Source organism: Flavobacterium sp. CFS9 (assembly GCF_041154745.1).
In the GTDB taxonomy this organism is placed as follows: domain Bacteria; phylum Bacteroidota; class Bacteroidia; order Flavobacteriales; family Flavobacteriaceae; genus Flavobacterium.
Genome location: NZ_AP031573.1, coordinates 3688976 through 3746646, shown reverse-complemented (window position 1 = coordinate 3746646; position 57671 = coordinate 3688976). Strand labels below are relative to the sequence as shown.

General features: G+C 35.5%; 53 protein-coding genes (2 of these 53 running past the window's edge). 29 read left to right on the top strand and 24 right to left on the bottom strand.

What is annotated here, in order from left to right; all coding sequences use genetic code 11:
- From pncB to ychF, 6 genes are all read right to left on the bottom strand, one after another.
- Positions 1-215, bottom strand: the start of a protein-coding gene (pncB, locus tag ACAM30_RS15800; RefSeq protein WP_369615557.1) for a nicotinate phosphoribosyltransferase. The gene continues 961 nt to the left of window position 1, outside the view; 215 of the gene's 1176 nt are visible here — the first part of the coding sequence; it begins with the start codon at positions 213-215; the stop codon falls past the left edge of the window.
- Between the two features lie 95 nt (positions 216-310).
- Complete coding sequence (locus tag ACAM30_RS15795; RefSeq protein ID WP_369615556.1) at positions 311-1288, bottom strand: transglutaminase domain-containing protein; 978 nt, start codon at positions 1286-1288, stop codon at positions 311-313.
- Between the two features lie 3 nt (positions 1289-1291).
- Entirely contained in the window at positions 1292-1816 is a 525-nt protein-coding gene (locus tag ACAM30_RS15790; protein WP_369615555.1) for an NADPH-dependent FMN reductase, read from the bottom strand.
- A 94-nt stretch (positions 1817-1910) separates the two neighbouring features.
- Positions 1911-2840 carry a YihY/virulence factor BrkB family protein gene (locus ACAM30_RS15785; protein ID WP_369615554.1) on the bottom strand — a complete coding sequence of 310 codons (930 nt, stop codon included), beginning with the start codon at positions 2838-2840 and terminating at the stop codon, positions 1911-1913.
- Between the two features lie 97 nt (positions 2841-2937).
- Positions 2938-3615, bottom strand: coding sequence for a TIGR02117 family protein (locus tag ACAM30_RS15780; RefSeq protein WP_369615553.1), 678 nt, complete (start codon positions 3613-3615; stop codon positions 2938-2940).
- Positions 3616-3929: 314 nt separating this feature from the next.
- Positions 3930-5024, bottom strand: a complete 1095-nt coding sequence (gene ychF, locus ACAM30_RS15775) for a redox-regulated ATPase YchF (RefSeq protein WP_369615552.1) — start codon at positions 5022-5024, stop codon at positions 3930-3932.
- A 315-nt stretch (positions 5025-5339) separates the two neighbouring features.
- Between ychF and ACAM30_RS15770 the strand changes: the two genes are divergently transcribed.
- Positions 5340-8006, top strand: a complete 2667-nt coding sequence (locus ACAM30_RS15770; RefSeq protein ID WP_369615551.1) for a TonB-dependent receptor — start codon at positions 5340-5342, stop codon at positions 8004-8006.
- Positions 8007-8123: 117 nt separating this feature from the next.
- Here ACAM30_RS15770 and ACAM30_RS15765 read toward each other — a convergent pair whose 3' ends face one another.
- Complete coding sequence (locus ACAM30_RS15765; protein WP_369615550.1) at positions 8124-8474, bottom strand: 4Fe-4S dicluster domain-containing protein; 351 nt, start codon at positions 8472-8474, stop codon at positions 8124-8126.
- Positions 8475-8612: 138 nt separating this feature from the next.
- Between ACAM30_RS15765 and ACAM30_RS15760 the strand changes: the two genes are divergently transcribed.
- The 6 genes from ACAM30_RS15760 (at position 8613) to ACAM30_RS15735 (ending at position 13732) form a co-directional block, all read left to right on the top strand.
- On the top strand, positions 8613-9686 hold the full coding sequence (locus ACAM30_RS15760) for an acyl-CoA reductase (RefSeq protein ID WP_369615549.1): 1074 nt from the start codon (positions 8613-8615) through the stop codon (positions 9684-9686).
- Positions 9687-9779: 93 nt separating this feature from the next.
- Positions 9780-10850: a 3-phosphoserine/phosphohydroxythreonine transaminase gene (serC, locus tag ACAM30_RS15755; RefSeq protein WP_369615548.1), complete on the top strand. Its 1071-nt coding sequence runs from the start codon at positions 9780-9782 to the stop codon at positions 10848-10850.
- 223 nt (positions 10851-11073) lie between these two features.
- Positions 11074-12024, top strand: coding sequence for a D-2-hydroxyacid dehydrogenase (locus ACAM30_RS15750; protein WP_369615547.1), 951 nt, complete (start codon positions 11074-11076; stop codon positions 12022-12024).
- A gap of 108 nt (positions 12025-12132) precedes the next feature.
- Complete coding sequence (locus ACAM30_RS15745; RefSeq protein WP_369615546.1) at positions 12133-12690, top strand: hypothetical protein; 558 nt, start codon at positions 12133-12135, stop codon at positions 12688-12690.
- A gap of 250 nt (positions 12691-12940) precedes the next feature.
- Positions 12941-13381, top strand: coding sequence for a DUF6146 family protein (locus tag ACAM30_RS15740; protein ID WP_369615545.1), 441 nt, complete (start codon positions 12941-12943; stop codon positions 13379-13381).
- A 33-nt stretch (positions 13382-13414) separates the two neighbouring features.
- A complete protein-coding gene (locus ACAM30_RS15735) occupies positions 13415-13732 on the top strand; it encodes a DUF6787 family protein (RefSeq protein WP_202701320.1) in 318 nt (105 codons plus the stop codon).
- A gap of 163 nt (positions 13733-13895) precedes the next feature.
- On the opposite strand, the gene ACAM30_RS15730 is transcribed toward ACAM30_RS15735, so the two are convergent.
- Complete coding sequence (locus ACAM30_RS15730; RefSeq protein ID WP_369615544.1) at positions 13896-14189, bottom strand: hypothetical protein; 294 nt, start codon at positions 14187-14189, stop codon at positions 13896-13898.
- 333 nt (positions 14190-14522) lie between these two features.
- On the opposite strand from ACAM30_RS15730, the gene ACAM30_RS15725 reads away from it, so the two are divergent.
- The 8 genes from ACAM30_RS15725 (at position 14523) to ACAM30_RS15690 (ending at position 23888) form a co-directional block, all read left to right on the top strand.
- Positions 14523-15188, top strand: a complete 666-nt coding sequence (locus ACAM30_RS15725) for an ABC transporter ATP-binding protein (protein ID WP_369615543.1) — start codon at positions 14523-14525, stop codon at positions 15186-15188.
- A 38-nt stretch (positions 15189-15226) separates the two neighbouring features.
- Positions 15227-15991, top strand: a complete 765-nt coding sequence (locus ACAM30_RS15720; protein ID WP_369615542.1) for a TIGR02757 family protein — start codon at positions 15227-15229, stop codon at positions 15989-15991.
- A gap of 71 nt (positions 15992-16062) precedes the next feature.
- A complete protein-coding gene (locus ACAM30_RS15715) occupies positions 16063-17124 on the top strand; it encodes a HEAT repeat domain-containing protein (protein WP_369615541.1) in 1062 nt (353 codons plus the stop codon).
- A gap of 44 nt (positions 17125-17168) precedes the next feature.
- Positions 17169-18557, top strand: coding sequence for a glycosyltransferase family 2 protein (locus ACAM30_RS15710; protein WP_369615540.1), 1389 nt, complete (start codon positions 17169-17171; stop codon positions 18555-18557).
- 7 nt (positions 18558-18564) lie between these two features.
- Positions 18565-19830, top strand: a complete 1266-nt coding sequence (locus ACAM30_RS15705; RefSeq protein ID WP_369615539.1) for a YaiO family outer membrane beta-barrel protein — start codon at positions 18565-18567, stop codon at positions 19828-19830.
- A 5-nt stretch (positions 19831-19835) separates the two neighbouring features.
- Complete coding sequence (locus tag ACAM30_RS15700) at positions 19836-22049, top strand: DUF4838 domain-containing protein (protein ID WP_369615538.1); 2214 nt, start codon at positions 19836-19838, stop codon at positions 22047-22049.
- An 8-nt stretch (positions 22050-22057) separates the two neighbouring features.
- Positions 22058-22426: a response regulator transcription factor gene (locus ACAM30_RS15695; protein ID WP_369615537.1), complete on the top strand. Its 369-nt coding sequence runs from the start codon at positions 22058-22060 to the stop codon at positions 22424-22426.
- 109 nt (positions 22427-22535) lie between these two features.
- A complete protein-coding gene (locus ACAM30_RS15690) occupies positions 22536-23888 on the top strand; it encodes a DEAD/DEAH box helicase (RefSeq protein WP_369615536.1) in 1353 nt (450 codons plus the stop codon).
- Between the two features lie 161 nt (positions 23889-24049).
- On the opposite strand, the gene ACAM30_RS15685 is transcribed toward ACAM30_RS15690, so the two are convergent.
- Positions 24050-25162 carry a lactonase family protein gene (locus ACAM30_RS15685; protein ID WP_369615535.1) on the bottom strand — a complete coding sequence of 371 codons (1113 nt, stop codon included), beginning with the start codon at positions 25160-25162 and terminating at the stop codon, positions 24050-24052.
- 271 nt (positions 25163-25433) lie between these two features.
- On the opposite strand from ACAM30_RS15685, the gene ACAM30_RS15680 reads away from it, so the two are divergent.
- The 5 genes from ACAM30_RS15680 (at position 25434) to ACAM30_RS15660 (ending at position 30605) form a co-directional block, all read left to right on the top strand.
- Positions 25434-27362: a BatA domain-containing protein gene (locus ACAM30_RS15680; protein ID WP_369615534.1), complete on the top strand. Its 1929-nt coding sequence runs from the start codon at positions 25434-25436 to the stop codon at positions 27360-27362.
- A 143-nt stretch (positions 27363-27505) separates the two neighbouring features.
- Positions 27506-28762, top strand: a complete 1257-nt coding sequence (locus tag ACAM30_RS15675; protein WP_369615533.1) for a dihydroorotase family protein — start codon at positions 27506-27508, stop codon at positions 28760-28762.
- Positions 28763-28767: 5 nt separating this feature from the next.
- A complete protein-coding gene (locus tag ACAM30_RS15670; protein ID WP_369615532.1) occupies positions 28768-29094 on the top strand; it encodes a hypothetical protein in 327 nt (108 codons plus the stop codon).
- A 243-nt stretch (positions 29095-29337) separates the two neighbouring features.
- Entirely contained in the window at positions 29338-29982 is a 645-nt protein-coding gene (locus tag ACAM30_RS15665; protein WP_369615531.1) for an alpha/beta hydrolase, read from the top strand.
- A 53-nt stretch (positions 29983-30035) separates the two neighbouring features.
- Positions 30036-30605 carry a cysteine hydrolase family protein gene (locus ACAM30_RS15660; protein WP_369615530.1) on the top strand — a complete coding sequence of 190 codons (570 nt, stop codon included), beginning with the start codon at positions 30036-30038 and terminating at the stop codon, positions 30603-30605.
- Between the two features lie 91 nt (positions 30606-30696).
- On the opposite strand, the gene ACAM30_RS15655 is transcribed toward ACAM30_RS15660, so the two are convergent.
- The 3 genes from ACAM30_RS15655 to ACAM30_RS15645 are packed head-to-tail and all read right to left on the bottom strand — an operon-like array spanning position 30697 to position 32457.
- A complete protein-coding gene (locus ACAM30_RS15655; protein ID WP_369615529.1) occupies positions 30697-31128 on the bottom strand; it encodes a hypothetical protein in 432 nt (143 codons plus the stop codon).
- Between the two features lie 47 nt (positions 31129-31175).
- Entirely contained in the window at positions 31176-31679 is a 504-nt protein-coding gene (locus ACAM30_RS15650) for a hypothetical protein (RefSeq protein ID WP_369615528.1), read from the bottom strand.
- A gap of 13 nt (positions 31680-31692) precedes the next feature.
- Positions 31693-32457 (bottom strand): MBL fold metallo-hydrolase, encoded by a 765-nt coding sequence (locus ACAM30_RS15645; protein WP_369615527.1) that lies wholly within the window; start codon positions 32455-32457, stop codon positions 31693-31695.
- Between the two features lie 90 nt (positions 32458-32547).
- Here ACAM30_RS15645 and ACAM30_RS15640 point away from each other — a divergent pair, with 90 nt between their 5' ends.
- Entirely contained in the window at positions 32548-34008 is a 1461-nt protein-coding gene (locus ACAM30_RS15640; protein WP_369615526.1) for a TonB-dependent receptor, read from the top strand.
- 253 nt (positions 34009-34261) lie between these two features.
- On the opposite strand, the gene bcp is transcribed toward ACAM30_RS15640, so the two are convergent.
- Positions 34262-34714, bottom strand: coding sequence for a thioredoxin-dependent thiol peroxidase (gene bcp, locus ACAM30_RS15635; RefSeq protein ID WP_369615525.1), 453 nt, complete (start codon positions 34712-34714; stop codon positions 34262-34264).
- Between the two features lie 211 nt (positions 34715-34925).
- Here bcp and nth point away from each other — a divergent pair, with 211 nt between their 5' ends.
- Positions 34926-35582 (top strand): endonuclease III, encoded by a 657-nt coding sequence (gene nth, locus ACAM30_RS15630; protein WP_369615524.1) that lies wholly within the window; start codon positions 34926-34928, stop codon positions 35580-35582.
- A 17-nt stretch (positions 35583-35599) separates the two neighbouring features.
- Here nth and ACAM30_RS15625 read toward each other — a convergent pair whose 3' ends face one another.
- The 3 genes from ACAM30_RS15625 to ACAM30_RS15615 form a co-directional block, all read right to left on the bottom strand.
- Positions 35600-36664: a hypothetical protein gene (locus ACAM30_RS15625; RefSeq protein WP_369615523.1), complete on the bottom strand. Its 1065-nt coding sequence runs from the start codon at positions 36662-36664 to the stop codon at positions 35600-35602.
- Between the two features lie 668 nt (positions 36665-37332).
- Positions 37333-37476 carry a hypothetical protein gene (locus tag ACAM30_RS15620; RefSeq protein ID WP_017498746.1) on the bottom strand — a complete coding sequence of 48 codons (144 nt, stop codon included), beginning with the start codon at positions 37474-37476 and terminating at the stop codon, positions 37333-37335.
- A gap of 50 nt (positions 37477-37526) precedes the next feature.
- Positions 37527-38111, bottom strand: a complete 585-nt coding sequence (locus ACAM30_RS15615; protein ID WP_369615522.1) for an RNA polymerase sigma factor — start codon at positions 38109-38111, stop codon at positions 37527-37529.
- A gap of 474 nt (positions 38112-38585) precedes the next feature.
- Between ACAM30_RS15615 and uvrA the strand changes: the two genes are divergently transcribed.
- Positions 38586-41381, top strand: a complete 2796-nt coding sequence (gene uvrA, locus ACAM30_RS15610) for an excinuclease ABC subunit UvrA (protein WP_369615521.1) — start codon at positions 38586-38588, stop codon at positions 41379-41381.
- Between the two features lie 74 nt (positions 41382-41455).
- On the opposite strand, the gene ACAM30_RS15605 is transcribed toward uvrA, so the two are convergent.
- From ACAM30_RS15605 to ACAM30_RS15575, 7 genes are all read right to left on the bottom strand, one after another.
- Positions 41456-41704, bottom strand: a complete 249-nt coding sequence (locus tag ACAM30_RS15605) for a hypothetical protein (protein WP_123923492.1) — start codon at positions 41702-41704, stop codon at positions 41456-41458.
- Positions 41705-41995: 291 nt separating this feature from the next.
- On the bottom strand, positions 41996-43648 hold the full coding sequence (locus ACAM30_RS15600) for a mechanosensitive ion channel family protein (protein WP_369615520.1): 1653 nt from the start codon (positions 43646-43648) through the stop codon (positions 41996-41998).
- 200 nt (positions 43649-43848) lie between these two features.
- The gene (locus tag ACAM30_RS15595; protein WP_369615519.1) at positions 43849-45318 is read right to left on the bottom strand and encodes a lipopolysaccharide biosynthesis protein; all 1470 of its coding nucleotides are present in this window, start codon (positions 45316-45318) and stop codon (positions 43849-43851) included.
- Positions 45319-45358: 40 nt separating this feature from the next.
- Positions 45359-46642 (bottom strand): glycosyltransferase family 4 protein, encoded by a 1284-nt coding sequence (locus ACAM30_RS15590; RefSeq protein ID WP_369615518.1) that lies wholly within the window; start codon positions 46640-46642, stop codon positions 45359-45361.
- Positions 46643-46666: 24 nt separating this feature from the next.
- On the bottom strand, positions 46667-46936 hold the full coding sequence (locus ACAM30_RS15585; protein WP_369615517.1) for a hypothetical protein: 270 nt from the start codon (positions 46934-46936) through the stop codon (positions 46667-46669).
- Positions 46937-47251: 315 nt separating this feature from the next.
- Positions 47252-49681: a YfhO family protein gene (locus ACAM30_RS15580; RefSeq protein WP_369615516.1), complete on the bottom strand. Its 2430-nt coding sequence runs from the start codon at positions 49679-49681 to the stop codon at positions 47252-47254.
- A 50-nt stretch (positions 49682-49731) separates the two neighbouring features.
- Positions 49732-50016: a DUF4834 family protein gene (locus tag ACAM30_RS15575; protein WP_369618657.1), complete on the bottom strand. Its 285-nt coding sequence runs from the start codon at positions 50014-50016 to the stop codon at positions 49732-49734.
- 125 nt (positions 50017-50141) lie between these two features.
- Between ACAM30_RS15575 and ACAM30_RS15570 the strand changes: the two genes are divergently transcribed.
- The 4 genes from ACAM30_RS15570 (at position 50142) to ACAM30_RS15555 (ending at position 53859) form a co-directional block, all read left to right on the top strand.
- On the top strand, positions 50142-51119 hold the full coding sequence (locus tag ACAM30_RS15570) for a transporter (protein WP_369615515.1): 978 nt from the start codon (positions 50142-50144) through the stop codon (positions 51117-51119).
- An 84-nt stretch (positions 51120-51203) separates the two neighbouring features.
- On the top strand, positions 51204-52046 hold the full coding sequence (locus tag ACAM30_RS15565; RefSeq protein WP_369615514.1) for a hypothetical protein: 843 nt from the start codon (positions 51204-51206) through the stop codon (positions 52044-52046).
- A gap of 19 nt (positions 52047-52065) precedes the next feature.
- Positions 52066-52614, top strand: a complete 549-nt coding sequence (locus tag ACAM30_RS15560; RefSeq protein WP_369615513.1) for a hypothetical protein — start codon at positions 52066-52068, stop codon at positions 52612-52614.
- A gap of 126 nt (positions 52615-52740) precedes the next feature.
- On the top strand, positions 52741-53859 hold the full coding sequence (locus tag ACAM30_RS15555) for a GTP cyclohydrolase (protein WP_369615512.1): 1119 nt from the start codon (positions 52741-52743) through the stop codon (positions 53857-53859).
- A 102-nt stretch (positions 53860-53961) separates the two neighbouring features.
- Here ACAM30_RS15555 and ACAM30_RS15550 read toward each other — a convergent pair whose 3' ends face one another.
- A complete protein-coding gene (locus tag ACAM30_RS15550; RefSeq protein WP_369615511.1) occupies positions 53962-55221 on the bottom strand; it encodes an aminotransferase class I/II-fold pyridoxal phosphate-dependent enzyme in 1260 nt (419 codons plus the stop codon).
- Between the two features lie 289 nt (positions 55222-55510).
- On the opposite strand from ACAM30_RS15550, the gene ACAM30_RS15545 reads away from it, so the two are divergent.
- Both ACAM30_RS15545 and ACAM30_RS15540 read left to right on the top strand, forming a co-directional pair.
- Positions 55511-56293, top strand: a complete 783-nt coding sequence (locus tag ACAM30_RS15545; RefSeq protein WP_369615510.1) for an NYN domain-containing protein — start codon at positions 55511-55513, stop codon at positions 56291-56293.
- 33 nt (positions 56294-56326) lie between these two features.
- Positions 56327-57671: the 5' portion of an FMN-binding glutamate synthase family protein gene (locus tag ACAM30_RS15540; RefSeq protein ID WP_369615509.1), read on the top strand. Its footprint extends 167 nt past the window's final position; only the first 1345 of its 1512 coding nucleotides appear in the window; its start codon is at positions 56327-56329; the stop codon falls past the right edge of the window.

The window sequence follows — 57671 nt, the reverse complement described above, 5'->3', positions numbered from 1 at the left end:
AAATATTGCTTTTCTTCTTTTGTCAACCGCAGATTTGCCATTGCATCAACAGACTTTCGAAGTAAATCTCCAAATCCGGGCGGGAAAAAATGATTTCCTCTGTTGATAAAGCCGTAACGAACCCGAGCCTTTGGAAAAAGTTTGATTACAGCATGCTGCATTGTAAATTTATAGAAATCATTATCTAAGATTGATTTCAAATAAGTTGTCTCCATAATCCGGCAGTTAAATTAATTTTATAACCGTAATAGCTAAGGTACGCCAATTTAACCAAAGAAAGAAGTTCTTTAAGCAAAGATCCTGCTTCGTTTTACTTTGAAACTATCTTAAATGACATTATACCGTCACGATCCAGAAAAAAAGTAATATAGGATCCTATTTTTTTATCATAAATAACTTCAAATTCCAAAGCTCCATTTACAACTTTAGAATCTTCAATTCTGACAGGTTTTCCATTTTTCAAATAATAAAACAGATCTGTCTTTGCAATATTCTTTATTCTAAAACGGATTTTGTCCCCGTCATTTGCCTGAATAATTCCCGAATCAGGTGCCAGAATCTCATGATCACCTTCAATTGCAGCATCAAACAGCAACGGACCGTTCAGAAAATCTTCTTTGTTTAATTTTTTACCCAGATAAGTTCCGGAATCCGGAAAATGCTTGGTAAAAAAGTACTTGGGATCAGTATCAAAATAAACGGGTGAAAAATGACTCACTGCTACTTTTTTATTGCTGTCATAATATCCTTGCCCCCAGGTTACATCAACCAGAATCCATTTTCCATCCACCTGAACCATATTCCAGGAATGATTGGAAAACGAGTTTTGACGTCCAATATCACTCAACGATCGTTTAGAATCTCCTCGGATCACTTCACATTTTAAACCTGTTAAAGAAGCCAATTCCTGATACAAAAGTGTAAAACCTTCACAAACCGCTTTTCGGGATTCGAAAGTATTCTGCCAGGTTTTTTCCTTTAAAACTGCAATTTTTGCTTGTTTGTCCGCTTCATTAATATAGGTAAATCTGAGCGGTTTTGGCGGATTCAGATAAGCTTTATAATCGTATCTTATGTTTAATGCAATCCAACTGTAAATAGCCCTCGCTTTATCAGAATCTGAGGTAAAATCTTTTTGTATTCTTTCTGCGAGACTTTCTACTGAATTAAAATTAGCGGGATACTTTAACACCGTCTTATCAATCGTATTGTACTTTTGCGCGTTTACACCAGACAGAAAGATGGAACTCAGGAAGAAAACAGCAAGGACAATCTTTTTTGCAATCATAAATTAAAAACTAGACTTAATAATGTCTTTTAATTCTTTATTTAACTCCTCATTGGAGATTTTATTTTCTTCCAAATCAAAATTCGCATTAAATGCAGGCAATGAAAAAGTAGCTTTAATCTGCGCTCCATATCTCGGTAATGCATTATTGGCAATTTCCAAAACCGAAGCTCCTCCTCTTGCTCCCGGCGAAGTAGCCATCAAAAGCATTGGTTTTTGCTGAAAAATTTCTTTCATGATCCTTGAACTCCAATCAAACAAATTCTTGAAAGCTGCAGAGTAATTTCCGTTGTTTTCTGCCAAAGAAATGACCAAAAGATCTGCATTTTCAATCTTTTGTAAAAATGCTTTTGCGAGCTCATGCTGACCGATTTCCTTTTCTAAATCAACACTGAACAAGGGCATCGCAAAATCATTAAGATCTAAAACCTCAACTGTTCCATTTTCGAATAAACTTGCGGCATAAGTCGCCAGCTGTTTGTTTATTGAATGCTGACTGTTACTCCCTCCAAAGGCTACAATTTTCATATATTTTTATTTTAGAATTTGTTTTTTGTTATCCTTTTCACTAGATTTTTAGTATTCCATAAAGCCACAAACTACATTTCTGAATCATCAAAACTTATGATTTTTTTGTTTGTTCTTTAATTTCAAATATCTCTTTTTTAATTTCGACCGAATAGCCATTCGGAGCAATTTTCCCTCCGTACGTCTTTGCATATACTTTAGTGAACTCGGCTCCAAAATATAAAATAATTGCGGAATAATACACCCAAACCAAAATGATAATTACTGATCCTGCTGCACCATACACACTCGCAATTGTTGAATTTCCTAAATAAAATCCAATTGCAAATTTACCTATCATAAAAAGGATTGCAGTACATCCGGCTCCGATAAAAGCGTCTCTCCACTTTATAATACCATCTGGTAAAGTTCGGAATATAATCGCAAAAAGCAACGTGATACTTCCTAAAACAATGATCAAATTTATAATGTAAAACAAATACACCGTACTGTCTGCTAAATATAGTTTTAATCTCGCATTCAACACATCTAAAACTGCATTTAACATCAAGCTTACGAGCATTAGAAATCCCACAGAAACAATCATAGAGAAAGACATAATCCGATTCTGAATGAATTTTTTAAGCCCTTTATTCGGTTTCGCGCGGAGTCCCCAGATAAAATTAATTGAACTTTGTATTTCGGCAAAAACTCCCGAAGCTCCAATTAAAAGCATTACAACTCCAAAAATCGTTACGAAAACATTACTATCAGACAATTGTACATTTTTGATTGCATCCTGAATTTGAATTGCCGCATCGTTACCTACTAAACGGTTGATTTGCCCGTACAACTCCCCGGTTACAGCTTCTTCTCCAAAAAAGAAACCGCAGATGGTTATAATAATGATCAACAAAGGCGGTAATGCAAATATGGTATAGTACGATAAGGCAGCACTTAACTTGATGGCATTATCGTCATTGAACTCTAAAAAAGTGGTTCGCAACAAATACCAGGTTTTTGATAAAATATTTTGATTTTCCACAAGATTCGTTTTTTGATATTCTTTCAAATTTAAAGAATAAACAAAAATTTAAATTCCTGCATTTCAGATAATTTTTACATTTTTACCATGCTGCTTTTTACTTATAATGACAAAAAATCCCCCTGTCATAAATCGTCCATAAACTCGCTTTTTGATTCGCTGCTTTTAACGCACAGTTTGCCCAGGTGTTACACGTATAAAACAGACTATAACTTCCTTTAGCCTCATAAAAAGCATCCTTTTTACCGTAACTATGACCTTCAAGCCATTCAGGATTCTCCGGATTACTAAAACTCTCCGAAATATAGTGTACTAATTTTTGATAATTTTCTTTAGAAACCAGAATGCGTTTGCAATCTTCGCCTTCGCGTAATTGCTTAAAAAATGTAGTATGCATGGCTGACGAACTCACGCCAAGTATTGCTTTTAACGCTGTACTGGCTTTTAAATCTGACCATTCCGGTGTATCGAGATAAAAACCTTTATCACCCCAGCCAAAAGCTACAAATTTTGCCAGTGTATCGTTGGATTCTGTCTGATCAAACTGAATTTCCTTTCTCCAATCTTTGACTTCGGTAACAATCGGAACCACTATATCTGTGTGCACTCCGTTGGAAAGAATATAAATCGGAATTGCATTTTGTTCGTCAATTTTGTCAATAGTGGAGTTAACTGTAATTCTGGAAATCAATAATACGGCTGTGACATATAAAGCAAGAAAAGTAAAGATTCCGAAAAGTGTCCAGCCCAGAAATTTGAAAGATTTTTTTAGCATTTTGATTGGTTGTTTTTAGATTGATAATTGGTTAATTTTTCTGTAACCAATTTTTGAGCCATTTTTTTTTGCTTCTTACAAATTACACACAGATTATACAGATTCGCACATGCGAAAGCGCGGATTTAAACGGATTTTAAAGTCCTTTTTTTTATCATTTCGAGTCTCGTTCCTCGAAATGGCAAACTACGTGAAGCTTCGACTTCACTCAGCCTGACAATGATAACGATCAAGCATAAAAAAACTGCTGAATTTCTCCAGCAGTCCAATCTATTTTCTATGTTCTATTCTCTATTCTCTATTCTCTAAAAAAACTAAACGTTGAAACGGAAATGCATTACATCACCATCTTTTACAACATATTCTTTTCCTTCCACTTTGAATTTCCCTGCTTCTTTTGCTTTTGCTTCAGAACCATACTGAACGTAATCTTCGTATGAGATTACCTCTGCACGGATGAATCCTTTTTCAAAATCAGTATGGATAACTCCGGCAGCTTGCGGTGCTGTAGCTCCAATATTGATGGTCCAGGCACGAACTTCTTTTACACCTGCTGTAAAATAAGTTTGTTGTTTTAATAATTTGTAAGCTGCGCGAATTAATACAGAAGATCCCGGCTCAGTTAATCCCATATCTTCAAGGAAAACCTGACGCTCTTCGTAGCTTTCTAATTCTGTAATATCAGCCTCTGCTCCTACCGAAAGAATGATAACTTCAGCCTCTTCGTCTTTTACCAATTCACGAACCTGATCTACATATTTATTTCCGTTTACAGCTGAACCTTCGTCAACGTTACATACATACAATACAGGCTTAGCTGTAATCAATTGAAAACTCTCCAATAAAACCTCTTCATCCTGATTTTGAGGAACAATTGTTCTCGCTGATTTTGCCTGCAATAATGCTTCTCTGATTCGGTTTAACAGAGCTTCTTCTGCCTGAGCTTCTTTATTTCCGGTTTTTGCGGCACGTTTTACTTTTTCCAGACGTTTCTCGATCGTTTCCAAATCTTTCAACTGAAGTTCGATATCGATCGTTTCTTTATCACGAATTGGGTTTACATTACCGTCAACGTGAACGATATTATCGTTATCAAAACAGCGTAAAACGTGAATAATAGCATTACACTCTCTAATGTTTCCTAAAAACTGGTTTCCAAGACCTTCTCCTTTACTTGCACCTTTTACCAAACCTGCGATATCAACGATATCCACAGTTGCCATTTGTACACGCTCTGGTTTTACCAATTCTTCCAGTTTGTTAATTCTTGGATCCGGAACGTTTACAACTCCAATATTAGGTTCGATTGTACAAAACGGAAAGTTGGCACTTTGCGCTTTTGCATTAGACAAACAATTAAATAATGTTGATTTTCCAACATTTGGTAATCCTACAATTCCTGCTTTCATCTGTTGATTCTATTTGTTTTTTATGTAAACCTAATTTCTTCCGGGCCTTCTTTATACCGATTTCTCAGTATACCAAAGTCGTTTTTAACAGGTTATAATTTTCGTATTCCTTTTGTATTTGTGCCAAAATATTATTTTTTGGCTTTAAAATTTTGCAAATATAAGATTTAATAGCTCGCAATTGAAGTAAAAATGACGATTAATGTTTTTTAAGAATTGGAGAATAAAAAAATTAAACTTCTTATTAATTTTTTGTTAAAAATAATTACTTTTATAACAAACGAACAACAACCAATAAACCAAACTTAATTAACCATGAGAAATATTGCATTATTGTTAATGCTGCTAAACACAGCATTTCTATTCGCCCAAAAGGAAATATCAGGAGTTGTAAGAGATAAATCAGGTAATCCGCTACCAGGAGTTAATATCCTCGAAAAAGGAACTACAAACGGTGTATCTACCAATTTTGAAGGAGGTTACCTTATAAAAGTAAAAGAAGGTGCCATTTTAATTTTTAGCTATGTTGGCTATACCAATGTAGAAAAATCCTCTACGAACAGCAAAACCGACGTTACTTTAGACGAAAATGGAGGTCAGGTCCTGAATGATGTTGTAATCGTCGGATCAAGAAATACTAAGAGAACTGTAGTGAATTCAGCCGTGCCAATTGATGTGATTAGTGTAAAAGATGTCACAACACAAAGCGGTAAAATAGAGATCAATCAATTGTTACAATATGTTGCTCCGTCTTTTAATGCCAACAAACAATCCGGATCCGATGGTGCCGATCACGTTGACCCTGCTTCGCTGAGAGGTTTGGGGCCAGATCAGACTTTGGTTTTGATTAACGGAAAAAGAAGACATCAATCGTCCTTAATCAATTTATTTGGTACCCGCGGACGTGGAAATACAGGAACTGATTTGAATGCCATACCTGCTACCGCTATCAAAAGAATTGAGATCCTAAGAGACGGTGCTGCTGCCCAATACGGCTCGGATGCCATTGCCGGCGTTATTAATATTGTATTAAATGACAATGTTGATGAGCTAACGGGATCTGTAACCTACGGAGCGTTTAATACCAATGCAAAAGGTGATTTTCTGGATGGAACTCCAAATACCAAAAACTTCAGACTGGATCAAAACGGAAACGGAAATACTTACGGTAAAAACCAATCTTTCGACGGTGGATCTGTAAAAGTAGCCGCTAACTACGGAGTTGCTATTGGTGACAAAGGAGGATCAGCCAATTTTACAACAGAATACATCAACAAAAACAAAACCTTAAGACCTGCTTATGATTTCAGAAAAGGCTTTGGAGACGCTTCTATTCAAGGCTTTAACTTATTCGGAAATTTAACACTTCCGGTATCCGAAAAAACACAATTTTATGCTTTTGGAGGCAGAAATTACAGAGATACAGATGCCTATGCCTTTACCAGAAATGGAGGAGAAAGAGTGGTTGAAAGTGTTTATCCGGGTGGTTACACTCCTAGAATTACGTCCAACATTATAGACAATTCTCTTGCTGCAGGATTTAGAACCAAAACAGCCAGCGGATGGAACATTGATCTAAGTAATACTTATGGTAAAAACCTTTTTCACTACTACATCAAAGGAACTATAAATGCTTCCTTAGAAGAGAAATCTCCAACAGAATTTGATGCAGGAGGACATAGTCTGACTCAAAACACAACCAATTTTGATTTTTCTAAAAACTACGATTCGGTACTAAGCGGTTTAAACCTTGCTTTTGGAGCGGAATACAGAACAGAAAAATTCACTATTTTCTCAGGAGAAGAAGGTTCTTATGCGACTTACGATACGAACGGAAGACCTATAACTGATCCTACAACTCAAAGCGCACCGACTGTTCCAAATCCGGATTACGATCCTACAGACCCAACTTCGTCTCCAACAATTTCAAGACCCGGAGGTTCACAAGGTTTTCCGGGATACAGCCCTTCTAATACAGTAGACAAAAGCCGTACAAACTTATCTTTATATACTGACGCTGAGCTTGACATCACAGAGTCTTTTTTACTGAGCGGTGCGGTTCGTTTTGAAAACTATAGTGATTTCGGAAGTACTCTAAACGGAAAATTAGCTGCCAGAGTAAAAGCTGGATCACATATTAACTTTAGAGGATCTGTAAGTACTGGTTTCCGTGCGCCTTCATTAGCACAAATTTATTACAACCTGCGTTTTACGAATTTTAATGCCGGAGGAGCTACCGAAGTTTTACTTGCTCCAAACAACAGCCCGGTAACTAAAGCTTTTGGAATTCAGAAACTAAACGAAGAAAAAGCGGTAAATGCCTCTTTGGGATTCACGGCTACGTTTGGAGATTTCACGGCAACAGTTGATGGTTACTACATCAAAGTAAAAGATCGTATCGTTCTTACCGGATATTTTGATGCTAAACCTTTAAACCTTGGTGTCGATAAAGCACAGTTTTTCGTGAATGGTGTAGACACCAGTACACATGGTTTGGATATCGTTTTGGCCTGGAAAAAGAAGTTCGGAGAATCCCTATTTAGTGCGACTCTGGTTGGAAACATCAACGATATGAAAATTGATAAGGTTAAAAACGGAACTTTAGACGAGGGGACTTTCTTCGGAAAACGTGAAAAAGCATTCTTACTATCATCAGCTCCGGATAACAAATTTGGTTTAAACCTTAACTATGCTAAAAATAAATTTGATGCCGGTATCGCATTCACCCGATTCAGCAAAGTAGTTTTAGTAGATTACACTGATGAAAACGATGTATACAACCCAAGATTAATCACTGATCTTACTGTTGGGTATCAATTGACTAAAAACCTGAAATTAAGCATTGGAAGTAACAACTTATTCAATGTTTATCCAACGAAACAAGACGAGACAGGGAACACCGAAGCAGGTGGCTACTGGGATGCTGTTCAGATGGGATTCAGCGGAGCTTACTACTATGCAAGACTTGGATTTAATTTTTAAGCAATTAGAAACTTTATACAAGCTAGACAGGTCAAAAAAAGCTTTAATCTGACTAAACAAAAAATCCTGAGCGTTAACTCAGGATTTTTTATTTATATCTAATACATCATTATTTCATTATTCACCATGTAAAAACGCTTGTCTGTTCAACAAGGTTTCTTCGTCTTCAACGTGATTATCATCTGGTACGCAACAATCAACCGGACATACAGCAGCACATTGAGGTTCATCGTGAAAACCTTTACACTCGGTACATTTTCCGGGAACGATATAATACACCTCATCAGAAATTGGTGTTTGTGCATCTTCTGCATCAACCTCAGTTCCGTCCGGTAAAATTATGGTTCCTGAAAGACTGGTTCCGTCTTTGTATCTCCAATCATCAGCACCTTCATAAATTGCTGTATTTGGGCATTCTGGTTCGCAAGCCCCACAGTTTATGCATTCGTCAGTTATAATTATTGCCATTTTGTTCTTAGTTACGAGTTAAAAATTATAAGAAATGCGTTAAAAATGTCAAACATTTTATTCTGCTTTGCCTTATAACTTAATATAGCTTATTTTTGTGCAAAATTACAATCAAAACCTTTCATAAACAAATTACTTATGTTACAAAACGAAAAAAAACAGTCTTTTATAGCACTAGGTCGATTTTTAAGTCAGTTCTCTGAAACAGAAAACGTACGAAATGAATCGGTTTTAGGTAACGACCTGTTTTTTGATGATTTCATAAAACTGATTGCTCTTTCACAATCACACAATGGATGGTATACTCCTGAACAGGTGCATTTTGCAATACATTCCTGGGCCGAAGCTTTGACGGAAGAAAACATTGAGAAATGGCTTTCAGCTTACAGCCCGGCATTCGACAAAGCGGATAAAACTGAAAAAACAGTTGCTTTAATTCTTGCCGGAAATATTCCTTTAGTAGGATTTCATGACTTTTTATCGGTTTTAATCACCGGAAATAAGGCCTTAATAAAAACTTCTTCAAACGATCAGCATTTATTACCGTTTTTAGCCAAATACCTCATTTTTGTTGACGAAAATCTGAAAGATAAGATCACTTTCGTGGAAGGTAAACTCGAAAATTTTGATATTGTTATAGCCACCGGAAGCAATAATACGGCACGTTATTTTGAATATTACTTTAAAGATAAACCTTCTATCATTCGTAAAAACAGAAATTCGGTCGCGATTTTAAACGGAAAAGAAACTCACGAAGAATTAGAAGCTTTGGGCGAGGATATTTTCAGATACTTTGGTCTGGGATGCCGCAATGTATCTAAACTTTTTGTTCCGAAAGGATATTCTTTTGATGCTTTTTTTCAGGCAATTTTCAAATATCAGGATGTTATTCATTACGAAAAATACGCTAACAATTACGACTACAACAAAGCTGTCTTTTTGATGAGTAATTTTAAACTGCTTGACAATGGTTTTTTAACCTTAAAAGAAGATTCAAGTTACGCCTCTCCTATTTCGAGCATCTTTTACGAATCTTATGAAAATATCGAAGACTTACAGACTCGTTTAGAAGCTGATGCTGAACAAATTCAATGCATCGTTAGCAATGATTTAACTCAAAACAGTATTTCTTTTGGGCAAACCCAAAAACCACGTTTGTGGGATTATGCAGATAATGTAGATACTATAACGTTTTTGTTAACAACAAAATAAAAATATGTTCAATTATTTCGAATTATTTATCGCTTTTTCAGCTCCTATTGCCGAAATTTGCGTCTTTAAATTTTTCGACTATTAACAAAAACCATGAAAAAACACAACTACAGCGCAGGACCAAGTATTTTACCTCAGGAAGTTTTTGAAAAAGCATCAAAAGCCGTTTTAGATTTTAATGATTCAGGATTATCTATTCTTGAAATTTCGCACCGAAGTAAAGATTTCGTTGCCGTTATGGAGGAAGCTCGATCCCTTGCTTTAGAATTATTGGGACTTCAGGGAAAAGGGTACCAGGCTCTATTTTTACAAGGTGGTGCAAGCACAGCCTTCTTAATGGCCCCTTATAATTTAATGAAAGAAAACGGAAAAGCTGCTTATCTGGATTCCGGAACCTGGGCAACTGCCGCTATAAAAGAAGCAAAGTATTTTGGAGAAACTGTTATTGTGGGTTCTTCAAAAGAAGCAAATTACAATCATATTCCGAAAGGATACGAAATACCAAGTGATGCTGATTACTTTCACTGCACCAGCAACAACACCATTTTTGGAACTCAAATGAAAGAATTCCCGGCAACTAATGTTCCTGTGGTTTGCGACATGAGTTCTGATATTTTTTCACGCGAACTGGATTTCTCTAAATTTGACATTATCTATGCCGGTGCTCAAAAAAATATGGGGCCTGCCGGAACGACTTTGGTTGTAATAAAAGAAGAGATACTGGGGAAAAACGGAAGAACAATTCCAAGTATGTTAGATTATGCCAAACATATTAAAGCAGAGAGTATGTACAACACACCTCCTGTTTTTGCTGTATATGTTTCTTTACTGACTTTACAATGGATCAAAGAAAAAGGAGGAATTGCTGCTGTTGAAAAACTAAACAATGCTAAAGCCGACTTACTTTATGCTGAAATCGACAGAAACCCATTATTTAAAGGTACTGCAGCGGTTGAAGACCGTTCTAAAATGAACGTTACTTTCTTACTAAACAATGCCGATCATACTGCTACTTTTGACGCTTTATGGAAAGAAGCCGGAATTTCAGGATTACCTGGTCACCGTTCCGTTGGTGGTTACAGAGCTTCAATCTACAATGCCATGTCTATCGAAAGTGTTCAGGTTTTAGTGGATGTAATGAAGGCTTTGGAAAGTAAAGTTTAGTTTACAGTCGCAGTTTTTAGTTTGCAGTTTGCTAAAAACAGAAATTGAACACGGGATTCCTAGCCCCGATAGAAGTGGAAATCCTTTTTTATTTTTTCTTTAAAAATAAAAAAGATTGCAACGGATAGCGGGATTAGCTCCTAAACAAAAAAAGGAAAAAATAACAAATTGGTGTATCGATTAAACAAATAAACGATTAACCAAATAAACAATAAACACAACAATGAAAGTATTAGCAAACGACGGAATTTCAAAAAGTGGAATTCTTGCTTTAGAAAAAGGTGGTTTTGAAGTTATTACTACAAAAGTAGCTCAGGAACAAGTAGCTAATTTTGTAAACGAAAATAATGTAGATGTCGTTTTAGTACGAAGCGCTACTAAAGTTCGCAAAGACATTATTGATGCCTGCCCGGGATTGAAAATTATTGGCCGTGGTGGTGTTGGTATGGACAACATCGATGTAGATTATGCAAAAAGCAAAGGAATCCATGTAATTAATACTCCGGCTTCTTCATCAGAATCTGTTGCCGAATTGGTATTTGGACACTTATTTTCTGGTGTTCGTTTTTTACATGATTCAAACAGAAATATGCCTCTTGAAGGGGATTCTAACTTTGACGGTTTGAAAAAAGCATACGCTAATGGCACTGAATTAAGAGGTAAAACTCTTGGTATTGTTGGTATTGGACGTATTGGTCAGGCTACTGCAAAAATGGCTTTAGGTTTAGGAATGAGAGTAATCGCTGCTGACAGCTTTATTCCTTCTGTTGACGTTAAAGTTGAGTTTTTTGACGGTCAGTCGATCACTACAACGATCGTTTCTCAATCTTTAGAATCATTGTTCAAAGAAGCTGATTTCATTACTTTACACGTTCCTGCTCAGGACGGCTACATCATTGGCGAAAAAGAACTGGCTATCATGAAAGATGGTGTTGGAATCGTAAACTGTGCCCGTGGTGGTGTTATTGACGAAGTAGCTTTATTGAAGGCTTTAGATTCTGGAAAAGTTGCCTTTGCAGGATTGGACGTTTTTGAAAGCGAACCAAAACCGGAAATGGCTATTTTAATGCACTCTAAAATTTCATTGACTCCGCACATTGGAGCTGCTACAGGAGAAGCACAAGACAGAATTGGTACAGAATTAGCTTCACAAATCATTTCTTTATTGAGCTAATAATCTAAAAATAAATTATTTAGAAGGGATTTATTAACATCGTTTAATAAATCCCTTTCTTTTTTTGATTAAATTTGAGTTTAAATTCTAACCTAAATTCTTTAAATCATGTTCGAACAATTAACACAATTAGTACAACAATACGGAGGCGATGCGGTTGTAAACAACAAAGCTATCCCAAATGAACACAATGAAGCTGTTATAAACGAAGCAAGTACTTCTATATTTTCAGGATTGCAAAAAATTGCTTCAGAAGGAGGTGCAGAACAATTGGCCGGCTTATTTAACGGAACTTCTAAACTGGACAGTTCTAATCCCGTGGTACAACAAATAACACAACAATTGAGCGGAAGTCTTGGTGAAAAATTCGGATTGAGCAGTACTGATTCTGCCGGTGTCGCTTCAAATATGATTCCACAGGTTTTGAATTCTTTAGTCAACAAAGCAAAAGATCCTAACGACAGTAGTTTCAATATTTCAGATATCATAAGCTCTATTTCCGGAAACAGCGGACAGGCTTCCGGTATCATGGATACCATTAATAAATACGGAATGCAATTCGGTCTGGACCAAAACAACGATGGAAAAGTAGATTTAGCCGATGCTGCAAGTCTTACTAAAAGCGGCGGATTAGGCGGGTTATTGGGGAAATTGTTTGGAAAGTAGGTTCTTTTAAAGGTGCTGAGGTTCTGAGATGTTAAGGTTCTAAGTTATTCGAAGTCCCACTAAAAGCAGATTAAAAATTTAAACAAAAATATAAAAGGCTGTTTGTTAAATCCAAACAGCTTTTTTTATTTCAAAACCAAAAACCTTAGCATCTTAGAGCCTTAGTACCTCAGCACCTTTTCTATACAAACTGTTAAATCCCTAAAACCTCTCCTCATTTATTCGTAAATTTAGGTCTGAAACAAAATTTATGAAAAAATCCCTCTTTATATTAGGCCTTCTGTTTACGATAATAGCGTGTTCAACAGCTTCAAAAAAAACGGTTGCTGCAAATACAGGCGGTAAGTCTGCTGTTGCAGTAAACGATACAGTGCGAATCGCCAACGATTCTTTAGAATACGAAGTGATCATTATCGATAATGGATTCAGTACCTGGCTGGCTTCAAGAGCACTTCCCCGAAATTATTACTCTTTAAGTTATCTCGAAAACAAAAATAATCTGTATGTAACCGAATGGAACAATCGTGTTTTACAACCACAGCGCTACAGTCCGAATTTGTATGAAATGCGAATTGATTATCAGCCAACGATTCATTACGGTTACGAAGTAAATTACCTTATTTATAACTATATGATTTATTTTCAAAATACTTACAAACAAAAGCTCGCAGGCTATGTTCCAATAAGATAATGTTCTTATATTTGTAATCGTTATAAATAAAGAATGAACAGACTAAAAAAACGTTGGGGCATCACCTCAAATGTACAAGCCATAATCATACTTATTGTTTTTGCCATCACAGGATCGGCATCTGCATGGCTGTCTAAACCTTTTTGCGTCTTGCTTGGCATTACCAAAGAGGATTTCGGAGGCTGGTTTACTCTAATACGACTGCTAATTATTTTCCCGATCTATCAGGTTTTACTGGTTGGTATCGGTACCATATTTGGACAATTCCGTTTCTTTTGGAATTTTGAAAAGAAAATGCTTAAAAATATGGGGCTGGGATTCTTATTTAAGGATTCAAAACCGCAATCCTAATTTACCATAAAACATACAAAATCTATCAAGATCTGTAGATTTCAGATTATTGATTAACAATTTTTGATTTCAGATATTTCTAAACGGTAGAAAACGACTATAGTGTTACGTAACAACACAAAATCACAAATCGTTAATCTTCATTCTAAAATCTCAATACTCCTTACTCTCTTTTTGAAAAAAAGTAAGTATAAATCCAGGTTATGGTAAAGGATGGAACAATATCCGTTCCCGGAAGTATTTCTTCAATAAAAGTCAAAACACTCGCTACTTTCCCTACTCTTCCCTGATACATTTTGGTCATTATAAAAGCTGCTATTGGTGCCCAAATCAAATCGGCAGGCTCGGCAAAGCCCGGTATACTGTAAGTCAGCATTCCAATTGCGTCCAATGCCAACCCCAAAAGGAGTTTCTTTGTTCTGTCGTCGTTCATTACTTTGGCTTCCTGCATTTTCATGGTATTTAGATATTCGAATTTAAAAAGAATTCTTTAAAACAAACTTATTTTCAAATGGTAATTTATTTCTTAATTTCCACCTGATCAACACTTTTCCTCATCAAAAAAGCATCTCTAACCAATCCTCTTTCAAAAACCAGACCGATTTATTCAAGAACCCGTTTTTTTCAAGCTCTCCCCTTTTCAGCATCCTAAAGTTAAGATTAACGTCTAAATTGACATTGTTATTGTTATTGTTATTGTCATTGCTATTGAAAACTTGTTCTTAAAATTCTGTTAGATGGCATTTTGATATCGGAAGAATCTTTGTTTCTTTGTAAAAACAGTTTCAAAATGATCCACGCAAAAAATATACATAAGTTCTACGACAAATTAGAAGTTTTAAAAGGAGTCGATCTGCATATTAAAAAAGGTGAAATTGTTTCGATTGTGGGCGCATCCGGTGCGGGAAAAACAACTCTTTTGCAAATTCTGGGGACGCTTGACAAGCCTTCAGGATTAGAAACCGAAACTTCCTTAACGATAAACGGTCAGAATATTTTAGAGCTGAGTGATAAAGCATTATCAAAATTCAGAAATCTCAATTTAGGTTTTATTTTTCAGTTTCATCAGCTTTTACCTGAATTTACAGCATTAGAAAATGTATGTATTCCTGCTTTCATTGCCGGAAAAAAAAATACCGAAGTAGAAACAGAAGCCAAAAAGCTTTTAGAATATTTAGGGCTTTCACACAGAATTAATCACAAACCGAATGAACTTTCGGGAGGAGAACAGCAAAGAGTTGCCGTAGCAAGAGCACTCATCAACAAACCCGATGTTATTTTTGCAGATGAGCCTTCCGGGAATCTGGACACGCATTCTGCCGAAAATTTACACCAGTTGTTTTTTCAGCTTCGTGATGAATTTGGACAGACTTTCGTAATTGTAACCCACAATGAAGAATTAGCCAATATGGCGGATAGAAAGTTAGTAATGGTTGACGGATTAATCAGTAATTAAAAACGTTCAACAATTAGGTCACCACTTTCCTTTAAATTATGACACAAAAAGAACTCAAAGAATTCCTTGACGAAAAAGTCATTCAATACAACAATCTCGACTTTATCGAAAGCGATCCTGTGCAAATTCCTCATTTGTTTTCTCAGAAAGAAGACATTGAGATTGCCGGTTTTTTGAGTGCTACCATTGCCTGGGGAAATCGCAAGATGATTATCAAAAATTCACATCAAATGATGGAATTAATGGGTAATACTCCTTACGATTTTGTAATGTCACATACTGACGAAGATCTGGAGCGTCTTGAGAACTTTGTACACCGTACTTTTAACGGAAAGGACTTTACAGGCTTTGTAAAAGGATTACAGCACATCTATAAAAATCACAATGGTCTGGAGGCTGTTTTTGCTAAAAATCAGGAGGCTGACGGCTTACAGAAAAGTATAAGCGAATTCAAAAAAATATTCTTTGAAATTGATCATTTACCCCGAACCCAAAAGCACATTTCGGATCCGTTAAACAATTCGGCAGCAAAAAGAATCAACATGTACCTGCGCTGGATGGTGCGCCAGGATACCAAAGGTGTCGATTTAGGCATCTGGAAAACCATATCGCCTGCTTTATTGTCCTGTCCGCTTGATGTACACTCCGGTAATGTGGCCCGAAAATTAGGGATACTAACCCGAAAACAAAATGATGGAAAAGCCTTAACTGAACTCGATCTTAAACTCAGAAAAATGGATCCTCATGATCCGGTAAAATATGACTTTGCCCTTTTCGGATTGGGCGTTTTTGAAGGGTTTTAGTCCCCGGGAAGTGACCTTTCATTAGTTTTATTGCGTTTTTTTTCGTAATTTCACTCTATAAAGCAATATTTATGGAGCATTTTATAGGTTATATAAAACACTACGCCATCCCATTATTTGTATTTACAAGTTTAGCTTTAGCACTTGCATTAATACTCAAAAGAATTCATTATCAATACACTCTTCCTTACCGGCATCATATTGTTAGAAAATCTGAAATTTTCCTTACGGAGATTACACTCTCAAGACCGGAAGAAAGTATTCTGAAATACAAAATTGCCAAATTCCGATCCGAAATTCCAATACATAAAACCTGGTGTAAAGAAATGCTTATCGACGATATGATTCGGATGAAAAGCAATTTAAAAGGCAAAACTGCCAAAAACATTCTTGTTATTTACAAACAACTGGGTTTAAACCGTTATTCGGCAAGTTTACTTCGGGATTTTAGAAAATATAAAAAATGTGATGGCATTTATCATTTTCAAGCCTTAGGATACAAACCGGGAATTGCTCTAATCAAAAAATATTTGTTCCATCCCAATAAAATTATCCGGTCAAACGCCAATATTGCTTACCTGATTTTAACCAAAGGAGACTGGCAGGCCGTTAATAAGATTCCGGTAAAAGTATCCATCAGTACCACCATAAAAATAATGGATGTATTGCATTCGCAGAACATACCGATTCCACCAGAAATAGAAGATTGGATAGAATCTGACAATCCGACTGTTCTGAAATTAGCTGTAATGACCATGGTTTTTTATAATTACAGAAACAGATCACAGGATATCATCAAATTGCTCCAACACGAAAATAAAAACCTGAGAACCGATGTAATTATTGCCATTCGCGACTTGTACCTGTATGAGGCCGAAGAGGATTTATTACTGCTATTTAAGAACGAGAGTATCGAACTTCAATTGGAAATTCTTGACGCCCTCGCTATTATAGGTTCAGAAAAAACAATCGCGTTTTTAAATCATCAAATTCCGAAAGAAGAAATCAAAGATCTTAAGTTAAAAATGGTAGCCGCTTTAAACGATCTGGATTTTGCACGTCTGGATATATTAGGGAGACAAGATTCTGATACACAAAAAATGATTAATCACATTAGAGAATTACAACTATGACGACTGATTTTCTACATTATATTGTTCACTGTTACAATGTCTTTGTGATCCATTTTTCAATTGGGTATATACTGTTCTACATCTTTCTGTCTGTTCTTTCTTATTGGGCGATCGTAAAACATTTAAAATATCAAAAATACCTGGAAGAAGAAATTTTAATTCGTTCGAACCATATACTGGGGGTTTCCATTGTAGCTCCTGCTTTTAATGAGGGAGTAAATATCGTTTACAATGTCAAATCCCTGCTTTCTCTAACCTATCCGAAATACGAAATCATTATTGTCAATGATGGAAGTACGGACGATACGCTGGAAAAACTAATTGCCGAATTTGATCTGGTTAAAATTGACTTTTATTATCAGGAGAAAATAGCCACACAGCCTGTTCGCGGACATTATAAATCAAAGAATCCTGTTTATTCGAAATTACTGATTGTTGACAAAGTAAACGGAAAAAGTAAAGCTGATGCGGCAAATGCAGGAATCAATTCTTCACAATATCCTCTATTTTTATGTACCGATGTAGATTGTATTCTAAAAAGAGATACTATTTTGAAACTGGCCAAACCATTTATGGAAAATGAAAAACGGGTCATTGCCTGCGGGGCCGGAATCAGGATTTCAAACTCCTGCGAAATCAAGGAAGGCTTTTTGTTTAAAGTTCATTATCCTAAAGAATGGTATCCGCGTTTTCAGGAATTAGAATATGTGAGATCCTTTTTGTTTGGAAGAATGGCTTGGAGTCAGCTAAACGGTCTGCTTTTGGTTTCGGGAGGTCTTGGCATGTTTGACAAAGACATTGTGATTAAAGCGGGCGGATACTGGCATCAGTCCTTAGGTGAAGATATGGAACTCGTGACACGCATGCGAAAATACATGCACGATACTAAAGAAAAATACTTAATCAAATACATTCCAGAATCGCTCTGCTGGACAGAAGTTCCGAGTACACGAAAAATATTCTTAAGACAACGCATTCGCTGGGCTCGTGGACTAGTTCAAACCTTGTATTTACATCGAAAAATGTTTTTAAATCCAAAATACGGACGAACAGCATTTCTGGTATTACCTTTCTTTTTCAGTTTTGAGTTTTTAGTTCCCATTATTGAATTTATTGGTATTCTGACTCTAATTTTCAGTTTTATATTTGGACTTATCGACTACCAGCATTTACTGATTATAAGCTTATTAGTCTATCTGTTCTATCTCTCCATAACCATCATATCCATATTGATAGATGAAATACTGTATAAAAGTTATGCCAATTATAAAGAGTTAATGATTCTTATTGGGATGGCCGCACTGGAACCCTTTGTGTACCATCCGATAACAATTTATGCCTCACTGAAAGGCTACTGGCTCTTCTTTCGAAGAAAAGAACAAAACTGGGGTGTAATGGTCCGTAAAGGATATGAAAGTCCAACTAAAAAATAAGCTGATCATGAATCATAATAGAACTATATCCTTAATAAAACTGCTTTTTTGTTTATTTCTATTGACCTGCCCAGCCGCAAAAGGTCAAAAAAAAATAGACACTGACAGCCTTTTGACTGTTGTGCTCCAAGACATGAAAAGTGCCCGTCCGGACTACAAAACAAATATCCGGAGAGCTCAGTTAGGGAAAAAACTGGCTCCGGATTATCTGGATTTCTATCTGGTATTGGGTCGAAATCATGAGCTGACAAAAGCAAAAGACAGTGCCCGATTTTACTATAATTATGTCATTGATAAAAACCCGGCCTATGAAGATGCCTATCTGTATCTGATTAATATGGATTTAGAGGCGAAAAACTACGACAAAGCTCTAGCCCTAACCAATAAAGCAATTGAGCAGTTTCCGGACAATAAAACTTTCAGACTGAAAAGAATTGCGATTTATGCTCTACAGAATGACACCAAAAATGAAGAAAAAGACCTAAAATCAATAAGAACAAAATATCCTAATGACGCCAACATTGAACAGCATCTTTTTGCCTTGTATTCCAAAACCAATATGGATCGGGCGGGTGTTTATTACAACTTCACCACAATTGATCGCGACGGTATTGGCCCTTGGCATCTGGCAAGTGCCGATTATACACATCAGCGTAGCTGGGGAAGTTTAATTGGAAGAGTAAGTTATGCAGAGAGACGATCTTTCAGTCAGGTCATGGCCAGCGGGCTCCAATTTGAAGTTGAATCTTACCTTTCAGGAAAGAAAAACAACTACTCCTACATTGATGTTGCCTACAGCAATGACATCGCTTTTCCGAAATGGAGATTAGGCTATTCCTATTTCTACAATTTTGCCAAAGGCTGGGAGGCTGATTTAGGCTTCCGCTACATCGAAATGCAGGACAACAGCAATTTAAAAACATTAAATGTCGGACTAGGAAAATACTTTGGGGCTTACTGGCTCAATTTAAGGTCTTACATTCAAAAAGACAGCCCATCGTTTACTCTTACCTCCCGCTACTATTACGGCACCAAGTTTGATTATCTCACCCTGATTGCGGGTTATGGAACTTCGCCGGATGATCAGACCAGAGCAGCAGAATATGAAAACAGAGCTTCTTTAAGTTCGTACAGACTAAGTGCCGGTTTTTATAAATTAATCAAAACCCATTATATTTTTGGGATACTAATCACCAACAACCAACAGGAATACACCCCTAAAAAGTTTCAAAACGAACTTGATTTCGCTTTTTTACTGCAATATAAATTCTAAGTCGTATGAAAAAAAAGCGCCTTATCTATTTACAAATCCTTATTCTCACCCTGCTTAGTTTTAAGATGATGGCACAATCTGAAATTATAATATCCGATAAAACCAAAATTATTGCCACAACCGAAACTACTCAGGCTGCGGCCGGAATTCTTAAGATGTATTTGGAAAAATCCGTGTCAAAAACATTTGAAATTACTACAAAAAGTCAAAAAGAGAGTGATGCTTCCGAAATCATACTGGAAATTTCCAATGATAAAAAACTAAAAGCAAACGAATTCAGTATCAAAAGTGATTCAAAATCAATTTATATAACAGCTCCCAATCAGAAATACCTGCGTTATGCCGTTTATACTTTACTCGAAATCTGGGAGTTTCGAAAATTTACCGCGACAGAAACTTATATTCCAAAAATGACTCAGTTTACTTTTGCAAAAAATACAAACAAAATCTATCACCCGTCTTTTGATTACAGAGCATTGTTTTACCCGGATTGTTATGACGAAGATTTCAGGGACTGGCACAAACTCGACTGGCACATTGACGATTTTGGTCTTTGGGGTCATTCTTTTAACATTCTCGTTCCTCCAAAAGAATATTTTAAAAGCAATCCTAAACTTTTTGCTTTGTACGAAGGGGAACGAAACACAGAATCTCTGTGCATGACCAACGATACTGTTGTGAATCTGGTCGCTGAAAAAATGACCGAAATTATTGCAAAAACCCCCAACGCCCAATTCTATTCCGTAAGCCAGAATGATGACGTCGTGTATTGCGAATGCACGCAATGCCGAGCCATGAACAACAAATATGGCGGTCCGCAAGGTTCCTTTTATTATTTTTTGAATAAAATAGCAGCTCGTTTTCCTAAAACCAAAATTACTACGCTTGCCTATCTTCATACCTTCAAACCACCCGTAAATCTGAAAATAGCACCAAATATTTGCACCATTTTATGTCCAATCGAACTGGATCGCCGCAAACCTATTACCAGTCAAAACAATCCCTCCTTTGTCAAAAATCTGGAAAACTGGAGTACGACTTCACCGCAGCTGTTTTTATGGGATTACACGGTACAATTCTCTAATTTCATGTCTCCCTTTCCTAATTTTGGATCTTTTCAAAGCAACTATAAACTCTTTCAAAAAAACAAAGTAAAAGGGTTATTTGTACAGGGATATGCTGATGTTCCGGGCGATCTTTCGGAATTACGGCAATACCTGCTGGCCAAATTAATGTGGGATACTGAAATTGACATTAAAGCTGTTACCGCTGATTTCCTCAGAGGTTTTTACGGAAAAGCAGCACCCTTTGTCGCGAAATACCTTGAACTCTTAGAAGCCAATCAAAGCAAAAGTAAAGCTTATCTTGATATTTATTCCGGTCCAGTTCAGGCACGAAATACCTTCCTGACTCCTGAAGCCATGGATCAGTACGATCATTTTCTGGAACAGGCCAATAATGCCGTCGAAAATGATTCCATTTTAAGCTCACGTGTTCATAAATTACGACTGGCTTTAGAATTTGTTTATTTTGAACAGGCCAAATTTTATGGAAAAAACCAACACGGTATGTTTGTCGTAAATAACAAAGGTGAAAAAGAAGTAAAAACAGGTTTAACTGAAAGAGTTCTAAAATTCTCGCAATCCTGCAATCAGTTTGGAATTTATGAATTGAGCGAAGACGGAATCTCTCCTGATAATTATTACAAAGAATGGCTTGAGATTTGCAAAAACACTACAACTCATTTAGGAGAGGATTTGAAAGTTACCTTCATAACACCTCCATCTGATGAGTTTAAAGGCAAAGGAAGTTATGGTTTAGTGGACGGAAACAGGGGGTACAAAAACTTCAATATCAACTGGATGGGATGGTATGCAACGAATCCTGAAATTGAAATTGAAACCAAAAAACTTGATTTCAACACCTTGAAATTAAATTTCCTAAGCGATCAGAGACATTGGATTTTTACACCAAAAAGTATCAAAATCTACGGTTTTAAGAATCAGAAATGGGAACTTATTAAGGAACAAATTTGCAACATTTTAACAGAAGACTACGAAATTACAACACAATCATGGGAAGTCGAAAATCAAATATTCAGTAGTTTTACCAAGATTAAAATCGTAGTAGAAAACCAGAAGGAATTGCCCGTCTGGAGAAAGCGAAAAAACAAAAAAGCAATGATAATGCTGGACGAAATAGAATTGTTTAAAAAATAATAGTCAAAATGGATAGTAACGATAAAAAAATCATGATCATCGACAATGATGATATGACTGTTGAAATTCTAAAATTCATTCTAAAAAAAGAAGGCTTCAAAGTTAGTATTGCCAAAGACGGGCTCAATGCCATGGAGCGACTTCCCATTATTATGCCTGATTTAGTAATTACCACGATTACCGTACCGCTTAAATCCGGTCTGGAAATTATCAATGAAATCAAGCAAAATTACAGCAACATCTTCGTGGTGGCACTTTCTTCGCTTGGAGAAGAAGAAAACACCGTGGAAGAAGCTTTTGAATTGGGTGTAGACGATTTTATTGCAAAACCATTTAACCCAAATGAACTTTTATTGCGAATAAAACGATTTTTATAGCATTTTAAACTTCATTTTTAAGAAATTCGAAGACTACAAACTGTCGTAATTTCTAAGAAATATCGATTTTCAGCTATTTATAGCTATATTTGCACAAAATTTAATGCAAATGAGCACTTTCGAAAAATTCAATCTCCCAAAATCAGTACAAAAAGCAATCGACGAACTAGGTTTTGTTACTCCTACTCCCATTCAGGAAAAATCTTTTTCAGTGATTATGTCTGGCCGTGACATGATGGGAATTGCACAAACCGGTACCGGTAAAACATTTGCTTACTTATTACCCCTTCTAAAATTATACAAATTCACCAATACCAATACGCCTAAAATTGTAATTCTGGTTCCGACCCGTGAATTAGTTGTTCAGGTAGTAGAAGAAGTAGAGAAATTAACCAAATACATGTCGGTTAAAACACTGGGAATTTATGGTGGAGTCAACATCAATACACAGAAAAAAGCGGTGTACGAAGGTGTAGACATTTTAGTTGGAACCCCAGGTAGAACAATGGATTTAGCATTGGATGCCGTAGTACGTTTTGATGAAACTCAGAAACTGGTTATTGATGAGTTTGATGAAATGCTGAATTTAGGTTTCCGTACGCAATTGACAGCCCTTTTGGCGATGATGAAAACCAAACGTCAAAACATTTTATTCTCAGCCACCATGACCGATGAAGTTGATGCTGTACTGAATGACTTTTTTGACTTTCCGGAAGAGGTAACACTTGCTGCTTCGGGAACACCTTTGGAAAAAATTACACAGATTACTTATAATGTCCCGAATTTCAATACCAAAGTAAATTTACTGAAACATTTACTGGAAACTGATGAAAGTATGGAACGTGTTTTGGTTTTCGTGAACAATAAAAAGATTTCGGATATGCTTCATACCCGAATCGAAGAGGATTTTGAAGGTCAGTTTGGAGTAATTCACTCTAACAAATCTCAAAATTACCGTTTGAGTACTATGGCAGAATTTCAGGAAGGAAATCTTCGCGGATTAATTACCACTGATATTATGGCCAGAGGTTTAGACATTTCGAACATCTCGCACGTTATTAACTTTGAGCTTCCTGAATCCCCTGAATTGTACATGCACAGAATTGGGCGTACAGGTCGTGCCGATGCTACGGGAACTGCGATTAGTTTCATTACACCTCGTGAAGAAGAATTTAAAATTGAAGCTGAAGTTTTAATGAACCAGGAACTTGAAATTGCTGATTTCCCTGAAGAAGTTGAAATTTCAACCAAATTAATTGAGCCGGAAAAAGACAGACAGCCTATCAAGTTTTTAATGAAAAAACCAAAACTTGAGGGTGAAGGTGCCTTTCACGAAAAATCGAAAAAGAATAAAAAAGTCAATCTTGGAGGTCCGTCTAAAACCAAAAAGAAAACCCACGGATCTGTCAATCGAAATATGTTGAAAACAAGAGATAAGAAGAGGAAGGATAGAGAGAAATAGTTTTCTTTTAGTTACTAAGTCTCTAAGTTGCTTAGGTTCTAAGTTACAAAAAAACAAAAGCCCAAAAAAATGAATTGGTTAATTCATTTTTTTGGGCTTTTACTTTTCCAGAACCACAATCTTAGTGGCTTAGAACCTTAGCAACTTAGTGCCTCAATAAACTATATCTTCGTAAAAACCAACCCCACCGGAGAGCACAATCCAATTCTCTTACCTGTATCGGTTAATTTTCCGGTTGTTTTATCTCTTTGAAAAATAATAATATCATTGGTGTATTGATGTCCCACTAAAAGAAAATTGCCGGTAGGATCAATCGCAAAATCTCTCGGGCCTTTTCCCAGGGTACTCACTTGTTCTACCAATTCAATTGCGCCATTTTTCTGAATTTTATAAACTGAAATTGAATTTGCATCTACACGATCTGAAACGTATAAAAATGCTCCATCAGGTGAAATTTTAATGGCTGCGGCTCCGGTTCCTCCCTTAAATCCTTTTGGAAGAATACTGGTTTCCCCAATTACTTTCAGATTTCCGTTTTGATCAAAACTAAGAGTCGTCAGCGTACCGTCCAATTCCTGAACCAGATACACCAATTTACCGTCTTTACTAAACGTCAAATGTCTTGGTCCGCTTCCCGGCTTTACGTCTACAGCTCCCTTCAGTGTTAAGATTTCATTTTTAGAATTCGGGTTGTACTTGTATACAAAAACTTTATCCAAACCTAAATCATTAGACAAAACAAACTTTTTATCGGGTGAAAAAGCAACCATGTGTACGTGTGCTTTTTCCTGACGTGCTACATTGGTTCCTTTTCCTTCATGCTGAACCAACTGCTGCGCTTCAGAAATACTTCCATCGGCATTCTTCTTAAAAACAGCAATATTACCTCCCGAATAATTTGCAACAAGCACATTTTTATCATCATTAATCAAATGACAGGGATCGGCGCCTAAAGCATCATTCTTATTGAGAAAAGTCAATTTTCCTGTTCCTGCATCATAACCAAAAGCGCTAACAGTACTGTGAGTCCCGTTTTCGTTTACCGCATACACAAACTTATTGTCTGCCGAAACCGATAAATAACTTGGACTTACTACACTTTCTGAGGAACTTTTCAATTTAAAATCACCGGAATCAGCATTAAAATCATAAACGTAAATTCCGTTACTCTGACAGGTATTCGTATAAGTTCCTACCAGTAAATTAAATTTGTTCTGAGCTTGTAAACCTGAGCAGAAAAAAGCAGAAAAAAGCAATACATATAATCTTTTCATAATTCTAGAATTGTTTTAGATACGCTAAAATAGCGAATAATATCTTCTCCAATCCTATTTTTTTGTTACAAAAGGGATTGCAGAAGTTAGATTTCTCAAACGATGCAAACTATTTTTTTCCACTCAAAACCAATATAAATTCATTAAATATCAGAGTCAATACCGTTTGCTTATAATCTGCTCTACAACTGATACGGTTTGAGTAAAAATTTGTATTTTTGACCAGTGTCTTCGCGAAAAATAAAACGTAGTGAAGTAAATCGAAGCCCGAATGCATTTTAAACATCCCGAAATTCTATACTTTCTGTTCTTGTTAATTGTTCCAATTCTGGTTCACTTATTTCAATTACGACGTTTTAAAACCTCCTTTTTTACTAATGTTCGCTTCCTGAAAGAAATCTCTGTTCAGACCCGAAAGAGTTCGAAAATCAAAAAGCGATTGTTATTAGCCACCCGCTTGCTCTTATTAACCTGCATTATTCTGGCTTTTGCCCAGCCCTTTTTTGAGGCCAAAGACAGTAAAAATGCTGCCAATGAAATGTACATCGTTCTTGACAATTCGTTTAGCATGCAGGCGAAAGGAAAAAAGGGAGAACTGCTAAAACGCGCTGTACAGGAACTACTGGAAAACACGCCTGAAACTGCCTCTTTTTCACTGTTGACGAACACTGAAAATTATTGGAATACCGACATCAAATCATCCAAAAGCGCCCTGCAAAACCTAAAATACAGCGCCACTCCTTTTGAGCTTCCGTCGATAATAGCAAAGATCAAAGCGCATAAATCGGCCCATAAAAAAGACATCGTTATTATTACAGATGCAGTAGGTCTTGCCGAGAAGGACATAAAAAACCTTGACACCGAAGAGAAACCTTATTTTATTATTCCCGAAGCGGAACAGAAAAACAATATTGCCATTGACAGTGTTTTTATCAATCAGACGCTGGAGAATTTCTACGAGATAAGCGTTAATCTATCTGCTTACGGAGAAGATTTCAAACCCGTTTCGATGGCCTTGTACAATCAAAACAAACTGATTGCCAAAACCATCATTAATTTTGATGCAAAGAAAAAGAAAATCGACTTTACCATTCCCAAAGAAGCTTTTCATGGTTATGTTGTGATTGAAGACAATGGATTGGCGTACGACAATAAGCTCTATTTCAGCATTCTTAAAACAAAGAAAACAAACGTCATCAGTATTGGTGAACCTGAAAAAAGTAATTTCTTATCCCGAATTTATACCTCGGCAGAATTCAACTACAACAACTATTCGATCAGCAGTTTAGATTACAATAGTTTAGACAAACAAAACACCATTATTCTAAACGAACTGACCGAAGTTCCTCAGGCATTACAAACCACTTTAAAAGCATTTGTTGCTAAGGGCGGTAACTTAGTCGTGATTCCATCCGAAAAAACATCCCTTTCCAATTTGAATTCTTTCCTTGGTAATTTCGGAAAAATTCAGTTTAACACACTTGAAAACAAAGCAAAATTAATTACCAAAATCAATTTCGATCATCCGTTATTCTCCGGTGTGTTTGAGAACAAAATCACGAACTTTCAATATCCAAAAACAAACAGTTCCTTTGATATTTCAAGTCCGTACCCAGCCGTTTTATCCTACGAAGACCAAAGTGTATTTGTAACAGCCATTCAAAATCCGGTTTCCGGAATAACTGTTTTTTCGGCCCCTATTAATACGACAAATTCAAACTTCCAGCAATCTCCTTTAATTGTCCCTTTATTTTACAAAATGGGCCAAAACAATCAGAAAACCGGAATTAATGCTTTGGTTATAGGTAATAATCAGCCTTATTTTGTAGATGTATTATTGACTAAAGACGCCATTTTGGAAGTAAAAGGAAACGATGATTCTTTTATTCCTATTCAGCAAATATTAAACAACAAAGTCAAGCTCACCTTTAATGATTTCCCTGAAACAGCCGGAAATTATAGTGTTTTTGACCGAAAAGAATGGGTCGAAAATCTAAGTTTCAATTACAAAAGAAGCGAAAGCGACCTGAGTCAGGTAAACACCAATATAGTTTCTGATTTTAAAACAGCGGATACTATTTCAACCATTTTTAACACCTTGCAAACGGAGCGAACAGACAGCCAAGTTTGGAAATGGTTTGTTATCTTTGCACTGTTATTTTTAGCCTTGGAAATGGCAATAATAAAATTTGTAAAATAGTTCTTTTAGCATCTATGTCATTTCGACGTAAGGAGAAATCACACTTGCTGAGAGCGCACTGCACAGAATATTGAAATGTGATTTCTCCTTACGTCGAAATGACAAACGAGAATCTGTAAAATAATAAATAAATTTCTCTACATATGAAAATAATCATCCGAAGCGCCAAAATAATCGATTCAGAGAGTCCGTTTCACAATCAGACCGTTGATCTTTTAATTGCAGATGGTTTAATTGAAAAAATAGGAACTTCACTTCCGGAAATTGATCATGCAAAAGAAGTAAAATTTGATCATTTACATCTTTCTCAAGGCTGGTTTGACAGCAGTGTTTCTTTTGGAGAGCCAGGTTACGAAGACAGAGAAACGATCGCTAACGGATTGAATGTTGCTGCAAAAAGCGGTTTTACAGCTGTTGCCCTTCAACCCAACTCCTTCCCTATTATTGACAATCAGTCACAGGTAAATTTTGTAAAAAATAAAGCAAACGGTTTTGCTACTGAACTTTTCCCAATTGGAGCCTTAACCAAAGCCAGTGAAGGAAAAGATATGGCAGAGCTTTACGATATGAAAAATGCCGGAGCTGTTGCTTTTGGAGACTACAACAAAAGTATCGACAACGCCAATGTACTTAAAATTGCTTTACAATATGTACAGGATTTTGATGGATTGGTAATCGCTTATTCACAAGATCCAAACATTAAAGGAAACGGTGTTGTCAATGAAGGAATCGTTTCAACAAGACTTGGACTTAAAGGAATCCCCGCTTTGGCAGAAGAACTACAAGTTGCCAGAAACTTGTTTCTGTTAGAATATACCGGCGGAAAATTACATATTCCGACCGTTTCTACAGCAAAAACGGTAGCATTGATCCAAGATGCAAAAGCAAAAGGCTTACAAGTTACCTGCAGCGTTGCTGTGCATCATTTGGTACTAACTGATGAAAAACTGGAAGAATTTGATACCCGTTTTAAAGTAACACCACCGCTACGAAGCGAAACAGACAGAAAAGCGCTTTTAAACGCAGTTTTAGACGGAACTATTGATATGATTACTTCAGACCATAATCCAATTGATATCGAATTCAAAAAAATGGAATTTGATACCGCTAAAAACGGAACAATTGGTCTTGAAAGTACTTTTGGTGCCTTACTAACAGTTCTGCCTTTAGAAACTATAATTGAAAAATTAACCAAGGGTAAAAAGGTGTTCGGAATTGAAAACAATGTCATTGCGGAAGGTTCAAAAGCCAACTTTACTTTCTTTACTCCGGAAGGAAAATCAACTTTTACAAAAGAAAGTATCCTTTCAAAGTCTAAAAACTCTGCTTTTTTAGGAGCAGAAATCAAGGGTTCTGTTTACGGAATATTCAATCAAAATCAACTTGTTACCTCTAAATAATTACAATGAACAATTCAATTGAAAAGGGAAAACCAATCGCTATTACCAGCTATATTCTGATTATTGGGGTATTAATTGCGATGTCGATGAACTCTGAAGACAAAAACAGCTTTGCTTCATTTCACATTCGTCAGGCACTGGGATTGTCGTTAACCTTTATTTCTTTAGGAGCTATCATCAGCAATTTTGACAGCTTCTTTATTACTTTCCCCATGTGGATCTGTATTTCGATTTTATGGACTTATGGTATTTTTACTGCCATACAAGGGCAAACAAAACCAATTCCGTTAGTTGGAGAGCTTTTCCAAAAATGGTTTCGAAAAATAGGGTAATTTTTTAAATTTCTCCCGATAGCCATCGGGACCAAATTCCAATAATCATGGTTTTAAGATTTTAATCGCTTTTTCCAGACTAAATGAAGATAAAGCTTGTCGGCCTTCGACTTCGTTTAGCCTGACAAGCTTTATCTTCGCTTAGTTTGACAAACGTCGACTTCGCTCAGCCTGACAAGCTTTGTCTTAATACTTAGTACATTTTACATTTTACATCTCACAACTCACATCTCCCAATTAAAAATGAATCTATCTCTAGAATATAAAATACGAGAACCAAAAGTAATCTTAGATAAAAATCCTGTTTTGATTTTACTACACGGATACGGAAGTAACGAAGCCGATTTATTCTCGTTCGCAACTGAACTACCGGACAATTATTATGTAATTTCAGCCAGAGCTCCTTACGATTTACAATATGGTGCTTACGCCTGGTATGCGATTAACTTTGATGCAGATCAGAATAAATTTTCAGACAATGAACAAGCAAGAACTTCACGTGATATTATAGCCGGCTTTATTGATGAGCTAACCGCTAACTACCCTATTGATCCTAATAATGTAACTCTGATTGGCTTCAGTCAGGGATCAATTTTGAGTTATTCCGTTGCTCTTTCGTATCCTGAAAAAGTACAGCGTGTAGTAGCTATGAGCGGTTATTTTAATGAAGACATCATCAAAGAGGGTTATGACAAAAATGACTTTAAAAATCTAAAATTCTTTGCTTCACACGGAACGGTCGATCAGGTGATACCAATCGAATGGGCCAGAAAAACGCCTGCAATTTTAGAACATTTGAATATTCCTCTTACTTATAAAGAATATCCTGTAGGTCATGGCGTAGCACCGCAAAATTTCTTTGATTTCAGAAACTGGTTGACACAATAGTTTATTGCTATTATTTCAGTTCTCCAAAATGATCAAAATTTAAAATTTTAGTTATGAGTTTAAAAAAATTAGACAACCCGGCATTACTTTTAATTGACATTCAGAAAGGATTCCACGATATTGCTTACTGGGGAGGAGAACGAAATAATCCAACTGCAGAACAAAAAGCCGCTGAACTTTTGGAAATCTGGAGAAACAAAAAACTGCCCATTTTTCATGTACAGCATTGCTCTTCTAATCCAAATTCTATTTTAAATGCAACTCATTCGGGAAATGAATTTCAGGATATTGTAAAACCACACGAAGGGGAAACAATCATCCAGAAGAATGTAAACAGCGCTTTTATCGGAACTAATTTAAAGGAATTACTTGACGATGCTAAAATCAAAACTGTTGTTATCGTTGGTTTAACGACAGATCACTGCGTTTCTACAACCACAAGAATGGCAGGAAATTTTGGCTATAACGTGTATCTGATTTCAGACGCTACAGCAACTTTCAATAAAAAAGGCATAAACGGAGACGAATTCTCTGCCGAAATCATTCATCAAACCGCACTTGCCAGTTTAAATGAAGAATTTGCACAGGTGGTTACTTCTGAGTTGATCAAGCAGATAGTATAAAATAAAAAGTGAGATGTAAAATGTAAAATGATTGGTAAATCATCAGTTATCTTACATTTCACATCTCACTTTTTACATTACAATGAGAAACTTATTCTCCTGTATAAATAATCTTACCGTTTTTCTTCAAAACATAACCTTTCCAGGGAATTAACTGCAGATCATCTTTAATCCAAGGCTCACCTTCTGATTTTCTCTCTAAAAGAATTGGTTCTTTTTGAGTGTCCAGAAAAAGTTCTGCTTTGTTTCCGTCAAAAATAACATACGCTACGGTAGAATACGTTTTTCCATCTTCGGAATGGGCTAATTTTGTACCCACTTCAAATAAACGAACACATTCTTTCTTAAGAGCAGACCAGGTGTAACCCGCGGAAGGTTTACATCCATGAGCATCCGAATCTCCTCCAACAACAGCTGGTTTAACTTCTTCTTTCTTTTCAGAAGTTTTATTCTCTTCAGCGACTTTCTTCCCACAAGAAAATGAAAGTCCCGCAACAATGGCAAGCAAAAACACCTTTTTCATAAGTCGAATATTTAGTTAAACCGGTTCAGAAATAAGAGAAAAGCTTCTTATTTTTGGTACAGCCAGGTTTGGTTTACTTCAAAAGTAATACTTTCGTCATCATTAACAAAGTACTTCAACAACACTTCTCCCCACATTTCACCATTGCTGTAGTCTGCAATAATCCATCTGTGGTTTAGAACTTTCACCTTATTGATGATAAATTTGTTCGGACCAATTTTGTCTTGTCCCGTATAAGGATTTCCGTTTGGATTTGCATTTAGGTCCAATAATTTCTCCGTTACCAGTGGGATTAGTTTTTCATATAAAATAACTTTCCCTCCGGTTGCACTATTGTCAAAGTAATTCTGTGCATTTTCATTGTGCTCCAAAGAAAAATAATCTGCTTCTGCCAATTTTGTAGATACCAAATTAATACTATCTCTCAACTTCTTGGTCGTTTTCACATATCTTTCCTGCTCAAATTTCACTTCACTGCTGTAAAACATATAGGTAAAAACATTCATTAGTATCGCAAGGATAAAAAGGTAAAGCATTAAGGATTTTTTCATTTTTGTAATATAATTAAATTGTAATTTCTAAATTATCATAAGCCAGAAAAACATTTTCAGGCAGTTGTTTTTGTACTTCTTCATGAAAGCCCAAAACGTGACTAATATGAGTTAAATAAGCGACTTCTGGTTTCACTAAATCAATAAAATCCAATGCTTCCTGTAAATTAAAGTGCGTATCGTGTGGTTCTACACGCAAAGCATTTACAACCAGTACTTTTAAGTTTTTAAGCTTTTCAACTTCTTCTGCATCAACCGTTTTCACATCCGTCAAATAAGCGAAGTCATCAATGCGATATCCAAAAACCTGTAAATCACCGTGCATTACATTGATAGGAATCGCTGTTTTGTCTCCAATGGCAAAAGGCACGTTATTCACTACCTCAATCGTTTTAACGCTGGGTGCTCCCGGGTACTTGTTTACCGTTTCAAAAACATAATCAAAACGACGTTTTAAATTGTCGATTACACGCTGATGCGCATACACAGGAATCTCGCCCTGTCTGAAATTATAAGGACGAATATCATCTAAACCGGCCGTATGATCGGCATGCTCATGTGTAAATAAAATAGCGTCGAGTTTTCGGCAGCCGCAGGAAAGCATCTGCTGTCTGAAATCAGGACCACAATCGACCACATACGAATGATCGTCCCAGGTAATCCAAATAGAAACACGAAGCCTTTTATCCTTAGCATCAGTGCTTTTACAAACAGGATGATCCACTCCGATTATCGGAATGCCTTGAGAAGTACCAGTACCTAAAAAATATACCTTCAATTGAACTTAATTTTTTTACAAAAATAGGATTATTTCTCTTTCATTAGAAGGCTAATTTACTAACTTTGTAACAAATCTATTTAAAATAAAATGGGTACAGAAATAAAACTCAAAGGTGACAGGGTCATCGAACAGATTCCTTCTATAAAAGACAAAGCATTACGCATTAATTTAAACGAGAACATTTACGGAACATTTGCTGAAATAGGCGCTGGACAAGAAACAGTAAGGCATTTTTTCAGATCCGGAGGTTCATCGGGAACAATTGCAAAAGCAATGTCTGCCTATGACAAAGATTTTAGTGATGCCGTTTATGGAGCTGAGAGCGATGGACGTTATGTAACTGAGGAACGGTTAAAAAAAATGCTTACCCATGAAGGGCAAATCATCGAAGAACGATTAAGCAGAGAAAAACATCCAACAAAGCTTTTCTTTAGTTATGCCAACACTGTTGCTACCATAGATTTCGCTAAACAATTTAAAGGTCATGGCTGGGTAGGAATCCGCTACCAAATTGAACCGGACGAAGCATACAACGAAATTATTCTACACATTCGTTTTAAAGAGACTGACGCCAGACTACAACAGGAAACACTCGGAATTTTAGGAGTTAACCTAATTTACGGTGCTTTTTACAAATACAACGATCCAAAACGATTACTTCGCTATTTATACGATCACTTAGACAAAGACCAACTCGAAATCGACACCATTAACTTCTCAGGGCCTCGTTTTGCGCATGTTGATAATCGTTTGATGAGTTTACAGCTGGTTAAAAACGGAATGACTGATGCCGTAATGTTCAATCCGGAAGGAAAAAACATATTACCGGCAGCTATTTTATACAAAAAGAACCTTCTTGCTTTAAGAGGAAGCTTTCGTCCGGTTACAAAAGTAAACATGGACATGTATGAGAAGTCACTTAAAATGTTTCTTGAAGAAAACAAAGTAGAAAAAGACAATACACTGGTTATCTTCGAAATCACCCTTTCTAATTTACGTTCTGATGGTGAAATCGACGAGCGTGACTTTATGGACAGAGCCGAATTACTTTGCTCTCTGGGGCAGACCGTAATGATTTCAAACTTCCAGGAATATTATAAGGTAGTAGAATATTTTGCTAATTACACCAAAGCCCGTATGGGACTAGCCATGGGAGTTAACAATTTAGTTGATATTTTTGACGAGAAATACTACCGTCATTTAAGTGGCGGAATCTTAGAAGCCTTCGGAAAACTATTCTACAGAGACATGAAAGTTTTCTTGTATCCAATGCTGGATGAAAATGGCGTTTTAATGAACTCCAATAACTTAAAAGTACATCCAAGAATGAAAGAATTGTACAAATTCTTTAAATTCAACGGAAAAGTAATTGATATCACAGATTATGATCCGCATAACTTAGAAGTTTTCTCCCGCGAGGTTCTGAAAATGATCAATCAGGGAAAAACAGGATGGGAACACATGCTTCCAACCGGTATTGCCGAAATCATAAAAGAACATCATCTTTTTGGATACCATCCGCAGAAAGAATTAGAGCAAAATACTTAAAAAAAGTCCCGAAAAAGGGACTTTTTTTGTTTCAGTTTTTTTTGTTTCAGGTTTCAGATTCTGGACCGAACAAAATTTTACCGCAAAGCATACTAAGTTTTTAAACACAAAGTTCGCAAAGTTTATACTGAATAAACTTTGCGAACTTTGTATTTTTGATACGCAGCAACATATCATTTTTAACGTACTTTGCGATAAAAAACCTCCAAGCCGAGATTTTTCAACTTGAAACTTGAAACCTGAAACAAAAAAATTATTTCAAAATCTGCGCGGCGTGCTCCTTTGTTTTTACTTTTTCAATTACCTCGTCAATAATTCCGTTTTCGTCTATCACAAAAGTGGTTCTGTGGATTCCGTCATACTCTTTTCCCATAAACTTTTTAGGTCCCCAAACCCCAAACGCATTGATTACCGATTTGTCTTCGTCTGCCAATAACGGAAAAGGAAATTCGTATTTATCCTTAAATTTTAATTGTGCTCTCTGACTGTCCGCACTTACACCCAAAAGCTCATAATTATTCACTTTAAAACGTTCAAAATTATCTCTTAAATCACAAGCCTCAGCTGTACACCCCGGAGTACTTGCCTTTGGATAAAAGAAAACAACCAATTTCTTTCCGGCGTAATCTGCCAGTTTATGCGTCTTCCCATCCTGATCTACTCCTGAGAAATTTGGTGCTTTATCGCCTTTTTTTAATGTTACCATTTATATTTAGATTTTTAGATTGTTAGACTATTTGTTAATTAGATAATTTGACAATGAGACAATTAAACTATCAGACTCTTAGATCACCAGAATATTTAACTAGAAATAAAACTTGCACTAACAACTTACTATTTCAAATTAATAATTCATAATTAACAATTAACAATTATTAATAATCAATTACTATTTTTACGGGATTAAATTTACGGAAATGAATAAAGAAGCCCGAGTAACATTTGTTATAAATACGTTAAAAGAACTCTACCCCACTATACCCGTACCATTAGACCATAAAGATCCCTACACCTTATTAATTGCCGTTTTGCTTTCAGCACAATGCACTGACGTTCGTGTAAACCAGATTACTCCTTTACTTTTCGCAAAAGCAGATAATCCTTATGACATGATTAAAATGTCGGTTGAAGAAATTAAAGAAATCATTCGTCCATGTGGTTTATCTCCAATGAAATCTAAAGGAATTCATGGATTATCACATATTCTTATCGACAAACATAATGGTGAAGTACCTCAAAGTTTTGAGGCTTTGGAAGCTTTACCAGCCGTTGGACATAAAACAGCTAGTGTAGTAATGTCACAGGGGTTTGGAGTTCCCGCCTTTCCGGTTGATACTCACATTCATCGATTAATGTACCGATGGAATCTTTCGAACGGAAAGAATGTAGTACAGACGGAAAAAGATGCTAAAAGATTATTTCCTAAAGAACTATGGAATGACCTGCACCTGCAAATTATCTGGTACGGACGTGAATATTCTCCGGCAAGAGGATGGGATTTGGAAAAAGATATCATTACCCGAACTGTTGGTAAAAAATCGATATTAGAAGAAGCTGCTAAAAAGAAAGTTTAGCAGCTTCACTATTATTTTTACATGCTTCCTTTAAGAGCATTGTATTCTTTTGTCATATTCAACGACCTGTAAATCCCTAAGAGTGATTTTACAGCATTTTCATTTTTAGGTTCAATCACCAATGCTTTTTTAAGATACGGAATAGCACTTTTTACCACCTCGTCTTTCTGAGCATCTAATTTATCAAATTGTTTCATTTCACTGGCCGTCGTGCCCAATGACGACATCTGATCCTGAATTTCTTTTCTAAACTGCACTTTAACATAAGCCAGATTTAAACAGCAGGTCAAACAATCCTGATTGATTTTTAACCCGTCTTCATAGTATTTCTCCGCATTGCGAAAATCATTTCTCTCCAGATAAGAAAAACCTAAAGAAACCAGAATTTCTTCTTTTTTGGAAGGCGGATTAAAATTTCTCGGTTTTTCATATAAACCTTCATTAATACTAGATTCTCTTGCACTCATCGAAATAAATACTTCTTCCTGCTTTGTTTTTTTATTAGTCGCATAAAAAACCATCCCTTTTCCGGAATAGTTTATTTTTCTCAACTCTTCAAAGTACTTTATGGCAGCGCTGTAATCCTTACCCGCTAAAGATGAAGAAGCCGCATTGAACAAGTTTAGAGTGTCTTTTTTATCAAACAAATACACTTCGTAACTCTTATCGGCACTTTCTTTAAATTTTCCGATTTTATAATCATTATAAGCACCATCAACCAACTTAGACTTCATCTCTTTCAAAGCAGAACTCGCTTTAAAAGCATACTTATAATTGCGGGATTCGTTTTCATACAATAATACATCCTGATAGGCTGCTGATGCCAATGCAAAATTACTTGCAGCATCGACATTTTTAGTTGCAAGATCCTTATAAACATTACCTTTTGTAAAAAAATAATCTGTTTTTACCTCATCGGGTGCATTTAATATTTGATATTCTATTTTTTTTAAAACGGCTAATGCTTCCTGGTTTTTCCCTTTAGCATAATAAGATTGTGCCTCTTTTAATTCTTCTTTTTGAGCAAACGCTCCAATACTTATCATTAGCGACAATGATAACATCTTTAAGTTCTTTTTCATTTTCGGTTTGGTTTAGTTGTTTAAAAGATTTTAGGGTAATCTCATGAGATGCACTATCAAAACATCAAGCGAGGGCCGCAAAAAACATTACGATATTCACTTAAATACCTGACGAGAACTCATTATTCCTGCTATTCTTTACAAATACCAGGAGAAACAACAAACGAAACAAAGTGTGAGTAGTTTTTCTTCATCTATTTTTTGGTTTTTGGTTAGACTTATAAAAGAATCCTCTTAAATGAGCTTTTCTATATATTGAAAGGTTTTTAATACACAAATCATTTATATAGAGCAAATTCATTGAATAAAAATCCGCTTTTTAACTATAATAAAGCTAAATATAAAATAAATAAATGAAATTCAAACAAAACACAGAAATTTAACAAATTGCCAATCCAAAATCTGAAGACCACTTTTTACATCAATCATAAAGTCATAAGGCAAAATACAAAGCTTTTCAACCTGAATATCTGACTCTTACAACGAGTTAAGTTTTGTAAAAAATTACTGATTTTAAACTCAGGAAAAATCTTCCTATTTCTTGTATCAGACCAACTGAAGCAAAAAAAACTCACTACCTGCATTTACATGCAAATAGTGAGCTTTCAACCAGAACGACCATCTGGTTTTTCTTTCGAAATAAACATCCGACAAATGTAGTGGGCTGTTTAGTTAGCTATAATTTCAAAACTCTTATCTTCAATTTTCACAACTTTTAAGGCTTGTGAATAACTAAGCAAAAAAGAAATAACTTCTTTTTTTGGTTTTAAATCTTTAGAAGCTAATGCCTTTTTAGAGTAAATTTTCGCCATACCATCAAAACGTTTTATACTAGTATAACGAAGTAATACCTGAATTAGTATTAATTGGTTAAAATAATTTGATGTTTATCAATTATTTTTCTCAAATTCATCAAAGCATATCGCATTCTTCCCAATGCTGTATTGATACTCACATCTGTAAGCTCAGAAATTTCTTTAAAACTCATGTCCTGATACATACGCATAACCAATACCTCTTTCTGATCTTCAGGCAACTCTTCGATGATTCTTTTTAAATCAACCTCGACCTGATCAAAAATCATTTTATTCTCGATAGTTAAAGCATCATCAGACATGACAGAGAATATCGAAAACTCTTCGGTTTCTCTGTACATTGGCATTTTTTTGGTTTTACGAAAGTGATCCACAATCAGGTTATGGGAAATACGCATCACCCATGGTAAAAATTTACCTTCTTCGTTATAGGAATTACTTTTTAAGGTTTTGATTACCTTAATGAAAGTGTCTTGAAAAATATCATTTGAAATATCTCTATCCGCGATCTTTGAATATATAAATCCATATATCTTAGACTCGTGCCTTTTAATTAATGTTGCAAGGGCATTTTCGTTGCCTTCAACATAATTTTTTACCAATAGAGCGTCAGGAATATGCACATCAGCCATAGTACTACTTTTTTAGTTTCTATTTAAAATTTGGAGTAATTTTATAAAAAGTAGTTTTATTTTATAGGCGTGGCTTTTGGGTTATGTACTTGTGTTAATATTTTGATCAAATTTAACAAATTAATATTTTAAAAAGCAAACAAAAAGACGAATAATTAACAATAAATTGTTAATTATTGCAGGACACATTTCATTTTCATCCTTTTTCCGACCATTTCAACCCCGATTCAGTACTCTTTTAACATGAAAAAACACAATTAAAAAACAGGAAAACAAGCATTTGTGCGGCCTCCAAAGGATTCTTTTAAAATTTAGAATAAAAATTCGAACCTTTATTTTCTCTCACACTGATCTGATTGTTTTTAACTCTTAATCTATCAAATCTACAAATCACAATTCTGTTAGAATTTGGAACAATTTGATTGATAAAACTGAAATCAAAATTGATTACTTTTGTAGAAATTGACTTTTTTTATGCAAATTGATCTTTCGACACTCGACCCAAAACATAATATTATCATTAAAGGCGCACAGGTACATAATTTAAAAAATGTAGATGTAGCTATCCCCCGAAATAAACTAGTTGTTATTACAGGTCTTTCAGGATCAGGCAAATCAAGTCTTGCATTTGACACCTTGTATGCCGAAGGACAACGTCGTTATGTCGAAAGCTTATCTTCGTATGCACGTCAATTTTTGGGGCGACTGGACAAGCCGAAAGTAGAATACATAAAAGGTATTGCACCAGCCATTGCCATTGAGCAAAAGGTTAACACCACCAATGCGCGTTCTACTGTTGGAACTTCAACAGAGATTTACGATTATATGAAATTACTTTATGCCAGAATTGGTCGTACTTATTCACCAGTTTCCGGACAGGAAGTCAAAAAAAATACCGTTACCGATGTAATTACGGATGTAAAAACTTTAGAACTGGACAGTAAATGGCTTCTGCTTGCCCCTATTCATCTTGAAGAAGGAAGACAATTGGAAGACAAACTGAAAGTACTGCTTCAACAAGGTTTTGCTCGTATTCTGGTTAATAATGAAATGGTGCGTCTCGATGATTTTACATCTTCAGAAATTCATCAGCTAGACAATAAAGATATTCTATTGATTATCGACCGAATTGTGGTTAAGGAAGAAGAAGAATTCTACAATCGTCTTGCTGATGCTGTACAGACCGCTTTTTTTGAAGGAAAAGGCATTTGTTTTTTACAAGAACTGAACTCCGATAAAAAATTTTCTTACTCGAATAATTTTGAGCTGGACGGAATTACTTTTTTAGAGCCCAACGTTCATTTATTCAGTTTCAATAATCCATACGGAGCCTGTCCGGTTTGTGAAGGCTACGGAAATATTATCGGTATCGATGCTGATTTGGTGATTCCAAATACCTCTCTGTCCATTTTCGAAAGCGCCATTTATCCCTGGAGAGGTGAAAGCATGAGCTGGTACAAAGATGAGCTGGTAAAACATGCTTATAAATTTGATTTTCCTATTCATAAACCTTTCTTCGAACTTTCAGAAGAACAGAAAGATTTGATCTGGACAGGAAACCAATATTTTCAAGGTCTAAATGATTTTTTCAAAGAACTTGAAGAGAAAAACTATAAAATTCAGAACCGCGTCATGTTATCCCGTTACCGCGGAAAAACGAAATGTCATACCTGTCGTGGGAAACGCTTGCGCGAAGAAGCATCTTATGTAAAAATCAACGGTAAAACAGTCTCAGATCTTGTCGATTTACCGATCAGACACCTGGTTACTTTTTTCAAAAGCATCGATCTAAATGTTTACGAACAGCAAATTGCAAAACGATTAATGGTCGAAATTAACAATCGTTTGTCTTTTTTAACTGAAGTTGGTTTAGATTATCTGACTTTAAATCGAAATTCGGCAACACTTTCGGGCGGTGAGTCACAACGTATCAATCTCGCTACTTCTTTGGGAAGCAGCTTAGTTGGATCGATGTACATTCTGGATGAACCCAGTATTGGTCTGCACCCAAAAGATTCTGAAAGATTAATTAAAGTTCTCTTATCACTACGTGATCTGGGTAATACAGTTATTGTAGTTGAACATGATGAAGACATTATGAAAGCCGCCGATATGATTATTGATATTGGTCCCGAAGCGGGCACATTTGGTGGAAAACTGGTCGCTCAGGGTACCTATGGTGAAATTCTGAAATCAGATTCACTAACTGCCCAATACCTGAACGGTGATTTAGAAATCTCTGTTCCTAAAAGAAGACGTAAATTCAAAAACCATATTGATATTGTAGGCGCAAGAGAGAACAACTTAAAGAATATTACTGTTACTTTTCCATTAGATGTTTTAACGGTCATTACCGGAGTTTCCGGAAGTGGAAAAAGTACCTTGATTAAAAAGATATTGTTCCCGGCCATGCAGAAAAAACTGGACAGTGCTGCTGAAAAGGCAGGCCAGTTTAGTGAACTAAAAGGTTCGTTTTCGCAAATCAAACATATCGAATATGTCGATCAGAACCCAATTGGAAGAAGTTCAAGATCCAATCCGGTAACGTATATCAAAGCTTACGATGATATTCGGGACTTGTATGCTAAAGAAAAACTCTCTAAAGTAAGAGGCTATCAGGCCAAACACTTCTCTTTTAACGTCGATGGTGGCCGTTGCGAAACTTGCAAAGGAGAGGGTTCTATAAACGTTGAGATGGTCTTTATGGCCGATGTTTCGCTGCCATGTGAGACCTGTGGAGGAAAACGTTTCAAAAAAGAGATTTTAGAAATCAATTTCGACGAAAAAAATATCAATGACATCCTGACCATGACTATTGATGATGCGATTGCTTTTTTCGACAAGAATAAACAAACCAAAATTACTCAGAAGTTACAGCCCTTACAGGATGTAGGCTTAGGATATGTACAATTAGGACAATCCTCTTCTACTCTTTCCGGTGGTGAAGCGCAGCGTATTAAACTGGCTTCCTTTTTAGTTAAAGGCGCTACCAAAGACAAAGCCTTATTTGTTTTTGATGAGCCAACAACAGGCCTGCATTTTCACGACATTAAAAAATTAATGACTTCCTTTGATGCCTTAATCGAAAAAGGACATTCCATAATTGTCATTGAACATAATCTTGACCTTATAAAATGTGCCGACTGGATTATAGATCTGGGACCGGAAGGTGGTGAAAATGGCGGTCATCTACTAGCTGTAGGGACTCCCGAAGATATTGTAAAGGTGAAAGAATCGGTTACCGGAGTGTACCTGAAAGACAAACTTTAACCTTGGCAAAAATTTTAATAAAAAATCCAAATCTCAATCTATAATTGAAATTTGGATTTTTTATTATTTCGCATTTATGCCACTAAACATTTTTCTTCAAAAGGAAAACCGTCTTCATCAATGGCAACTAATATCTTCTTTTGCTTGGTGGCTTCTATTGTCAGATAAAGCCATGCAAAGGACCACAATCCCAGGGTCAGACAAAAAATCATAAAATTTAAACTATGATTTACCACTTTTCCTCCTTTACTCAGAACCGCGAAAAGCAATTCATCGTTTCTTTCCTCCAGTGTAAATCCATTTTGCACTTTATTTGATATCATACTAGAAAATACTTGCAAGCTTTGTTCCTGACTGAGTTGGCCGTTCTTCATAATAATTTCTTAAAATTTAATCCAAATACTACTACAATTACTTCACAATTTTAAATTCTAAAAACATTCCAGTTTAAATAAACACTACAGCACGTACTTTTATTGTCTGCTTTACTAAGATATTTTTACCTTAAAAACAAAAAGTATTGCCATATTCTTAGCTAAAGTTAATTTTTATAAAATAAACCACAAAACAAAAGACTGTTAAAATTTTAAGATTACACCCAGAATACCAATACTTTACCCTTTATTCTTAACATTAAAAGGAGGTGCTTCATAATCATTATTCAGATAATTCGCAGGAATTGTCGTGGCATTACCATCACGAAGTGCTCCGTAATGTGGCGACATAATTTCTATTCCGGCTGCATTAAACGAATCCTGAATGTTTTGATGCAAAGACGAATAAATCCTCGGCTGCTTCGTAGGTTCTTTGGTGTAAACGTTGATCTGATAGGAAACATAAAAGTCGTCCAAACTCGTTTGCAGGACGAAAGGAGATGGTGTCTGCTCGACCATTTCCGTCTTTAGAGCAGCTTCAATCAATGCTTTATAAATATCTTTCCATGGTACATCATACCCAATCGTAACGGTAGTATGAATCAATAAACCATTATTGGCGTGTTTTGTATTGGCTGAATAATTAGTTGAAGTACTTGACAAAACAGTTGCATTAGGAATCGTAATGTCTTCAAATTTAGGTGTTCTGACGCGGGTTACCAAAGCTGTTTTTTCAATCACCTCTCCGCTTACATCACCAATTTTGATAAAATCACCAATCTTAAACGGACGCATGTAGGTAATCACCAGACCCGCCACCATATTGGCAATAGCATTTGAAGACCCCAGAGAAAATAAAACTCCCACAAATACCGAAACACCTTTAAATACCGGAGAATCTGATCCCGGCAAATAAGGAAATATAACAACCAGCATAAAAGCAAGCATTAGAAAACGAATAATATTAAAAGTAGGCATTGCCCAATCGCTGTAAAAACCGTCGATTTTAATATTCTCCTTTTTAATCTCATCAAAAAAGAATTTGATCACTCTTATAGAATATTTAAAAATGACAATGATAACTACTATGGTGACTAAACTTGGCAAAAAACCAACAAATCCCATTACCGCAAGTTTTGCAGGCGAAAGAATCCAACGCAGCAAAGTAGTTGTATAAACTTCGGTAGCAGGAAAAATACTGAATAATAGTGGCAATGATAGATATACTATTAAAATAAGTGTAATCACTTTAATAGCACTGTACAATCGCATGAGTAAAAACTGTTGTTTTTGAGGCGAAAGAATATTGATATTATTATACTTAAATCCTTTAAAGTGTCGGTCACTATTTTTGAGTATGTACAGTTTTACTCTGTTGAATAATTTACCGACAAAATATAAAACAAACCCAATAATCAGTACCAGTAATACTGTATATCCAAGCCTTTTGGGAAGCATCGAGTAATTCTCATTCTGATACGCAATCGCTCTTTTAATCAGGTTTAAATTGCGCTTTGCGATGAAATCTGCCGTTTGATTTTCCGCTTTTCCGTCTACATCTAAAACAGACATGATGACAAAATCATTCTTATAAACAATATCCTGAGAAATATCTGAAGGTACAACCGAAATAGAATCCGCTACAAAGAATGAATCCTCATATAGTTTTCTGATCTTTTCAGTAATTGCATTTGCTCTGTTTTCAGGCGAAAAAGAACCTACTTTATAATACACATAAAAAAGTGTGTCTTTAAATGGCTTTACGGGATATCCTTTTAATTTTACTTCTTTAACAGTCGCTTTTGAGGTTTGAGAACTGTCTTTCTGAGCAAAAGTCAGTGAAGAAAACAAAGTAATAAAAAGTGCTAAAAAACAAACTATTTTATTTTTCATATACTGTCAGCAATAAGTTATATCAATTTTACTTCTATTTTGTATCATCCTTTCTGATATAATGCCGATGTAATATGAAAATAGTACAATGCTATTGGACTATATTGAATATCCAATCGGTATTCGTTATCTTTTCTAACAAATATAAAGACAAAACAGTTTCAAATTAAAATTACTTTTACTTCCTCTTTAGAAATACACTAAACTTTAATTCCGATTTTTTTTAAAATAGTATCGATCACCTTATTAATATCAGGAGAAATATTGAACTTATAATTCAGATAAACATATAAAACAGTTACCAAAACTGATTTTAAAGCAATACTAACCAATTGATAAAAAGGGAATTCCCAAAAGTAAAACACTAAAAACAATGCAAATGTAATTAACATCGAATATATTGTTTGAATAGTAAAAGGATACAAATGAAGCCTTTTAACCACAAAAAGCAGTTTTGCCAAACTATATAAAGTAATCGATAATAAAGTAGCGAAAGCAGATCCGAAGATTCCAAAAATTGGAATAAAGATCATGTTTAAAATTACTGTCAACGCAACCAGCATTAATCCTAAATACAACACCATACGGTAATATTTAGTATTAAAAATGATCGCATTATTGTTTCCTAAAATCAAATCAAAGTATTTAGACAAACCAATCATAAATACAACTGCAATTCCACCACTATATTCTTTTGGAACTAACTCGTATAACTGACCGATATTTACAAATATGCAAAGCATTACAAAACCACCCACAATCTGTAGGTTTATTGACGTTTTTTTGTAAAGTTGGTTCAACTCATCATGTTTGTTATCATGCATTAATTTTGCCGTAATTGGGTATACAATCTGATGCATAGCACGGCTTGGAACTGAAATAACCAAGGCAATATAAGTAGCGACAGAATAAAAAGCAATATTTTCAATCTGCATATATTGATTTAAAATCATTTTATCTCCATCCAAAAGCAAATTGGCAACACTTCCGGATAAAATAATATAAAAAGTATATATCAGGATATCTTTTGTATTTGCCGGTATCATAAACTGAAAAGTTGGTTTCTGAATACTAAATGCATATAACATGGTTATCAGGAATGCTAAAAAATATAAAAGTGCCGTTGCATACACAAAACCTTCTACACTAAGCCAATTATAGTAAACACCTATTAATAGAAATAATGAAAATAATCGTAAGCCAACTTCCTTTACAAAGTTTCCAAAAACGGAATGCATATTTACTCGCAACCAGGCATAAAAAATTTCAAAATATGCCATACACAGTCCAATAAAGGGTATTAACCATATATAACTTCTAACAATCGCATTCTTTTTGGACAAAAAGAACAGAATCTCATCATAAAAAACAAGACCTATCAGCAAAAGTGGAATTATTAATAGCAGAGGAAACAAAACCGTAAAGGATAGAAAACGGGATTTTTCTTCCTCTGTTTGATATTGTGAATAAAATTTAACTAAGGTATTTTGCATTCCAATTGCAAATAATGGCATAATCACATTCGCGCAAGAAGTCACATAATTAGTTAAACCATAAAAAGTTGCACCCAAAAAAACAGGATACAAATAAAGTGTATTAATGGCTCCAATTGCGAAACCTATGTAAGTAATAATTGTATTTTTGAAAGACTGATTTAAAACAATACCCATTTTTGGATTTCTGAATTTAGATTTTAGATTGCAGATTAGCTTAGTTAATCAACTGTGCTAACTGCCTGGTTAGATTCTTTCTGGAATATTGTTGTAAACCAACACCATTGGCCTGTAGTTTCCCTTCTAAAAACTGATTATAAAAGTCCAAAATTACACTTTTTAACTTCGCTTTTTCAGAATAATCAAAAAATACTCCTGTATTGGTCTCTTTTATAATATCGGCAAAATCAGACCCCTGAGGTCCTATGGCTATTATTGGACGATTTGATACCATATATTCGAACAATTTACCCGGAATTATACTTTTGGTATCTTCAGAATTAATTTCGATTAAAAGCAAAACTTGTGATTTCTTTTGGTGCGCTATCGCTTCATGATGCGAAACATATCCTAATAGATTCAAATATTCATTCAAATCAAACTCTGTAATAGCATCCAGTACTTCCTGGCTTACTGCTCCAATTAATTTGATTTCCAAATGTGATTTAAACTCAGGTATTTCCTGAAGCAATTCTACCAGACATTCCCATAAAAATCGAGGATTTCGATCGGATAAAAATGATCCGATATGCGCCAAAGTAAATTTAACATCTAACGTTTGTTTCTCTACATTTTCGATGTCATAACCATTGGTAATCACCGAAATTGGTTTATTGGTGATAGCTTCAAACTCTACTTTTGTAGTTTTACTTGTCACAATAATAGTATCCGCACTATTGAGTACTTTATGCTCCAGATTTTTATGCTTTTTAGCAGCATAGTCTGACAAACGCAAGGCTTGGTGATATCCAATGGTAGTCCAGGGATCACGGAAATCAGCGAACCATTTTACATTTAGTTTTTCTTTTAATTCCAGGCCTATTAGATGTAAACTATGTGGCGGCCCTGAAGTAACAATTGTATCAATATCATTCTCTTTGATGTATCTCTCGAGATAAGCTACTGAAGGTTTTACCCAAAAAACGCGGGCATCCGGAATAAATAAATTTCCACGAATCCAAAGAAAGGTTTTATCTAAGAAAGTTTGTTTTTTCTTATGGGGAAAAATTCCGGAACTAATTTTCTTTGTTTTATTCTTGGAAAAAACAGAAGCCAGCTGATACGGTTCCCAGATTTTATTTTTAAGCACAACTACTTTATCAGAAATCTCACTAACCAAACCTTCATCAACAATGGGATAGGTTGGATTTTCAGGAACATAAACTATCGGCTGTATACCAAATTCAGGTAAGTATTTTACAAATTTTAACCAACGCTGTACACCTGGTCCTCCAGCCGGTGGAAAATAATAAGTAATGATTAAGAGTTTTTTTTGTTCCAATTTATGCTATGCTATGAAGTAAGTTTATACAACTATTTTTTTTTCTTTTTCGTCATTCAATTTTCCGAGCTCCTCAATATCTAAGATATCTTTCGGTCTGTTAGCGGCTTTTTTAGCAACAATTAAACTATCATAGTCAATAAAATAAACCGGAGTCTCGCCTATCATTACAACTGTAGCGTCTTCTAACAAAGAAGCGAAAGATTTATCTTCTAAGCCCTTAACAGCCGTCATAATATCTAATCGCAAACCATAATTTAATGTAAAATCACTCCATCCGTAAATAAACTGCATCGTTTCAATGGTCTCAAAATCTCCAAGATTTTAACTTTGTTTTCAAAAAAACTATTCCAAATAGCTATTATTTGCTCATTCATTACTTTTTAGATCGAATTATTCTAGCTGTTTTTATCGTGTAGGAAACTTCAATAATAGCCATTAACCTCTCTAATCTTTCCAGATAAGAAAGCTTCTTGATTTCCGCTATTCTTTTAGCTTCTAACTCTTGTGGAGTACCAAAATTTAACACGCTATCTTTCATTGTTTACTTTCCTTCTAATACACAGCAAAGATACAAAAATGATATTTCAACACTATTTTAAAACGATTCTAAGCTTTCGCCTTTTTCCTTTCAAAATAAACCCCACCAACCAGAAGCAGTAACATTCCAATACAGCTTGCCAACGTAATTACACTTCCTGTTTTAACCACCTGAGGTTCAAATTTAAATTCGATAGTATGCTCACCGCCCGGAATTTCCATAGCTCTTAAAACATAATCTACAGGAAAATGATCGGTAAGTTTGCCATCAATATAGGCATTCCATCCATTCTTATAATAGATTTCAGAAAAAACAGCCAAACCATCTTTTCCGTTGTTTGATTTGTATTTGATGTAATTAGGCTTGTATTGTACTACCTGAATGGTTCCTGTAGTGTCCCACTGTTTTTTCATTCGGGCATTTCTAAATTTACCCTCATGCTCACGAACGTTGAAAACCGCTACTGTTTTAGTATCAATATGATCTAATGCTTTCATTACATCATCCGGTTTATTTACCAATTTAACGGTGCTGACAAACCATGCATTTCCGTTAACATTTGGATTTACAGTTGGAAATTCTTTTCCTTCTTTATCCGTTTGGATGATGTATTTCACATTCAACATGTCTAAAACTTCGACATTGTTTTTTGCAATCTGATAATCAAAAAGTTGTTGTATTCTTCTTGGTTTTGCAGCATGGTATCCACCTAAAGAGTGATGAAAATAAGAAGCACGTGCACTTGACATGTTGCCATTTACTTCAAAAACTCTGTAATGTGTTGTATCTTTTAAAATCTGAGCATCAGAAGGTGTTTCCTGAAATGGTGCTGCAATTTGTACCGGACTCACAAAATCTTTGGCTGATACGTACTTTTTATCGACAAAAAACAAATCAAAAATCATTAAAAGACCAACGATAATCAAAGTAGTATTTTGAGCTATTTTATTTTTAATGAACAACCAAAGGATTCCAAAAGTAATCACGATAAAAAAGCCTGAGCGCAATAAATCAGCAGAATACAAACTTTTTCTGTCTTCTTTTAAAGCATCTACAAAAGCAGGTCCGTAACTTTCTAAGAAATAATTGTCACTGCTGCCTGTAAAATGAAACATGCTTTTAGCAAATACTAAAATCAAAATAACGCCTAATCCAAAAACTCCTGTCTGTACCAGCGCTTTCTGCTGTAATTTAGGCTCTTCTTTAGCTTTGAAAAACGATTGTAATCCCATAACAGCCAAAACAGGGAAGCACAATTCCAAAATAACCTGAATCGAAGACACTGCTCTAAATTTGTCGTACATTGGAACATAATCGATAAAGAAATCTGTCAGTAACGCGAAGTTTTTCCCCCAGGAAAGTATTAGCGACACTAATGCTCCTGTAAAAAATACATATTTTATTCTTCGATCGTCAATAAATAAAGCTAAAACTGCCAAAAAGAAAACCACAACTCCAATATAAGCCGGGGCTGCCACGATAGGCTGATCTCCCCAGTACGTAGGCATTCCCGATACAAAATCCTGCGCCTGCTCTGACGGTACTCCCTGCTCAATCATAAAGGAATACATACGGCTATCTGTTCCTACATTTTCATGATTTGAACCTCCAAAAAGTCTTGGAGCAATCAGGTTAAAACTTTCTGCAATTCCGTAACTATATTCGGTAATATATTCACGGCTTAGTGCATTTTCGTTGGTCTTTTTAGAACCATCAGGGTTAAAAGTCAATTCGCTGTTGCTACGTGTACTAAATTTAGCATATTCACTAGTTGCCAATAAATTAGTGGCATTGGAACCAATAGCAAAAATTCCGGCTACGGTCAAAACACCAATAGCGGTTAAAAGCGGTTTATATTCTTTCTCTTTGATAAAATTAAAAGTAAAATAAGCTGAAAGTATCAATAAGAAAATCAATAAATAATACGTCATTTGAAAGTGGTTGGCATTAACTTCTAATGCAACCGCAAACATGGTGAGCAGGCCACCCCAAATGTATTTTTTTTGAAAAACAAGTATGAATCCGGCGATAACAAGTGGCATATAAGCAATAGCATGGGCTTTTGCATTATGCCCTACACCAAGAATGATAATCAGGTAAGTCGAAAAACCAAAGGCAATTGCCCCGATAAATGCTTTTAAAGGATCGGTTTTTAAAACCAGCAACAGCCCGTAAAAGCCTAAGAAATATAAAAATAAATAATCGGCAGGACGAGGAAGAAAACGCAAAGCATCGTCTAATTTCCCCACAAAATCATTTGGGTAATTCGCTCCAAGCTGATAAGTCGGCATACCTCCAAACGCAGAATTGGTCCAATAAGGTTCAGAATGCTCTGCAGCTCTAAAATCGTTTTGCTCTTTCGCCATTCCGGTATATTGAGCAATATCCGACTGGAAAATTTGTTTTCCTTGTAAAACCGGGTAAAAATAAATTAAAGAAACGAGGATAAAGCCCAGGATAACAAGGGCATGCGGATAGAACTTATTTACTATTTTCAATTTAGGCTGGTTTGGGTTAAATGATGAATCCTATAAACTAGGTCACAAATTTAATCTATTTCTTCGTAATCAACATAATCGCCAACCTTTTTGGTTTCACGAGGTTTTTTTGCATTGGCTGTATCGATAATAATTTCATCGTTATTATTACTAGTTCTTTGCCATGTATTATCCTGACTATATTGTTGTTGTCTTTGAAAATTCTCTCCAGCTTTTTCTACTGCTTTTTTTACCAATACCGGCAAAAAGATTCGTGCTAAAAATTTAAAAATATAATAAAACGCAACGATCCACATTATCGTTTTAATCAGATTTACAAAAGATGCTTCTTGCATGATCATATAATTTTTTTTCAAAATTAATAAATCCCTCGTTTAAAATTAAAATATCAATCTTAAATAAATAATAAAATATAGTACATTTGAAATGCGTTATTACTTTTTAATCCAAAAACACGTTTATGTTAAAAAATAAAAACTTTTTTACTGCAGCTCTTTGTTTATTACCTCAATTATTTTTTGCACAGTACACTGATGTCATCAATTCAAACCGTCCCGGTGAAACAATGTCGGCCTATGCTGTTGGAAAATCAGTTATACAGGCAGAACTTGGTGTATATGGCATCAAAGAAAAACACAATTTACTGGATTATGACGCTAGTGGTTTTGGTACTGATCTGACTATTCGTTATGGGGCTTTTTTAGAAAAACTGGAGCTTATTGCGGACATACAGTACCAAATGGAAAATTTTGATACGCCTTACACGAGTTACAAAAAAAATAATTTCAGACAAACGGTTTTAGGAGCCAAATATCTGATTTATGATCCCTATAAAAATTACAAAAAAGAAGCTAACATCTATAGCTACAAAGCCAATCGCAGCTTTAACTGGCATGAGTTAATTCCCGCCGTTTCGGTATTTGCCGGTGCTAATTTTGTAGGTAAAGACAATCCTTATGCATTTTCTCCGCAATCAAGTATTTCTCCAAAAGTCATGTTAATTACTCAAAATCTATTTGGCGGTGGAAAATGGGTTTTCGTAACTAATATTATTGCCGATTATATTTCGACTGATTACCCGAGCTACGGCTATGTGCTTACTCTTACACGTGGATTTAATGACAAATGGTCCGGTTTTTTAGAAAATCAAGGATACAAAAGTGATTTTTACAGCGATGCCATTGTTCGTGGTGGAGCTGCTTACCTAATTAACCCTAACCTTCAGGTGGATGCATCCATAAGCACTAATTTCAAAAACACGCCTTCGATATTGTACGGAGGAGTTGGTGTTTCCTGGCGCTATGATGGACGTTATAAAGAAAATCAATTGCAAACTAAACGAGAAGACAGAGCCAAAAAGAATAAAGATAACGAGCTGGAACAAAAAGAAATCGATTATCAGGCGAAAGAACGAAAACGTAAATCGAAATACGAATAGTTAAAACAGTAAAAAAAACACTTAATATTCTAAATAATGTAAGAAAATAATTATATTTGAAAAGTATACGCCAATTTTTCAAATATGAGACATTATCCGCCATTCAGCCCAGATAGATCAAACTTGTTATCTATCCTGTTTTTATTACAATACATTATTTTTTCCTCTTCATGTGAAAATGAAAAACATGACTCATTACACAAAACTCAACTAACAGAAAATGAAATCGAAATAAAAGATGGAAGACTTTATTTTCAGTCTAAAGAATCTTTTAGTCAATACTATCATAAGTATGTTAGTTTACCTGAAGAGGAACTAAGTGACTTATTAACCCCTTTCTACAAAAAGGGGTTTCTCTCACTAAAACCAATCGTTACAGAAGAAAACGAGGAAATGCTATTTAACCTTTACAAGGAAAAATTAAATTTGCAAGTCCCCCGAGGTACAACATCAAAAAATGCATTAATTAATTCCTCTGTTGAATCCTCCGTAAATGACGATCCTTTTGAATCAGTTGACGAATTGATTAGTGACGAAACTTTTGCTGCCTATCTAAATATTGATGGAGAAATACAAATAGGCGAATCAATATATAAATATACTGATGTAGGTTTATTTATTGCTGATAAAACAGCCTACACTACTCTCAAAAATTTTCTGGCATCAAAAAATATTTCAGAAAATCCATTTAGTAAAACTGAACTTACAGTTAAAGAAAATTTGGTTCCATCACTACCGGAGGGCTCCCCAACACCAATTGGAAACAATATTATATATTACAGATCTTCTGATAGTGCATCGACAAATTCAAAATCAACATCTATCTCTTCCAAATCAGGAAAATTAATCTCAAGCGACCCTAAATTGAAACTTCTGAATTTCAAAACAATGGCTACTATAATCTCACTGGTTTCGGTCTATCCTTAGGAATAATATTTAAATAATCATGACGAAAATAAATTACATTTTACTGGTACTGCTTATTAGCTGTTTGCCTGTAGCGTCGCAAAATAAAGGAGTAGAAAAAGACATTTATAACCTACAAACCGGCTTTTTGGGAATATGGTTCAATCATGAACATCGACTACTCAATCAAATAAGTTTACGTACCGAAATTGGTTTTGATGGTGGTTTTCGCGGATGTTCTGGTTGTGCGACTACATATGCATTAGTCCCTGCTATTAAACTGGAACCAAGGTGGTATTACAACATCAATAAACGGACTGCTAAAAATCAAAAATCAAACAATAGCGCTAATTTTGTTACTTTAGGGATTGACTACCATCCTAATTGGTTTGTTATTTCTAATCATGACAATGTCTTTATTCACGACCAAGTTGCTATAATCCCTAAATGGGGAATTAGGCGAAATATTGGAAATAGTAATTTCAATTATGAAGCAGGCATTGGAATTGGGCGCAGATTTTATCTGGATGAAAATTTTTCAGATACTACCGCCGACCTCCATCTTCGAATCGGCTACACTTTCAAATGATCCAATAACCTTATCAATCAAGGCTTTTTTTACACAATTCTTTTTTGTTACTTCAAAGATAGCTATATTCGTTTCTTAAATCGTAGCACCTTATTTAAAGCAACATTCTTAACAAAGAAAATCTTAATGATTACAATTAAAGAAGCCATAACCAAAAAGGAATTAACTGACTATATCAAATTTCCGTTTTCAATCTACAAAGACAATGCCTACTGGGTTCCCCCTATTGTGGCAGATGAATTAGAGTCATTTGACAAAACTAAAAATCCTGCTTTTGACAATGCCGAAGCCTATTTTTATCTGGCTTACAGAAACAATGAAATAGTAGGACGAATTACGGCTATCATCAACTGGTCTGAGGTAAATGACCAACATAAAAGAAAAGTTCGATTTGGATGGTTTGATACAATAGACGACATCGAAGTCACAAAGGCCTTGTTGGACAAAGTTTACGAATTAGGAAAAAAACACAATCTGGAGCACGTTGAGGGTCCCATGGGATTCTCAAATCTGGACAAAGTTGGGGTTCTTACAGCTGGTTATGATCAATTAGGAACTATGATTACATGGTACAACCATCCTTATTATGTAACACATTTTGAACAATTAGGATTTCAGGTTGAAAAAGAATACATCGAAAGTATTTTTCCTTTTTCAAATGTGAAACCAGAGTTTTTCCTTAAAGCACAGGAACTTATCAAAAAAAGATACGGATTACGCGCCTTAACTTTCACTAAAACTAAGGACATTATGCCGCATGTCGACAAAATGTTTGATTTGTTTAATGATTCTTACGCCAAATTAGCTTCGTTTGTTGCCATTTCAGACATTCAGAAAGAGTATTTCAAAAAGAAATACATCAGTTTTATCAATCCGGAATACATCAAATTTGTCGTAGACAAAGACGACAATCTGATTGCCTTTAGCATTGTTATGCCAAGCTTTTCCGAAGCTTTACAAAAAGCAAAAGGAAAATTATTTCCATTTGGATTTATGCATTTACTGAAGGCTCGTAAAAAGAGTAAAGATGTTGTTTTTTACCTGATCGGAGTCCATCCGGATTATCAAAATAAAGGAGTTACCGCTATTATTTTTGATGAATACTACAAGACATTTTTAGAAAAAGGAATTCAAAATTGCATCAGAACACCTGAATTAGCTGACAATACAGCCATTCATTTAATCTGGAAAAACTTTGACCCAAAAGTACACTGTGAGAGGAAAACGTATTTAAAATATCTGTAAACAGTTTTCAGTAGCAGTCGCAATAATTTTACCCATAAAAAAATCCATTCGTTACACGAATGGATTTTTTTTACACCTATAAAAGGCTATTTCTTTAAAGTATTACGAAACGTCAACAGTAGTACGTTCAGCAATTTCTTTATAAGTTCCGTTTACTAATTTCTCACGAATGGCTTCAAAAGCAGTTAACGTTTCATCAATATCAGCCAATGTATGTGAAGCTGTTGGAATCATTCTTAACAAAATAATTCCTTTCGGAATTACCGGATAAACAACGATAGAAAGGAAAATACCGTAATTTTCTCTTAAATCATTTACCATTACCATCGCTTCAGGAATACTTCCTTCCAGATAAACCGGAGTAATACAAGTATTTGTATCTCCAATATTAAATCCCTTTTCTTTTAAACCACTTTGTAACGCATTAACATTCTCCCAAAGTTTATCTTTAATTTCAGACGAATTACGTAACAACTCCAAACGTTTCAATGAACCAATAGTCTGAATCATTGGCAATGCTTTAGCAAACATTTGTGAACGCAGGTTATATTTTAAGTAATCAATTACCGTTTTATCAGCCGCTACGAAAGCTCCGATATTAGCCATAGATTTTGCAAAAGTAGAGAAGTAAACATCAATTTCATCCTGAACTCCCTGCTCCTCACCTGCTCCGGCTCCTGTTTTACCAAGTGTACCAAAACCATGTGCATCATCCACTAACAAACGGAAATTGTATTTTTGTTTCATAGCAACAATTTCTTTCAATTTTCCTTGTTGTCCACGCATTCCAAAAACACCTTCGGTAATAAATAAAATACCTCCACCCGTTTCCTGAGCCATTTTTGTAGCACGTTGAAGATTTTTCTCCATGCTCTCAAGATCATTGTGCTTGTAAGTGAAACGTTTTCCCATGTGTAAACGAACACCGTCAATAATACAAGCGTGCGAATCTACATCGTATACAATAATATCATTTTTAGTAACTAAAGCATCAATGATTGACACCATTCCCTGATAACCAAAATTCAACAAATAAGCCGATTCTTTCATTACAAAAGAAGCCAATTCATTTTCTAATTGCTCATGATAAGTAGTGTGCCCGGACATCATACGAGCTCCCATAGGATATGCTGCTCCGTATTGAGCTGCTGCATCAGTATCTGCCTTACGAACCTCAGGATGATTAGCCAAACCTAAATAATCATTTAAACTCCAGTTTAAAATATTTTTTCCATGAAATTGCATTCTAGGACCCAACTCTCCTTCTAACTTTGGGAAAACATAATAACCTTCCGCCTGAGAAGCCCATTTTCCTAAAGGTCCTTTATTGTCCTGAATTCTTTCGAATAAATCTTTTACCATAATATATTGTGTAGTAATATTTTTATTTTATACAGGGTGCAAAAATAAATATTTATTCTGTGCTATCATAATAATTTAAAAATGATTCTGACCAAAATTGTTCTTTGATAAATTTTCACCACAAAACCATTAATTAAATACTACTTTTCTTAACAAAAAACAATATTCCCCAAAAAAAGCTGTAATTTATACCAGTTATAAATATAACCAAAAAAACCTCAATCATTTTATTTTTATTAATTTTAAAGGGCATTTAAAAAAATGAATTACAAATACTAAAACCAAAATAATGGCTTTAAGCACTTCAAAAGATCTAAAACTCGCTGTTCTTATTGATGCCGATAATGTACCTTACAGCAATGTAAAAGGAATGATGGAAGAGATTGCGAAATTTGGAACCCCTACCACTAAGCGTATTTATGCTGACTGGACAAAACCAAACTCAAACGGCTGGAAGGGAGTTTTACTGGAACACGCCATTACCCCCATTCAGCAATACAGCTATACCGTTGGAAAAAACTCTTCTGATTCCGCCCTAATCATTGATGCAATGGACTTACTTTACTCCGGAAAATTGGACGGTTTTTGTATTGTTTCCAGCGACAGCGATTTCACACGTCTTGCCATTCGATTAAGAGAATCCGGCATGAAAGTAATTGGTATTGGAGAAAAGAAAACCCCTAATTCTTTTATTGTAGCCTGTGACAGATTTATTTATCTTGAAGTTCTGGACGGAGCTATTCAGAAGAAAAAACCAAAAGTTACGACTACTGCTGATACGAAAAAACCGGTAGAAAAACCTGCTGAAAAAGCACTGCATAAGATTGACAAACAAACCATCGAACTCATCGAAGCCACTATCGAAGATATTGAAGACGATGATGGCTGGGCTTTTTTAGGAGATGTCGGAAATCTTATTGTAAAGAAAAAACCAGAGTTCGACCCCAGAAATTATGGTTTCTCAAAACTGACTCCTATGCTAAAATCACTGACCGATATTCTTGAAATTGACGAAAGAGAATCGGACAAAAAGGGAATTAAGCACGTTTATGTACGCCTGCGATTCAATTGATTATAAATTATTACTCTTTAAAAACTTGTAAACATGAGAAAAAAATTCTTCATCTATGGATTCTTATTGTTTCTAATTGTTTTAGCCATTTACCTTTACACCAAACGAGGTTTTTTACTGGTGATTATTCTTCCTATATTACTAGTCGTCGGTGTTTACAACGCTACTCAAAAAAAACATGCTATTTTAAGAAACTTTCCGGTTTTAGGTTATTTCAGATATTTGTTTGAAATGATCGCCCCTGAAATTCAACAGTATTTTATTGAACGATCAACTGACGGAAAACCATTTTCCAGAAACCAGCGTTCTATGGTTTACCAGAGAGCCAAAAACATCGATTCAAACACACCTTTCGGAACACAGCAAAATCTGAATCATGACAGTTACGAAGGAATAAAACATTCTATTTTTCCTGCAAAAGTTAATGAAGAACTACCTCGTGTACTGGTAGGTGGAAAAGACTGTAAGCAACCTTATCTGGCTTCATTATTTAATGTTTCGGCAATGAGTTTCGGTTCGCTGAGCGAAAATGCCGTCCGTGCCATAAACATTGGTGCTCAAAAAGGAAATTTCTACCAAAACACCGGAGAGGGTGGTTTAACCGAATTTCATCTAGCCGGTGGCGGCGATATCACCTGGCAAATTGGCACCGGATATTTTGGCTGCAGGGATGCCGAAGGCAATTTCAGTCCCGAAAAGTTTGCCGAGAAAGCCAACCTTCCCAACGTAAAAATGATCGAAATTAAACTTTCGCAAGGAGCAAAACCTGGTCATGGGGGTGTACTTCCGGCAGCAAAAAACACAGAACAAATTGCCCAAATCAGAGGCGTTAAAGCCCATACTACAATTCTTTCCCCTCCCGGACATCATGCCTTTTCAGACAGCAAAGGACTTGTCCGTTTTATTGCTCAGCTCCGCGAATTGTCCAACGGAAAACCTATTGGTTTTAAATTATGCATCGGAAATACAGCCGAATTTGAAGCTATTTGTCACGAAATGATTACCGAAAATATTTTCCCTGATTTTATTACGGTAGATGGTGCAGAAGGCGGTACCGGAGCAGCTCCTTTAGAATTTGCCGATGGTGTGGGGATGCCGTTTGAGCCTGCCTTGATATTTGTCAACAAAACATTAGTTGGTTTAAACATTCGTGATCAAATTCGCATTATTGGAAGTGGGAAAATCATTTCCGGTTATTCCATTCTCCATGCAATAGCTTTGGGTGCGGACATGTGTAACAGCGCCCGTGGTTTCATGTTCTCCTTAGGATGCATTCAGGCCTTGCGTTGTCACAATAACGAATGCCCGACCGGAGTAGCTACTCAAAACAAAATGCTCATGAAAGGTTTGGTGGTAACCGATAAATCCGATCGTGTGT

Bases quoted from the DNA above. Each gene is read 5' to 3' on its own strand.
- ACAM30_RS15795 (WP_369615556.1), bottom strand. From the start codon at position 1,288: ATGATTGCAAAAAAGATTGTCCTTGCTGTTTTCTTCCTGAGTTCCATC.
- ACAM30_RS15790 (WP_369615555.1), bottom strand. From the start codon at position 1,816: ATGAAAATTGTAGCCTTTGGAGGGAGTAACAGTCAGCATTCAATAAAC.
- ACAM30_RS15780 (WP_369615553.1), bottom strand. From the start codon at position 3,615: ATGCTAAAAAAATCTTTCAAATTTCTGGGCTGGACACTTTTCGGAATC.
- ychF (WP_369615552.1), bottom strand. From the start codon at position 5,024: ATGAAAGCAGGAATTGTAGGATTACCAAATGTTGGAAAATCAACATTA.
- ACAM30_RS15770 (WP_369615551.1), top strand. From the start codon at position 5,340: ATGAGAAATATTGCATTATTGTTAATGCTGCTAAACACAGCATTTCTA.
- ACAM30_RS15765 (WP_369615550.1), bottom strand. From the start codon at position 8,474: ATGGCAATAATTATAACTGACGAATGCATAAACTGTGGGGCTTGCGAA.
- ACAM30_RS15760 (WP_369615549.1), top strand. From the start codon at position 8,613: ATGTTACAAAACGAAAAAAAACAGTCTTTTATAGCACTAGGTCGATTT.
- serC (WP_369615548.1), top strand. From the start codon at position 9,780: ATGAAAAAACACAACTACAGCGCAGGACCAAGTATTTTACCTCAGGAA.
- ACAM30_RS15750 (WP_369615547.1), top strand. From the start codon at position 11,074: ATGAAAGTATTAGCAAACGACGGAATTTCAAAAAGTGGAATTCTTGCT.
- ACAM30_RS15745 (WP_369615546.1), top strand. From the start codon at position 12,133: ATGTTCGAACAATTAACACAATTAGTACAACAATACGGAGGCGATGCG.
- ACAM30_RS15740 (WP_369615545.1), top strand. From the start codon at position 12,941: ATGAAAAAATCCCTCTTTATATTAGGCCTTCTGTTTACGATAATAGCG.
- ACAM30_RS15735 (WP_202701320.1), top strand. From the start codon at position 13,415: ATGAACAGACTAAAAAAACGTTGGGGCATCACCTCAAATGTACAAGCC.
- ACAM30_RS15730 (WP_369615544.1), bottom strand. From the start codon at position 14,189: ATGAAAATGCAGGAAGCCAAAGTAATGAACGACGACAGAACAAAGAAA.
- ACAM30_RS15725 (WP_369615543.1), top strand. From the start codon at position 14,523: ATGATCCACGCAAAAAATATACATAAGTTCTACGACAAATTAGAAGTT.
- ACAM30_RS15720 (WP_369615542.1), top strand. From the start codon at position 15,227: ATGACACAAAAAGAACTCAAAGAATTCCTTGACGAAAAAGTCATTCAA.
- ACAM30_RS15715 (WP_369615541.1), top strand. From the start codon at position 16,063: ATGGAGCATTTTATAGGTTATATAAAACACTACGCCATCCCATTATTT.
- ACAM30_RS15705 (WP_369615539.1), top strand. From the start codon at position 18,565: ATGAATCATAATAGAACTATATCCTTAATAAAACTGCTTTTTTGTTTA.
- ACAM30_RS15700 (WP_369615538.1), top strand. From the start codon at position 19,836: ATGAAAAAAAAGCGCCTTATCTATTTACAAATCCTTATTCTCACCCTG.
- ACAM30_RS15695 (WP_369615537.1), top strand. From the start codon at position 22,058: ATGGATAGTAACGATAAAAAAATCATGATCATCGACAATGATGATATG.
- ACAM30_RS15690 (WP_369615536.1), top strand. From the start codon at position 22,536: ATGAGCACTTTCGAAAAATTCAATCTCCCAAAATCAGTACAAAAAGCA.
- ACAM30_RS15685 (WP_369615535.1), bottom strand. From the start codon at position 25,162: ATGAAAAGATTATATGTATTGCTTTTTTCTGCTTTTTTCTGCTCAGGT.
- ACAM30_RS15680 (WP_369615534.1), top strand. From the start codon at position 25,434: ATGCATTTTAAACATCCCGAAATTCTATACTTTCTGTTCTTGTTAATT.
- ACAM30_RS15675 (WP_369615533.1), top strand. From the start codon at position 27,506: ATGAAAATAATCATCCGAAGCGCCAAAATAATCGATTCAGAGAGTCCG.
- ACAM30_RS15670 (WP_369615532.1), top strand. From the start codon at position 28,768: ATGAACAATTCAATTGAAAAGGGAAAACCAATCGCTATTACCAGCTAT.
- ACAM30_RS15665 (WP_369615531.1), top strand. From the start codon at position 29,338: ATGAATCTATCTCTAGAATATAAAATACGAGAACCAAAAGTAATCTTA.
- ACAM30_RS15660 (WP_369615530.1), top strand. From the start codon at position 30,036: ATGAGTTTAAAAAAATTAGACAACCCGGCATTACTTTTAATTGACATT.
- ACAM30_RS15655 (WP_369615529.1), bottom strand. From the start codon at position 31,128: ATGAAAAAGGTGTTTTTGCTTGCCATTGTTGCGGGACTTTCATTTTCT.
- ACAM30_RS15650 (WP_369615528.1), bottom strand. From the start codon at position 31,679: ATGAAAAAATCCTTAATGCTTTACCTTTTTATCCTTGCGATACTAATG.
- ACAM30_RS15640 (WP_369615526.1), top strand. From the start codon at position 32,548: ATGGGTACAGAAATAAAACTCAAAGGTGACAGGGTCATCGAACAGATT.
- bcp (WP_369615525.1), bottom strand. From the start codon at position 34,714: ATGGTAACATTAAAAAAAGGCGATAAAGCACCAAATTTCTCAGGAGTA.
- nth (WP_369615524.1), top strand. From the start codon at position 34,926: ATGAATAAAGAAGCCCGAGTAACATTTGTTATAAATACGTTAAAAGAA.
- ACAM30_RS15625 (WP_369615523.1), bottom strand. From the start codon at position 36,664: ATGAAAAAGAACTTAAAGATGTTATCATTGTCGCTAATGATAAGTATT.
- ACAM30_RS15620 (WP_017498746.1), bottom strand. From the start codon at position 37,476: ATGGCGAAAATTTACTCTAAAAAGGCATTAGCTTCTAAAGATTTAAAA.
- ACAM30_RS15615 (WP_369615522.1), bottom strand. From the start codon at position 38,111: ATGGCTGATGTGCATATTCCTGACGCTCTATTGGTAAAAAATTATGTT.
- uvrA (WP_369615521.1), top strand. From the start codon at position 38,586: ATGCAAATTGATCTTTCGACACTCGACCCAAAACATAATATTATCATT.
- ACAM30_RS15605 (WP_123923492.1), bottom strand. From the start codon at position 41,704: ATGATATCAAATAAAGTGCAAAATGGATTTACACTGGAGGAAAGAAAC.
- ACAM30_RS15600 (WP_369615520.1), bottom strand. From the start codon at position 43,648: ATGAAAAATAAAATAGTTTGTTTTTTAGCACTTTTTATTACTTTGTTT.
- ACAM30_RS15595 (WP_369615519.1), bottom strand. From the start codon at position 45,318: ATGGGTATTGTTTTAAATCAGTCTTTCAAAAATACAATTATTACTTAC.
- ACAM30_RS15585 (WP_369615517.1), bottom strand. From the start codon at position 46,936: ATGCAGTTTATTTACGGATGGAGTGATTTTACATTAAATTATGGTTTG.
- ACAM30_RS15575 (WP_369618657.1), bottom strand. From the start codon at position 50,016: ATGCAAGAAGCATCTTTTGTAAATCTGATTAAAACGATAATGTGGATC.
- ACAM30_RS15570 (WP_369615515.1), top strand. From the start codon at position 50,142: ATGTTAAAAAATAAAAACTTTTTTACTGCAGCTCTTTGTTTATTACCT.
- ACAM30_RS15565 (WP_369615514.1), top strand. From the start codon at position 51,204: ATGAGACATTATCCGCCATTCAGCCCAGATAGATCAAACTTGTTATCT.
- ACAM30_RS15560 (WP_369615513.1), top strand. From the start codon at position 52,066: ATGACGAAAATAAATTACATTTTACTGGTACTGCTTATTAGCTGTTTG.
- ACAM30_RS15555 (WP_369615512.1), top strand. From the start codon at position 52,741: ATGATTACAATTAAAGAAGCCATAACCAAAAAGGAATTAACTGACTAT.
- ACAM30_RS15550 (WP_369615511.1), bottom strand. From the start codon at position 55,221: ATGGTAAAAGATTTATTCGAAAGAATTCAGGACAATAAAGGACCTTTA.
- ACAM30_RS15545 (WP_369615510.1), top strand. From the start codon at position 55,511: ATGGCTTTAAGCACTTCAAAAGATCTAAAACTCGCTGTTCTTATTGAT.